At 68.5% G+C, this 55766-nt stretch carries 51 protein-coding genes and 1 riboswitch; of the genes, 27 read left to right on the top strand and 24 right to left on the bottom strand.

All coding sequences use genetic code 11. The features are described from left to right. A partial coding sequence (locus PSA7680_RS10075) for a transposase (protein ID WP_217808310.1) occupies positions 1 to 192 on the top strand: 192 nt, incomplete at its 5' end. Here PSA7680_RS10075 and PSA7680_RS10080 read toward each other — a convergent pair. Next, positions 189 to 1802 (bottom strand): NAD(P)H-hydrate dehydratase, encoded by a 1614-nt coding sequence (locus PSA7680_RS10080; protein WP_085868589.1) that lies wholly within the window; start codon positions 1800 to 1802, stop codon positions 189 to 191. The genes PSA7680_RS10075 and PSA7680_RS10080 overlap by 4 nt on opposite strands. Before the next feature lie 185 nt (positions 1803 to 1987). On the opposite strand from PSA7680_RS10080, the gene PSA7680_RS10085 reads away from it, so the two are divergent. Both PSA7680_RS10085 and glnA read left to right on the top strand, forming a co-directional pair. Continuing rightward, positions 1988 to 2326, top strand: coding sequence for a P-II family nitrogen regulator (locus PSA7680_RS10085; protein WP_085868590.1), 339 nt, complete (start codon positions 1988 to 1990; stop codon positions 2324 to 2326). A 74-nt stretch (positions 2327 to 2400) separates the two neighbouring features. Beyond that, a complete protein-coding gene (gene glnA / locus PSA7680_RS10090) occupies positions 2401 to 3807 on the top strand; it encodes a type I glutamate--ammonia ligase (protein WP_085868591.1) in 1407 nt (468 codons plus the stop codon). Positions 3808 to 3900: 93 nt separating this feature from the next. Here the strand turns inward: glnA and PSA7680_RS10095 are convergent, their stop codons facing one another. Then, positions 3901 to 4713 carry a heme-dependent oxidative N-demethylase family protein gene (locus PSA7680_RS10095; protein WP_085868592.1) on the bottom strand — a complete coding sequence of 271 codons (813 nt, stop codon included), beginning with the start codon at positions 4711 to 4713 and terminating at the stop codon, positions 3901 to 3903. A gap of 154 nt (positions 4714 to 4867) precedes the next feature. Between PSA7680_RS10095 and dddP the strand changes: the two genes are divergently transcribed. Next, on the top strand, positions 4868 to 6193 hold the full coding sequence (gene dddP / locus PSA7680_RS10100) for a dimethylsulfonioproprionate lyase DddP (protein WP_085868593.1): 1326 nt from the start codon (positions 4868 to 4870) through the stop codon (positions 6191 to 6193). Between the two features lie 120 nt (positions 6194 to 6313). Beyond that, positions 6314 to 7543, top strand: coding sequence for a bifunctional alpha/beta hydrolase/OsmC family protein (locus PSA7680_RS10105; RefSeq protein ID WP_085868594.1), 1230 nt, complete (start codon positions 6314 to 6316; stop codon positions 7541 to 7543). Positions 7544 to 7581: 38 nt separating this feature from the next. Here the strand turns inward: PSA7680_RS10105 and PSA7680_RS10110 are convergent, their stop codons facing one another. Together PSA7680_RS10110 and PSA7680_RS10115 are read right to left on the bottom strand one after the other, a co-directional pair. Then, the gene (locus PSA7680_RS10110; protein ID WP_085868595.1) at positions 7582 to 8370 is read right to left on the bottom strand and encodes a sulfotransferase family protein; all 789 of its coding nucleotides are present in this window, start codon (positions 8368 to 8370) and stop codon (positions 7582 to 7584) included. Between the two features lie 10 nt (positions 8371 to 8380). Then, complete coding sequence (locus PSA7680_RS10115; protein ID WP_139838611.1) at positions 8381 to 10111, bottom strand: divergent polysaccharide deacetylase family protein; 1731 nt, start codon at positions 10109 to 10111, stop codon at positions 8381 to 8383. A 133-nt stretch (positions 10112 to 10244) separates the two neighbouring features. On the opposite strand from PSA7680_RS10115, the gene PSA7680_RS10120 reads away from it, so the two are divergent. The 6 genes from PSA7680_RS10120 to lexA all read left to right on the top strand — a co-directional run bounded on the left by PSA7680_RS10120 (position 10245) and on the right by lexA (position 15186). After that, entirely contained in the window at positions 10245 to 10826 is a 582-nt protein-coding gene (locus tag PSA7680_RS10120; protein WP_085868597.1) for an aminodeoxychorismate/anthranilate synthase component II, read from the top strand. After that, positions 10823 to 11842 (top strand): anthranilate phosphoribosyltransferase, encoded by a 1020-nt coding sequence (gene trpD / locus PSA7680_RS10125; protein ID WP_085868598.1) that lies wholly within the window; start codon positions 10823 to 10825, stop codon positions 11840 to 11842. The genes PSA7680_RS10120 and trpD overlap by 4 nt, the downstream gene beginning before the upstream one ends. Position 11843: 1 nt before the next feature. Beyond that, positions 11844 to 12653: an indole-3-glycerol phosphate synthase TrpC gene (gene trpC / locus PSA7680_RS10130; RefSeq protein ID WP_085868599.1), complete on the top strand. Its 810-nt coding sequence runs from the start codon at positions 11844 to 11846 to the stop codon at positions 12651 to 12653. After that, positions 12653 to 13135: a cyclic pyranopterin monophosphate synthase MoaC gene (gene moaC, locus PSA7680_RS10135; protein WP_085868600.1), complete on the top strand. Its 483-nt coding sequence runs from the start codon at positions 12653 to 12655 to the stop codon at positions 13133 to 13135. Before trpC ends, moaC begins: the two co-directional genes overlap by 1 nt. 1 nt (position 13136) lies before the next feature. Then, positions 13137 to 14321 carry a molybdopterin molybdotransferase MoeA gene (locus tag PSA7680_RS10140; RefSeq protein ID WP_085868601.1) on the top strand — a complete coding sequence of 395 codons (1185 nt, stop codon included), beginning with the start codon at positions 13137 to 13139 and terminating at the stop codon, positions 14319 to 14321. Positions 14322 to 14490: 169 nt separating this feature from the next. Next, positions 14491 to 15186, top strand: a complete 696-nt coding sequence (gene lexA, locus PSA7680_RS10145) for a transcriptional repressor LexA (protein ID WP_085868602.1) — start codon at positions 14491 to 14493, stop codon at positions 15184 to 15186. 11 nt (positions 15187 to 15197) lie between these two features. Here lexA and PSA7680_RS10150 read toward each other — a convergent pair whose 3' ends face one another. Then, positions 15198 to 17267 carry a ComEC/Rec2 family competence protein gene (locus PSA7680_RS10150; protein ID WP_139838612.1) on the bottom strand — a complete coding sequence of 690 codons (2070 nt, stop codon included), beginning with the start codon at positions 17265 to 17267 and terminating at the stop codon, positions 15198 to 15200. Between the two features lie 79 nt (positions 17268 to 17346). Here PSA7680_RS10150 and gltX point away from each other — a divergent pair, with 79 nt between their 5' ends. Beyond that, positions 17347 to 18753 carry a glutamate--tRNA ligase gene (gltX, locus tag PSA7680_RS10155; RefSeq protein ID WP_085868603.1) on the top strand — a complete coding sequence of 469 codons (1407 nt, stop codon included), beginning with the start codon at positions 17347 to 17349 and terminating at the stop codon, positions 18751 to 18753. 92 nt (positions 18754 to 18845) lie between these two features. After that, positions 18846 to 20141, top strand: a complete 1296-nt coding sequence (gltA, locus tag PSA7680_RS10160; protein ID WP_085868604.1) for a citrate synthase — start codon at positions 18846 to 18848, stop codon at positions 20139 to 20141. Between the two features lie 179 nt (positions 20142 to 20320). Here the strand turns inward: gltA and glmM are convergent, their stop codons facing one another. The 8 genes from glmM to PSA7680_RS10200 form a co-directional block, all read right to left on the bottom strand. Beyond that, a complete protein-coding gene (gene glmM / locus PSA7680_RS10165) occupies positions 20321 to 21664 on the bottom strand; it encodes a phosphoglucosamine mutase (RefSeq protein WP_085868605.1) in 1344 nt (447 codons plus the stop codon). Between the two features lie 32 nt (positions 21665 to 21696). Continuing rightward, positions 21697 to 22728 (bottom strand): dihydropteroate synthase, encoded by a 1032-nt coding sequence (gene folP, locus PSA7680_RS10170; RefSeq protein WP_085868606.1) that lies wholly within the window; start codon positions 22726 to 22728, stop codon positions 21697 to 21699. A 52-nt stretch (positions 22729 to 22780) separates the two neighbouring features. Then, positions 22781 to 23716: a dihydroneopterin aldolase gene (locus PSA7680_RS10175; RefSeq protein WP_085868607.1), complete on the bottom strand. Its 936-nt coding sequence runs from the start codon at positions 23714 to 23716 to the stop codon at positions 22781 to 22783. 115 nt (positions 23717 to 23831) lie between these two features. Next, the gene (locus PSA7680_RS10180; RefSeq protein WP_085868608.1) at positions 23832 to 24527 is read right to left on the bottom strand and encodes a cell wall hydrolase; all 696 of its coding nucleotides are present in this window, start codon (positions 24525 to 24527) and stop codon (positions 23832 to 23834) included. Between the two features lie 230 nt (positions 24528 to 24757). Next, entirely contained in the window at positions 24758 to 27343 is a 2586-nt protein-coding gene (ppdK, locus tag PSA7680_RS10185) for a pyruvate, phosphate dikinase (protein WP_139838613.1), read from the bottom strand. Between the two features lie 64 nt (positions 27344 to 27407). After that, positions 27408 to 29465, bottom strand: coding sequence for a glycine--tRNA ligase subunit beta (gene glyS, locus PSA7680_RS10190; RefSeq protein WP_085868610.1), 2058 nt, complete (start codon positions 29463 to 29465; stop codon positions 27408 to 27410). Between the two features lie 9 nt (positions 29466 to 29474). Then, entirely contained in the window at positions 29475 to 30686 is a 1212-nt protein-coding gene (gltS, locus tag PSA7680_RS10195) for a sodium/glutamate symporter (RefSeq protein ID WP_085868611.1), read from the bottom strand. 4 nt (positions 30687 to 30690) lie between these two features. Further along, positions 30691 to 31134 carry a DUF6446 family protein gene (locus tag PSA7680_RS10200; RefSeq protein WP_306372454.1) on the bottom strand — a complete coding sequence of 148 codons (444 nt, stop codon included), beginning with the start codon at positions 31132 to 31134 and terminating at the stop codon, positions 30691 to 30693. A 113-nt stretch (positions 31135 to 31247) separates the two neighbouring features. On the opposite strand from PSA7680_RS10200, the gene PSA7680_RS10205 reads away from it, so the two are divergent. Then, positions 31248 to 31889, top strand: a complete 642-nt coding sequence (locus PSA7680_RS10205; protein WP_085868613.1) for a MarC family protein — start codon at positions 31248 to 31250, stop codon at positions 31887 to 31889. 66 nt (positions 31890 to 31955) lie between these two features. Here the strand turns inward: PSA7680_RS10205 and PSA7680_RS10210 are convergent, their stop codons facing one another. The 3 genes from PSA7680_RS10210 to PSA7680_RS10220 are packed head-to-tail and all read right to left on the bottom strand — an operon-like array spanning position 31956 to position 34802. Further along, complete coding sequence (locus tag PSA7680_RS10210; protein ID WP_085868614.1) at positions 31956 to 32882, bottom strand: glycine--tRNA ligase subunit alpha; 927 nt, start codon at positions 32880 to 32882, stop codon at positions 31956 to 31958. 53 nt (positions 32883 to 32935) lie between these two features. Then, a complete protein-coding gene (locus PSA7680_RS10215) occupies positions 32936 to 33364 on the bottom strand; it encodes an NUDIX hydrolase (RefSeq protein ID WP_085868615.1) in 429 nt (142 codons plus the stop codon). After that, positions 33348 to 34802, bottom strand: coding sequence for a pyridoxal phosphate-dependent decarboxylase family protein (locus tag PSA7680_RS10220; RefSeq protein WP_085868616.1), 1455 nt, complete (start codon positions 34800 to 34802; stop codon positions 33348 to 33350). The genes PSA7680_RS10215 and PSA7680_RS10220 overlap by 17 nt, the downstream gene beginning before the upstream one ends. A 174-nt stretch (positions 34803 to 34976) precedes the next feature. Between PSA7680_RS10220 and PSA7680_RS10225 the strand changes: the two genes are divergently transcribed. Further along, positions 34977 to 36773, top strand: a complete 1797-nt coding sequence (locus PSA7680_RS10225; protein ID WP_085868617.1) for a trypsin-like peptidase domain-containing protein — start codon at positions 34977 to 34979, stop codon at positions 36771 to 36773. A 49-nt stretch (positions 36774 to 36822) separates the two neighbouring features. Here PSA7680_RS10225 and PSA7680_RS10230 read toward each other — a convergent pair whose 3' ends face one another. Beyond that, positions 36823 to 38271, bottom strand: a complete 1449-nt coding sequence (locus PSA7680_RS10230) for a TrkH family potassium uptake protein (protein ID WP_085868683.1) — start codon at positions 38269 to 38271, stop codon at positions 36823 to 36825. A 256-nt stretch (positions 38272 to 38527) separates the two neighbouring features. Here PSA7680_RS10230 and PSA7680_RS18835 point away from each other — a divergent pair, with 256 nt between their 5' ends. Continuing rightward, positions 38528 to 38737, top strand: a complete 210-nt coding sequence (locus PSA7680_RS18835; RefSeq protein WP_217808333.1) for a hypothetical protein — start codon at positions 38528 to 38530, stop codon at positions 38735 to 38737. 12 nt (positions 38738 to 38749) lie between these two features. Continuing rightward, positions 38750 to 39052 (top strand): MarR family winged helix-turn-helix transcriptional regulator, encoded by a 303-nt coding sequence (locus tag PSA7680_RS18840; RefSeq protein WP_275936527.1) that lies wholly within the window; start codon positions 38750 to 38752, stop codon positions 39050 to 39052. A gap of 45 nt (positions 39053 to 39097) precedes the next feature. On the opposite strand, the gene folE2 is transcribed toward PSA7680_RS18840, so the two are convergent. Then, positions 39098 to 40201 carry a GTP cyclohydrolase FolE2 gene (gene folE2 / locus PSA7680_RS10240; protein WP_085868618.1) on the bottom strand — a complete coding sequence of 368 codons (1104 nt, stop codon included), beginning with the start codon at positions 40199 to 40201 and terminating at the stop codon, positions 39098 to 39100. A gap of 108 nt (positions 40202 to 40309) precedes the next feature. Further along, entirely contained in the window at positions 40310 to 41491 is a 1182-nt protein-coding gene (metZ, locus tag PSA7680_RS10245; protein WP_085868619.1) for an O-succinylhomoserine sulfhydrylase, read from the bottom strand. A gap of 77 nt (positions 41492 to 41568) precedes the next feature. Continuing rightward, positions 41569 to 41647, bottom strand: a riboswitch (SAM riboswitch). Between the two features lie 520 nt (positions 41648 to 42167). On the opposite strand from metZ, the gene PSA7680_RS10250 reads away from it, so the two are divergent. Further along, positions 42168 to 43112, top strand: coding sequence for an alpha/beta hydrolase (locus tag PSA7680_RS10250; protein WP_085868620.1), 945 nt, complete (start codon positions 42168 to 42170; stop codon positions 43110 to 43112). A gap of 60 nt (positions 43113 to 43172) precedes the next feature. Here PSA7680_RS10250 and PSA7680_RS10255 read toward each other — a convergent pair whose 3' ends face one another. Next, a complete protein-coding gene (locus tag PSA7680_RS10255) occupies positions 43173 to 44069 on the bottom strand; it encodes a LysR family transcriptional regulator (RefSeq protein WP_085868621.1) in 897 nt (298 codons plus the stop codon). Between the two features lie 150 nt (positions 44070 to 44219). Between PSA7680_RS10255 and PSA7680_RS10260 the strand changes: the two genes are divergently transcribed. Together PSA7680_RS10260 and PSA7680_RS10265 are read left to right on the top strand one after the other, a co-directional pair. Next, positions 44220 to 45443: an acyl-CoA dehydrogenase gene (locus tag PSA7680_RS10260; RefSeq protein WP_085868622.1), complete on the top strand. Its 1224-nt coding sequence runs from the start codon at positions 44220 to 44222 to the stop codon at positions 45441 to 45443. 5 nt (positions 45444 to 45448) lie between these two features. Next, positions 45449 to 46726: an NAD(P)/FAD-dependent oxidoreductase gene (locus PSA7680_RS10265; protein ID WP_085868623.1), complete on the top strand. Its 1278-nt coding sequence runs from the start codon at positions 45449 to 45451 to the stop codon at positions 46724 to 46726. Between the two features lie 12 nt (positions 46727 to 46738). Here the strand turns inward: PSA7680_RS10265 and PSA7680_RS10270 are convergent, their stop codons facing one another. Further along, complete coding sequence (locus PSA7680_RS10270) at positions 46739 to 47395, bottom strand: GntR family transcriptional regulator (protein WP_085868624.1); 657 nt, start codon at positions 47393 to 47395, stop codon at positions 46739 to 46741. A gap of 80 nt (positions 47396 to 47475) precedes the next feature. Here PSA7680_RS10270 and PSA7680_RS10275 point away from each other — a divergent pair, with 80 nt between their 5' ends. Beyond that, positions 47476 to 48540 carry an AbrB family transcriptional regulator gene (locus PSA7680_RS10275; RefSeq protein ID WP_245824580.1) on the top strand — a complete coding sequence of 355 codons (1065 nt, stop codon included), beginning with the start codon at positions 47476 to 47478 and terminating at the stop codon, positions 48538 to 48540. A gap of 12 nt (positions 48541 to 48552) precedes the next feature. Here the strand turns inward: PSA7680_RS10275 and PSA7680_RS10280 are convergent, their stop codons facing one another. Then, positions 48553 to 48900 (bottom strand): hypothetical protein, encoded by a 348-nt coding sequence (locus PSA7680_RS10280; RefSeq protein ID WP_139838615.1) that lies wholly within the window; start codon positions 48898 to 48900, stop codon positions 48553 to 48555. Between the two features lie 80 nt (positions 48901 to 48980). Here PSA7680_RS10280 and purB point away from each other — a divergent pair, with 80 nt between their 5' ends. Next, positions 48981 to 50288, top strand: a complete 1308-nt coding sequence (purB, locus tag PSA7680_RS10285) for an adenylosuccinate lyase (RefSeq protein ID WP_085868626.1) — start codon at positions 48981 to 48983, stop codon at positions 50286 to 50288. 347 nt (positions 50289 to 50635) lie between these two features. On the opposite strand, the gene PSA7680_RS10290 is transcribed toward purB, so the two are convergent. After that, entirely contained in the window at positions 50636 to 51022 is a 387-nt protein-coding gene (locus tag PSA7680_RS10290) for a winged helix-turn-helix transcriptional regulator (RefSeq protein ID WP_085868627.1), read from the bottom strand. 137 nt (positions 51023 to 51159) lie between these two features. On the opposite strand from PSA7680_RS10290, the gene PSA7680_RS10295 reads away from it, so the two are divergent. The 5 genes from PSA7680_RS10295 to PSA7680_RS10315 all read left to right on the top strand — a co-directional run bounded on the left by PSA7680_RS10295 (position 51160) and on the right by PSA7680_RS10315 (position 54864). After that, positions 51160 to 51768, top strand: coding sequence for an NAD(P)H-dependent oxidoreductase (locus PSA7680_RS10295; RefSeq protein ID WP_085868628.1), 609 nt, complete (start codon positions 51160 to 51162; stop codon positions 51766 to 51768). Next, positions 51755 to 52462, top strand: a complete 708-nt coding sequence (locus PSA7680_RS10300; protein WP_085868629.1) for a glutathione S-transferase family protein — start codon at positions 51755 to 51757, stop codon at positions 52460 to 52462. The genes PSA7680_RS10295 and PSA7680_RS10300 overlap by 14 nt, the downstream gene beginning before the upstream one ends. Before the next feature lies 1 nt (position 52463). Continuing rightward, positions 52464 to 53111 carry a DsbA family oxidoreductase gene (locus tag PSA7680_RS10305; protein ID WP_085868630.1) on the top strand — a complete coding sequence of 216 codons (648 nt, stop codon included), beginning with the start codon at positions 52464 to 52466 and terminating at the stop codon, positions 53109 to 53111. A gap of 99 nt (positions 53112 to 53210) precedes the next feature. Next, entirely contained in the window at positions 53211 to 53786 is a 576-nt protein-coding gene (locus PSA7680_RS10310) for a tetratricopeptide repeat protein (RefSeq protein ID WP_139838616.1), read from the top strand. A 118-nt stretch (positions 53787 to 53904) separates the two neighbouring features. Beyond that, complete coding sequence (locus PSA7680_RS10315) at positions 53905 to 54864, top strand: lysophospholipid acyltransferase family protein (RefSeq protein WP_085868631.1); 960 nt, start codon at positions 53905 to 53907, stop codon at positions 54862 to 54864. A 13-nt stretch (positions 54865 to 54877) separates the two neighbouring features. On the opposite strand, the gene PSA7680_RS10320 is transcribed toward PSA7680_RS10315, so the two are convergent. Beyond that, positions 54878 to 55582 (bottom strand): DUF1223 domain-containing protein, encoded by a 705-nt coding sequence (locus PSA7680_RS10320; RefSeq protein WP_370738547.1) that lies wholly within the window; start codon positions 55580 to 55582, stop codon positions 54878 to 54880. Between the last annotated feature and the right edge of the window lie 184 nt (positions 55583 to 55766).

Consider the following 55766-nt stretch of genomic DNA (forward strand, 5'->3'; position numbering starts at 1 on the left):
AACGTCCGCGTGGTCAGGACCGTCGACCGAGACCTCTACCGCGAACGCAACAAGGTCGAACGGTTCTTCAATCGTCTCAAACACTTCCGCGGCATCGCAACGCGATACTTCAAAACCGCAGCAAACTTCCTCGCCGCACTTCACCTCGCTTGCTCAAGGCTCTGGATCAGACATTATGAGTCCACGACCTAGGCCTCAAGCCGCCGCAGAACCTCGGGAATGGCCTCGGGCAGATCCTCGGCGATCAGCCCGGGCCCGAAGGCCCGCGCCGCTTCCACATGCAGGTAGGCCGCCGTCTGCGCCGCCTCGAAGGCCGGCGCGCCGCGGGCCATGAGCCCGGCGATCAGCCCGGCCAGAACGTCCCCCGCCCCCGCCGTCGCCAGCCAGGGCGCCGCCCGCTCGTAGGCCGCCCCATGCAGCGCGCAGCGGCCATCCGGCGCCGCGATCGCCGTATCCGCCCCCTTCAACAGCACGGTGCAGCCCGCCCGCGCGGCCGCCGCCTGCACCGCGTCCAGCTTCGAAAAGGCCGGCCCGGCATCGGGCGTGCCCGCCAGCCGCTCGGCGAGATCGGGAAACAGCCGCGCGAATTCGCCGCCGTGGGGCGTCAGCACGCAGAGCGGATGCAACCGCCCCAACAGCGCCTCGGGCGCCTCCGCGAAAGCCGAAAGCGCATCGGCATCCAGCACGGTTGCGCGCGCACGCACCGCCGGCCCCAGCACGGTGTCCACATACGCGCGCGCCCGCGCCTGCCCCAGCCCCGGGCCGAGACAGAGCACATTGAGCCGCGCATCCTCCAGCAGCCGCGCCAGCGCACCTCCATCCTCAACGCCATTCAGCATGATCGCCGTCAACTGCGCCGCGCATTCCGCCACGGCCTCCGGCGGCGCCGCGACGCTCACCAGCCCCGCCCCCACCCGCAGCGCCGCACGCGCCGCCAGCCGGGCGGCGCCGGTCCTGCCGCGGCCACCCGCACAGACGAGCACATGGCCGTGGGAATACTTGTGCCCCGACTGTCCGAATGGATCTCCCTTGCCCAGGCGCCAGGCCGGCGCCGACACCAGGGCCGCGGCGTCCGGCACGCCGCCTTCCGGCAGCCCGATGTCCACCAGCCGCAAGCTCCCGCAATGGAACGGCCCCTCCGCCAGGAAATGCCCCCGCTTGAAGCGGTGGAAACTCACCGTCAGATCCGCCCAGAGCCCGTCACCGGCCAGCATCCGCCCGCTGTCGCTGCACAGGCCCGAGGGCAGGTCCACGGCCACGATGCGCGGCCGCGCCGGCTCACCGCGCAGATCCCACTCCGGCAGCATCCGCCCGAACCCGGCCTCGAACGACAGGCCGCGCGTCAGCCCGGTGCCGAAGAGCGCATCCACGATCAGCGCGTAGCCCCAAGGGTCGAACCCCGCCTCCGGCCCCGGCCAGGGCCGCACTTCGCTCATCCCGCACCAGCGGTCATGGTTCACCCGCGCATCCGGCGGCAGGCGCTCGGGCGCGCCGAAAAGAAACACCTCCACCGCCCAGCCGCGCTGCCGCAGCAGCCGCGCCACCACGAAACCGTCACCGCCGTTGTTGCCGGGCCCGCAGAGCACCGCAGCGCGCTTCCTCTCGCCCGAAATACCTCGGGGGGAGTCCGCAGGACGGGGGGCAGAGCCCCCCTCGCCCGCCAGGTCGGGCCATTCCGCCTCGATCGCGGCCACCACGCCTTCCCCGGCGCGCTCCATCAGTTCGAGCCCGGTGGCCTCACCGGCGGCGATCGCGGCGGATTCCGCGGCGCGCATTTGGGCAGCTGTCAAAAGTTCAGTCATTCCTGAAAGCCAAAAGTTTTCATTTTGCACATTTTCGCGCCATCATGCACAAATGTGATGCGCCCCTTTCGGATTCCCCCGGCAGCCCCGCACCCCGGCACCCTACCCAATTGTGCCCGCCGAGTGAACGCATATGAAAGTGGCCGGACAGGTTTTCATATCGAGATTCCCAGGGAGAACGGGCCATGAAAAAGATCGAAGCGATTATCAAGCCCTTCAAGCTCGACGAGGTGAAGGAAGCGCTTCAGGAGATTGGCGTGCAGGGCCTTTCCGTCGTCGAGGTGAAGGGCTTCGGTCGCCAGAAGGGCCACACGGAACTCTACCGCGGCGCGGAATATGTCGTCGATTTTCTGCCGAAGGTGAAAATCGAGGTCGTGCTTGCCGACGACCAGGTCGATGGGGCCATCGAGGCCATCATCGGAGCCGCCAAGACCGACAAGATCGGCGATGGCAAAATCTTCGTGTCCACCGTCGAACAGGCCATCCGGATCCGGACTGGCGAATCCGGCGAAGACGCGCTGTAACACCGGTGCCCTTCACTGACTGAAGGCGCCTGAACCCACACCCACACCACAATCTGAAGGGAAGAGAAGGTCACATGAGCATCGCTGACGTTCTGAACATGATCAAGGAAGAGGGCGCCGAGTACGTCGACATCCGCTTCACGGACCCGCGCGGCAAACTGCAACACGTCACCGTGATGGCCGACCAGGTGGACGAAGACTTTCTCGAAGAAGGCTTCATGTTCGATGGTTCCTCCATCGCCGGCTGGAAATCCATCGACCAGTCCGACATGAAGCTGATGCCGGACACCGAGTCCGCCTACGTGGATCCGTTCTACGCCGAGAAGACGATCGCCATCCACTGCTCCGTCGTCGAGCCCGACACCGGCGAAGCCTACGACCGCGACCCGCGCGGCACCGCCCAGAAGGCCGAGGCCTACCTGAAGTCCTCCGGCATCGGTGACGCCGCCTACTTCGGCCCGGAAGCCGAGTTCTTCCTCTTCGACGACGTGAAATTCTCCGTCGAGATGAACAAGGTCTCCTACGAGGTGGACGCCATCGACGGCGCCTGGAACACCGACACCGACTACGAGATGGGCAACATGGGCCACCGTCCGGGCATCAAGGGCGGCTACTTCCCCGTGAACCCGATCGACGACGGCCAGGACATCCGCTCCGAGATGCTCTCCACCATGAAGCGCATCGGCATGAAGGTCGACAAGCACCACCACGAAGTGGCCTCCTGCCAGCACGAACTGGGCCTGATCTTCGGCACGCTCACCAAGCAGGCCGACGACCTCCAGAAATACAAATACGTGATCCACAACGTGGCCCACGCCTACGGCAAATCCGCCACCTTCATGCCCAAGCCGATCGCCGGCGACAACGGCACCGGCATGCACGTGAACATGTCGATCTGGAAAGACGGCAAGCCGCTCTTCGCGGGCGACAAATACGCCGATCTCTCCGATGAGGCCCTGTGGTTCATCGGCGGCATCCTGAAGCACGCGAAAACGCTGAACGCCTTCACCAACCCGTCCACCAACTCCTACAAGCGCCTGATCCCCGGCTTCGAAGCCCCGGTTCTGCGCGCCTACTCCGCCCGCAACCGCTCCGGCTGCGTGCGGATCCCGTGGGCCGAATCCCCGAAAGCCAAGCGCGTCGAAGCCCGCTTCCCGGATCCCTCCGCGAACCCCTACCTCTGCTTCGCCGCCCTGCTGATGGCCGGCCTCGACGGCATCAAGAACAAGATCGATCCGGGCGAAGCCTCCGACAAGGATCTCTACGATCTGCCGAAGGAAGAGCTCGAAGGCATCCCCACGGTCTGCGCCTCGCTGCGTGAAGCCCTTGAAAGCCTGGAAGCCGACCACGACTTCCTGCTGGCCGGCGACGTCTTCACCAAAGACCAGATCCAGGGCTACCTCGATCTGAAATGGGAAGAGGTCTACGCCTACGAGCACACGCCGCACCCGGTGGAATTCAAGATGTACTACAGCTGCTAATAGCTGGGACAGTGAAGAGAAAGGGCGCCTTCGGGCGCCCTTTTGCTTTTGGAGTCAGCGCTTTGCGCGTGAATGTTCAGGTGCCGCGCCCTTTCACATGCCTGCAGGCGGCACGGCGCCTGCCCCGGCGAACACCACCTCCGCCTGCGCCACCGTCAGCCTCTCGCGCGGCAGAACGTAGGTGTGGATCGAGAAGACGACCGCCCGCGTCCGCGGCAGGCGCAGCAGGCACTGGCGCTCGCTGCGCAGGTAGGGAAAGCTCGGATGGCTGTCGCGGTGGGGCTCGCCCTCGGAGCGCGGTGCATGAAGCTCGGGGCTCCGGTAGAACAGCAGGTTGTGGCGGCAGAGCGGCTGCTCGGGGCGGATCGCCTCGAACATCCGCTGCACGCGCCTGGCCAGCATCGCGTCGTAATCCTGCACCGGCCCGTGGATCGCCGTCAGCGGGCGGCCGATCTTCTCCGAGAGCGTCCAGCTGGCCGGGAAACACAGGATGGCCGCCGTCATCACGTGCTCATCCGCGCCTTCGGGCTTCTGCAGGATCACGAAATCCTCCTGCACGAGACGCCCCAACATCTTGAGCGGCGCCTCCGGCGTGGGCGCGACGATGGCGCCATCCGGGCGCCGGATCGCCCCGCCCGCAAGCGGCGTGAAGCCCGGCGCCGGCAGGTGCCCGTCACGGATGAAGGCCAGCAGTTCGTCGCAGGGCCCGGCGGCCTCGGGCAGCATCGCGTGCACCGCGCCTTCCCGCTCCGCCAGAAGCGCATCGCGCCGGGCCATCTGGCCGCTGTAGGCCTCGTCCCGCTGCAACCAGTCCGCCAGCGCCATCGGGCGCACACCGGGCAGCTTCCGGCCGAGGCGCAGCTCGCGCGGGGTGAACGGAAGGCGGCTCTGGAGCGGGGGTGTCATGGCGTTCCTGGCGGTGGCTGCCTCCCTGTCTAGCGCCCGCCCCGCGCGGTGCAAAGGCCGAAAAACGACACATCCCCCCCGCATGGCCCGTCGCTTTCAGGCAGGACGCCCCGCCCCGCGCCCCGTCATCGTGGACGGCAGGGAGGCCCGCGCCATGAACGATCACTACCGCGACATCCGAAAGATCGATCCGAGCCGGGGCGCCACCCTCGGAGACGGCACGCCCAACGATGCAGACCGCATCGAGATCGGCCCCACCCGGCTGGCCTTCAGCGAATGGGCCGCGGCGGGGCTGGAGCTGCCCGATCTGGCCGAGATGCGCCGCTTCCGCTGGGCGCGGCTGACCCGGCACGTGGTGGAGCGCGACTACGGCGGCCTGCTGATGTTCGATCCGCTCAACATCCGTTACGCCACCGACAGCACCAACATGCAGCTCTGGAACACCCACAACCCGTTCCGCGCGGTGCTGCTCTGCGCCGACGGCTACATGGTGATCTGGGATTACAAGAACGCCCCCTTCCTTTCGGGCTTCAACCCGCTGGTGCGCGAGGCCCGCTCCGGCGCCGATCTCTTCTATTTCGACCGGGGCGACAGGATCGACATCGCCGCCGACGTGTTCTCCAACGAGGTGCGCCTGCTGATCGAAGCCCACGGCGGCGGCAACATGCGGCTGGCGGTGGACAAGCCAATGATCCACGGGCTGCGGGCGCTGGAAGCGCAGGGCTTCACGGTGATGCCCGGCGAGGAAGTCACCGAGAAATCCCGCAGCATCAAGGGGCCCGAGGAAATCCGCGCCATGCGCTGTGCCTCCCACGCCTGCGAAATCGCGGTGGCCGAGATGGAGGCCGCCTGCGCTCCGGGCCTGAGCGAAGACGAGGTCTGGGCGGTGCTGCACGCCGAGAACATCAAGCGCGGCGGCGAATGGATCGAGACGCGGCTGCTGGCCTCCGGCCCGCGCACGAACCCCTGGTTCCAGGAATGCGGCCCCCGCGTGATCCGCAACAACGAGATCGTCGCCTTCGACACCGATCTCATCGGCAGCTACGGCATCTGCGTGGACATCTCGCGCACCTGGTGGGTGGGCGATCGCGCCCCCCGGCCCGACATGATCGCCGCCATGCAGCACGCCCATGAGCACATCATGACCAACATGGAGATGCTCGCCCCCGGCGTGGCCATGCGCGATCTCACCTTCAACAGCCACCGGCTGGCCCCGGAGTACCAGAAGCAGAAATACGGCTGCCTGATGCACGGCGTCGGCCTTTGCGACGAGTGGCCTCTCATCGCCTACCCCGACAAGTTCGTGGAAGGCGCCTTCGACTACCAGCTCGAGCCGGGGATGGTGCTCTGCGTGGAAGCGCTGGTGAGCCCGGAGGGCGGCGATTTCTCGATCAAGCTGGAAGACCAGGTGCTCATCACCGAGACCGGCTACGAGAACCTCACCCGCTACCCCTTCGATCAACGCCTGATGGGGCTCTGAATACCCCTACTGCCGTCACGCTCCCTCACCAAGCCGTGAGGGCCGGGCCGGATCCCTTGAGAAAGCCGCGCGCGCGGCCCACTCTCTCTGGGAACCGCAAGCAAAGGCAGGATCAGAGCGATGCCGATGGAGAAGATCACCTTTCCGGGCCATTCCGGCGCGCCGCTCGCGGCCCGGCTGGATCTGCCCGACGGGCCGCATCTGGCCACGGCCATCTTTGCCCATTGCTTCACCTGCACAAAAGACATCACCGCCGCCCGGCGCATCGCGGGGCGTCTTGCCGCCATGGGCATCGCCGTTCTGCGCTTCGATTTCACCGGGCTGGGCCATTCCGAAGGCGAGTTCGCCAATACGAGCTTCACCTCCAATGCCGCCGATCTCGCCGCCGCGGCGCGCTACCTGAAGGGGCGCGGCATGGCGCCGGCCATGCTGGTCGGCCATTCGCTGGGCGGCGCGGCGGTGCTGCGCGCGGCCGCCGACATCAAGGCCGAAACCAGCGCGCTCCGGGCCGTGGTGACGCTGGGCGCCCCGTTCGATCCGGCCCACGTCACCCATATGTTCGGCGACGCGCTGGAGGAGATCCGCAGCAAGGGCAAGGCCGAGGTGACGCTCGCCGGGCGCCCCTTCACCATCGGCCGGGATTTCCTGGAAGACGTGAGCGAAGCCGATCTCAAGGCCCGCATCGGCCACCTCGGCGCGGCACTCCTGGTTCTGCACGCCCCGCGGGACGCCACCGTCGGCATCGAGAACGCCGCCCTGATCTTCGATGCCGCCCGCCACCCCAAGAGCTTCGTCACCCTGGATGACGCCGACCACCTGGTCACCCGCCCCGAAGACGCCGAATACGCCGCCGAGGTGATCGCCGCCTGGGCCGGGCGCTACCTCGATCTGCGCCCCCCGGCCCCGCCCATCGGCGCCCCGGAAGGCGTCGTGCGCGTGGCCGAGGCCGATCCAGACGGTTTCCTGCAGGATGTGAACGCCGGCCCCTACCACCACGCGCTCGCCGATGAGCCGCTGGCCTACGGCGGCACCAATCGGGGCATGTCGCCCTACGGCTTCCTCTCCGCCGGCCTCGGCGCCTGCACCTCGATGACGATCCGCATGTATGCCCGGCGCAAGGGCTGGCCGCTTTCCCACGTCCGGGTGGATGTCACGCACGACAAGGTCCACGCGCAGGATGCCGAAGGGGCGGGCACCAACCAGAAGATCGACAGCTTCCGCCGCGAGATCCACCTCGACGGCCCCCTGACGGACGAGCAGCGCCAGCGGCTGCTGGAAATCGCCGACAGATGCCCCGTGCACAAGACCCTCGAAAGCAGCGCCCGCATCGTCACCACGCTGGCAGCCTAGCACGCCGGTGCCGGGCGGCGGGCGGCGGGCGGCAGGCGCTACTCCGGGTAGCCCAACGCCGCCAGCAGGTCAGGGTCCACCTGCGCCTGCACATGCGCGCGCAGGGCTTCGGGCAGGCTGTCCCACGGTGAGCTCGCGAGGTATCGGGCGCGGTAGTCTTTCAGGCTGTGCTTCTCCGCCTTGGCGGAGGCCTCCGGCGGGGTCAGCGCGCCCACCGCGATGCCGAGCTGCTCGCAGGCCGCGCCCATGGTGGCCTCGAAATCGGCCAGCAGGGCTTCGTAGCACAGGATCTCGGCATGGGGCGCCGCCTCGCGGAAGGCGAGGTAGCTGCGCATCTTGCGCGCCCAGAGATCGAGCGGAGACGGCAGGATGACCGGTGCAAGCTGATCGCGCGCGACGGGCAGCCAGGGGCTGCCCAAGAAGGCCTCGAGGCTCGGGCGCGCCGGCAGCAGATCGTGGTAGGGGTTGCGAAACAGCGAGGCGAGGAAATGCGCGGGGTGCTTGACCACGATCACGAAGGCACAGGACGCCGCGCGCGCATCGCCCTGCAGGGCCCTGGGGCGCAGGGCCTGGTGCTTCCAGCCCATGAAGGCGCGCCCGTGCTGCCGGAACAGCTTGTCGAACATGGCTTCGCGAGCGAAGGGCTGCGCCGCCTCCGGCAGGCGCTCGATCTGGGCGAAGGCTTCCGGCGCCATATGCGCCATCAGGAAGCCTCGGTGGTGCAGCAGCTCGGCGGCCGATTGCGCCAGGAAGAAATCCTCAAGCCAGTTGGTGCCGCAGTTGCGCTCCCCGCAGACCTTGATGAACTCCGCCCGGCCCGGCCCCATGCGCGGCGCCCTATTCGTTCATCAGCACGGCGGAAACCGGCGCCAGCGCCACCGAGGAGGACCGGTCGTCCAGCACCCATTCCACCAGCGCCTTGATGGTGTCGGCGCGGGTGTGCCCCACCATGACGACCTCCCCCTCCTGCGCGGCCTTGAAGGCGGCGCGGTTGAGATAGCGCTTCATGGTGGAGATCGACTGTCCGTCGCCGTCGAAGGTGCGGAAGACGAGTGCTGCCGGAACACCCTGGCGCTCGGCGATCTGCTGGGCGGCGTTCAGGCCGCGCGGGCTGCTGAGCACGCCCATGCCGTTGCCGCGCGCGATGGCCACCAGCTGCTGGATCAGGGCGCGATCCGCCATCGCGCCGTTGGCCCCGGTGTCGAAGACGGCCACGGCCTCGGGCACAGCCTGGCGGTAGGCCTCCATCGCCACTTCCACCTCGGACGGGTCGGTGCCGGCGGCGAACTCCGTGAGCATCACCACCTCGAAGCCGGCGGCGCGGTAGTCATAGGCGGCGGCGGCGGCGTCCGGGCGGCGCGGATCGATGGCGAAGGCCAGCGGCAGCGGGAAGCCGGCGAAGGCCTGCGGATCCACCGCGCCGCTGCCGTCGTCGATCAGCACCACCGACATGCGCGGCAGCGTGGGATCGTCTTCGAAGGGCTCGGCGAAGGCCTTGAGCGCGGGCAGGCTTTCGCCCGCCGGGGCGGCCTGCGCCGCGACGCCCTCGGCAGCCTCGCCGGCGGCCCCTTGCGCGGCCCCGGCTTCGGGCTGCCCGGCGCGGCTGATCGTGGGCAGGCGGTTGGTGCGCACCTGCGGCGCGAGGTTGCCGATGTCCTCGACCGGAACGCGGATCGGCGCATCGGCCGCATCGCCCGGCGCCTCGGGCGCCTGCGGCGCGACGGGCAGGCGCGGGCTGCTGCCGCCGCCAAGGGGCGCGGCCGGGCGGCCGGGCATGGCCGATGGCGTGGGGCGGTCGAGCACGGCGACGTCCTCCGGGCGGCTTTCCCCTGCCTCGGCGGTCGGTGTCAGTTCGGGGCCGGCACCGGCCTGCGGAGCCTGCGCCTGCGCGCCCGGATCGCCCTCGGGCAGCGCATCGGGCGCTGCGGCGCCGGGCGCGGTTTCGGGGGCTTCGGGAGCGGCGGCGAGCGCCGGTGCATCGGTGGCCTCCTGCGGGGCCTCGGGCGCATCCGCCGTAGCCTCATCTTCGGACGGGGCCTGCGGGGCGGCGGCGCCCCCCTGGGGTTGCGGTGCCTGCGGGGCCTCGGCGCTCAGGGGCATGTCCAGCGGCGTATCGGCGGCCGGCACGGAAGGCAGCGGGCCTTCCTTCGGCGCAGTGGTGCCGTCGGCGGCGGCCGAGGGCGCGGCGGGCGCGGGCTCGCCCTCGCTGCCTTCGGGCACGGAGAGCGCCACCTCGGGTTCGGCCAGATCGGGGCGCGCGAGGGGTTCGGTGGTGCCTGCCCCGAGCGCCGGCGTTTCCGGCGCGCCCGTTGCCGGTGCGGCCGGGGCCCCGGCCTTGGGCGCCTGCGCGGAACCGGTGGCCTGCCCGCCCGGCGCACCCTGCACGTCAGCCACGGCCTCGGCGCCGCTTTCCGGCGCGCTCACCTCGCCGGCGGGCCGTTCGATCGCCCCGACGGGCGCGTTCGGCGTGCTCAGCAAGCGCACGTCGCTCAACACGAGGAAGAAGCCGGCGATCACCGCCGACACCACGACGCCCCAGAACACGCCTTCCAGCAATCCGCGCAGCACCCGAGCCTCCGTTATCTTATTGCCTGCATTCAAAAGGATGTTGCCGGTTCGGGCCTTGACCCTCCCGCATCACTCTGAGCATGTATAACCGCAGAAATTCCCGGGTTCACCCCCATTTGACGAAAGCGCCGACATGCTGCTCCTGATCGACAATTACGACAGCTTTACCTACAACCTCGTCCATTACCTGGGCGAGTTGGGCGCGGACGTGGTGGTGAAGCGCAACGATGCGCTGAACGTGCAGGAGGCCATGGCCCTGAAGCCCGAGGCGATTCTGCTTTCGCCCGGCCCCTGCGATCCGGCCCAGGCCGGGATCTGCCTCGCCCTCACCGCCGCCGCCGCCGAAACGAGAACGCCGCTGATGGGGGTCTGCCTCGGGCACCAGACCATCGGCGAGGCCTTCGGCGGCAAGGTCGTGCGCTGCCACGAGATCGTGCACGGCAAGATGGGCACGATGCACCATGACGGCACCGGCGTCTTCACCGGCCTGCCCTCGCCCTTCGAGGCCACGCGCTACCACTCGCTGGTGGTGGAGCGCGAGAGCCTGCCGGACTGCCTGGAGGTGAACGCCTGGCTCCAGGACGGCACCATCATGGGCCTGCGCCACAAGGAGCTTCCGATCCACGGCGTGCAGTTCCACCCCGAAAGCATCCGCAGCGAACACGGCCATGCCCTGCTGCGCAACTTCCTGAACTCGGTGAAAGTCCCCGCATGAGCGACGCCCTCAAACCGCTGATCGGAGCCGCGGCCGATCGCCCCCTGACCCGTGCCGAGGCCGAAACGGCCTTCCAGATCCTGTTCGAGGGCGAGGCCACGCCCAGCCAGATCGGCGGCCTGCTGATGGCGCTGCGCACGCGCGGCGAAACGGTGGAGGAATATGCCGCCGCCGCCGCGGTGATGCGCGCCAAGTGCAACGCGGTGAAGGCGCCGGAGGGCGCGATGGACATCGTGGGCACCGGCGGCGACGGCAAGGGCACGCTCAACATCTCCACCGCCACCGCATTCGTGGTGGCCGGCGCGGGCGTGACCGTGGCCAAGCACGGCAACCGCAACCTCTCTTCGAAGTCCGGCGCGGCGGATGCGCTCACCCAGATGGGCATCAACGTGATGGTGGGCCCGGCCGTGGTGGAACGCGCGATCAACGAGGTTGGCATCGGCTTCATGATGGCGCCGATGCACCACCCGGCGATCGCCCACGTGATGCCGACCCGGCAGGAGCTCGGCACCCGCACGATCTTCAACATCCTCGGCCCCCTCACCAACCCGGCCGGCGTGAAGCGCCAACTGACCGGCGCGTTCTCGCGGGCGCTGATCCGCCCGATGGCTGAAACGCTTCTGCAGCTCGGCTCCGAGGCCGCCTGGCTGGTGCATGGCTCCGACGGCACCGACGAGCTGGCGATTTCCGGGGTGAGCTGGGTCAGCGCCATCGAGAACGGCGCGGTGCGCGATTTCGAGATCGCGCCCGAGGACGCCGGCCTGCCCGAGCACCCCTTCGAGGAGATCCTCGGCGGCAGCCCCGAGCACAACGCCCGCGCCTTCGCCGCCCTTCTGGACGGGGAGAAAAGCGCCTACCGCGATGCCGTCCTGCTGAATGCCGCGGCCGCGCTCACCGTGGCGGGCCGCGCGAACTCTCTCACCGAAGGTGTTGAAATGGCACGTGAAAGCATCGATGCCGGCCGCGCCAAACAGAAAATCGCCACCCTGGCCAAACTGACATCGGAGGCCGCGTGACATGGCGACCGTTCTGGACAAGATCAAAGCTTACAAGCTGGAAGAAATCGCCGAGCGCAAAGCCAGGCGCAGCCTGAGCGACGTTGAGGCCATGGCGCGCTCCGCACCGCCCGTGCGCGGCTTCGCCGATGCGCTGCTGCGTGATGCCAACGGCGGCTACGGGCTGATCGCGGAAGTGAAGAAGGCCAGCCCCTCCAAGGGGTTGATCCGCGCCGATTTCGATCCGCCCGCGCTGGCCAGGGCCTACGAGGAAGGCGGCGCCTCCTGCCTGTCCGTGCTCACCGACACCCCCTCCTTCCAGGGCGCCGACGAGTATCTCACCGCCGCGCGCGAGGCCACGAAGCTGCCCGCCCTGCGCAAGGATTTCATGTATGACGTCTACCAGGTGGCCGAGGCGCGCGCGCTGCATGCCGATTGCATCCTGATCATCATGGCAAGCGTTTCAGACGCGCAGGCGCAGGAACTGGAGGCCGCGGCCTTCGAATGGGGCATGGACGTGCTGATCGAGGTCCATGACGAAGAGGAACTCGAACGCGCTTCGGCCCTGAAATCGCGCCTGATGGGCATCAACAACCGCAACCTCAAGACCTTCGAAACCTCGCTGGACACCACCCGGCGGCTGGCCAAGCTGGTGCCGATGGATCGCACCATCGTGGCCGAAAGCGGGCTGTCCACCCCGGCCGATCTCGCCGAACTGGCCCGCTACGGCGCGCGCTGCTTCCTGATCGGCGAAAGCCTGATGCGGCAGGAGGACGTGGCCCAGGCCACGCGGGATCTGCTGGCCAACCCGCTCGTCGCCGGGGGCATGTGATGGCGGAAGGCGCCAAGCTCACCCATTTCGACGGCAAGGGCGATGCCCATATGGTCGATGTCTCGGGCAAACCGGTGACCGCGCGCATCGCCGTGGCCACTGGGGCGGTGAAGATGCAGCCCGAAACGCTGGCGATGATCACGGAGGGCCGCGCCAAGAAGGGCGACGTGCTCGGCGTGGCGCGGCTCGCGGGCATCATGGGCGCCAAGAAGACCGCCGACCTGATCCCGCTCTGCCACCCGCTCCCGATCACCAAGGTCGCGCTGGAACTGACCCCGGATGCCAGCCTTCCCGGCGTGCGCATCGAGGCCACGGTGAAGACCGGCGGCCAGACGGGCGTGGAGATGGAGGCGCTCACCGCCGTCTCCACCGCCGCGCTCACGCTCTATGACATGGTGAAGGCCGTAGAAAAGAGCATGGAAATCACCGACATCCGGCTGAAGCTGAAGGACGGCGGCAAATCCGGGCGCTACGAGGCCTGAGATGATCACCGTCGAGGAGGCCCTAACCCATGTGCTGGCCCTCGTCGCGCCGCTCGAGGCAGAACCCGCGCCGCTGATCCAGGCCGCCGGCCGCGTGCTGGCCGCCCCCGTCGTGGCACGGCGTGATCAGCCCCCCTTCCCCTCCTCCGCGATGGACGGCTACGCGGTCTCCGCCGCGCAGGTCGCGCCCGGCGATCGCTTCACCGTGATCGGCGAAAGCGCGGCCGGACACCGCTTCGCCGGCCGGCTCGGCCCCGGCGAGGCGGTGCGCATCTTCACCGGCGCGCCGGTGCCAGAGGGCGGGCGGCGCATCCTCATCCAGGAAGACGTGCAGCGCGAAGGCGACGTCATCACCGTGGGCGCGCGGCCCGATGCCGCCGCCTACATCCGCCCGGCCGGCGGCGATTTCGCCGTGGGCCATGCGCTGGAGGCCCCCCGCGTGCTCTCGCCCACCGATCTTTCCCTGATCGCGGCGATGAACTGCCCCGTGGTGCAGGTCACCCGCCGCCCCGTCGTGGCGCTGATCGCCACCGGCGACGAACTGGTGATGCCCGGCGAAACGCCCTCGCCCGACCAGATCATCGCCTCCAACAGTTTCGCCCTGAAGGCGCTGTTCGAGGCCCACGGCGCCGAGGTCCGCCTGCTGCCCATCGCGCGGGACACGCGGGAGTCCCTCACCACCGTCTTCGGCCTCACCGAGGGGTCCGATCTGATCGTGACGACCGGCGGCGCCTCGGTGGGCGATCACGATCTCGTCGGGGAGGTCGCCGCGACCCTCGGCATGGAGCGGGCCTTCTACAAGGTGGCGATGCGGCCCGGAAAGCCGCTGATGGCCGGGCGCATGGGCGATGCCGCCATGGTCGGGCTGCCGGGCAACCCGGTCTCCTCCATCGTCTGCGCGCGGATCTTCGTCGTGCCCATGCTGCGCCGGATGCTCGGGCTGCCCCACGGCCCCGTGCCGCGCAAACACGCACGGCTCGCCGTGGACATCGGCGCCAACGGCCCGCGCGAACATTACATGCGCGCGCGTATCGAAGACGGGCGCATCACCCCCTTCGCCCGGCAGGACTCCTCCCTCCTGACCATCCTGGCCTCCGCCAACTGCCTGATGGTGCGCGCACCCCATGATCCGCCCCGCGAAGCCGGCGCCGACGTCGCCTATATTCCCTTCGGCGCCAGCGATTGACACAAAACAGGAACAAGGGTAGAACATGTATCGAACGCGTCTTGCAGGCGTGGGGTATCCGTAGCGCACGCCGTCCTTCGCCGGCGGCAGGCGGGCCGGCCCGAGGGCGCCCCACGCGCCCGGCAGGGCACGTCGGATCAAGAGCGCACCGCACCGGAGGAGCGAGCACATGTTGACGAAGAAGCAGCTCGAACTGCTTGAATTCATTCACTCCCGCGTCCAGAAAGACGGCGTGCCGCCCTCTTTCGACGAGATGAAGGAGGCGCTGAACCTGCGCTCCAAATCGGGCATCCATCGGCTCATCACGGCGCTGGAGGAGCGCGGTTTCATCCGCCGGCTGGCGCACAAGGCCCGCGCGCTGGAGATCGTGAAGCTCCCCGAAGCCATGGAACAGAAAGGCTTTTCCCCCCGCGTGGTGGAAGGCGGCGCCTCCGCGCGCAGCGCGCAGCCGGCCGCCAGCCAGCCGGTGAGCAGCGCCGAGGTGATCGATCTGCCGATGATGGGCCGCATCGCCGCCGGTACCCCGATCGAGGCGATCAGCCAGCCCGAGCACCACGTCTCGGTGCCCGGCCAGATGCTCTCCGGCAAGGGCGCGCACTACGCGCTTGAAGTCAAAGGGGATTCCATGATCGAGGCCGGGATCAACGATGGCGACATCGTGGTGATCCGCGAAACCTCGTCGGCCGAGAACGGCGATATCGTGGTGGCGCTGGTGGAAGGCTATGAAGCCACGCTCAAGCGCTTCCGCCGCCGCGGCAACATGATCGCGCTGGAGGCCGCGAACCCGGCCTATGAAACCCGCGTTCTGCCCGAGGGGCAGGTGCGCGTGCAGGGCCGCCTCGTCGGGCTGATCCGCACCTACTGAGGGTCCTGCCTTCAGGGGGCGCTCTTGCCCCCGCCCTGCCAGGGCCGGCTTTCGCCGGGCCCGTAGGTGGGTGTCACCCGCCAATCCCACGGACTCGCACCGTCCGGGCCGCGCAAGGCCAGCGCGCCGCTGCGGCGCAGATCCGACAGATCGGTCAGGCGGCACGGCCCCGCGCCCGCGCGCTGCTCCGGGCTGAGCACCTGGGCCACGATCACCCAATCGCCCCTTGCACAGCTTTGCGGCAGCGCCGCGATCGCCCGTTTGCCCGAAATCGGCAGGAAACGGGTACCGCCGGCCCGCAACGCCCCATCGGCATCGGACTGCCCCCGCGCCGCCGCTTCGGCCTGCGTCGCGCCGTCACCATCGTTTTCAAGCCAGCTCTCCGCCACGAACCCCGCCCCGCGCGGCTTGTTCAGCGCCCGCCCCTGTGGCCCGAGAATGCCGATCAACCGGCCATCATCCGCGATCAGCACCTCGGGGCGGTCCGCGGCGGCCCAGGCCACGATGGCCAGAGCCGCCGGCAGGACGCCCAGCCAGCGCGCCCGGCCCTGCCAGAGGATCACGAAGAGGGCGGCCACGGCGAAGACCGGCAGCACGCCCGGCGGCGGCGCCTGCACCAGCCGCACGGCACCGGGCCAGGCCGCCACCGTCTCCGCCACCAGCAGGATCCAGCGCGCCCCGAGCGCCATGATCCACATTCCCACGGCCGCGCCCCCGATCGGCGCCAGCACCGCCGTCAGCACCGCTCCGGGCATCACCACGAGCCCCATGACCGGCACCGCCAGCAGGTTGGCGATCAACCCGTAGTCGGCGATCCGGTTGAAATGCGCCGCCGCGAACGGCGCGGTCGCAAGGCCCGCCACCAGCGAAGAAACGAAAAGCGCCATCGCTCCCCGCGCAAGCCCATGGGCAGGCCAGACGGGCGCATCGCGCAGCGCCGCAAAGACGGCGACGAGCGCCGTCGTCGCCGCGAAGGACATCTGGAACCCGGGCTCGGCCAGGGTGTCGGGGCGCAGCAGGAGCAGGATCAGCGCCGCCACCGCCACCGCGCGCAGGGTGATCGCGCGCCGATCCAGCAGAACCGCCCCGAGCATCACCGCGACCATCACGAAGGCCCGCTGCGTGGCGATGCTGCCCCCGGACAGCGCGAGGTAGACCGCCCCGGCGGCGAGCGCGGCGCAGGCGGCGATCTTGCGCGTGGGCAGCCTGAGCGCCAGGGCGGGCCAGAGGCTCAGCACCGTCCAGACCGAGGCGAAGACGACTCCCGTCAGCATTCCCATGTGCAGCCCGGAAATGGCCAAAAGGTGCGCGAGGTTGGAGCGCCGCAGCGCCTCCTGCGCCTCCGGCGAGATGTGGCTCCTGTCGCCCGTCAGCACCGCGGCGGCGAAGGCGCCCCCATCGCCGGGGCTGACCGCCACCGCAGCCGCGCCGATGGCCGCCCGCAGACGTTGCAGCTTCAGCCAGGGGCCCGGCGGCGGATCCTCCAGCCGCAACACCGGGCTGCGGGTGTAGCCCACCGCCCCGAGGCCGGCGAAATAGGCCTTCCGTCTGAAATCGAACCCGCCGGGCTCCACCGGGCCGGAGGGCGGGGCGAGGTGGCCCGTGAGCATCACCACGCGCCCCGGCACGAGGCGCGTGAACCCCTGCCGCCCGTGCAGCGAGATCCGCACCCGGCGCGGCGTGGTTTCGGGCGCGCGGCGGGCCAGGCGCACCCTGTCGAGCGTGATGCGGGGCACCTCGCTCCGGGAGCGGTCCACCGCGATGATGCGCCCCGTGATCGGGCCGTAGTAGCGGAAGCCCAGCACCGGCGCCTCGACGCTGCGCGCCCTCAGGCTGCCTGCCACCACCCCCACCAGCAGCAGCGCCAGCAGGCAGAGCACGGGCGCGGCCCGGGGCCGCATCAGCGCGCAGGCGAACAGGCCCAGGGCAAGCGCGGCGAGGCCGGCGACGGCACCGGCACCCGGCTCTTTGACCAGCGCGAAATAGGCCCCGATCCCGGCCGCCAGCCACAGTGGCGCCCAATCGAAAGCCTGGGCGCGCTGTGCGGCCAGCGCCGCCGTGAGCCAGGGCAGGCGCGGCACTTGTCCTCCCTTTCCGGCGCCTCTAAAACACCGGCAACAGTGCTACCCCATTCACGGTTTCCGAAAGGTTAACTCCGCTATGTCCGAGCGCCCGGTCGTCACCCGCTTCGCCCCCTCGCCCACGGGCTACCTCCACATCGGCGGCGCCCGCACGGCGCTGTTCAACTGGCTCTACGCCCGCGGCCGCGGCGGCAAGTTCCTGCTGCGCATCGAAGACACCGACCGCGCGCGCTCCACCCCCGAGGCCACCGCGGCGATCCTGCGCGGCATGGCCTGGCTGGGGCTGGATCACGACGGCGAGGCGGTGAGCCAGTTCGCCCGCGTCGAGCGTCACGCGGAGGTCGCCCGCGAGATGCTGGCCAAGGGGCACGCCTACAAGTGCTTCGCCACGCAGGAGGAAATCGCCGCCTTCCGCGAGGCCGCCCGCGCCGAAGGGCGCTCCACGCTGTTCCAGAGCCCCTGGCGCGACGCCGATCCCGCCACCCATCCGGATGCGCCCTACGTGATCCGCCTGCGCGCCCCGCGCGAGGGCGAAACCGTGATCCGGGACGAAGTGCAGGGCACCGTCACCTTCCGCAACAGCCAGCTCGACGACATGATCCTGCTGCGCTCCGACGGCACCCCCACCTACATGCTGGCGGTGGTGGTGGACGATCACGACATGGGCGTGACCCATGTGATCCGCGGCGACGATCACCTCAACAACGCCGCCCGCCAGAGCCAGATCTACGCCGCCATGGGCTGGGATCTGCCGGTCTACGCCCACATCCCGCTGATTCACGGCCCCGACGGCAAGAAGCTCTCCAAGCGCCACGGCGCGCTCGGGGTGGAGGAATACCAGGCCATGGGCTACCCCGCCGACGGGATGCGCAACTACCTGACGCGCCTGGGCTGGAGCCACGGCGACGACGAGTTCTTCACCACCGCCCAGGCGCTGGAGTGGTTCGACCTCTCCGGAATCGGCAAATCCCCCGCCCGGCTGGACTTCAAGAAGCTGGAGAATCTCTGCGGCCAGCACATCGCCGCCACCGAGGATGCTGCGCTGCTGCAAGAACTGGAGGCCTTCCTCGCCGCAACTGGCCGTCCGGCCCTCACCGAAGCCCAGCGTGACGGGATGACGCGCGGCATGTACTGCCTCAAGGAACGCGCGAAGACATTCCCTGAATTGCTTGAAAAAGCTGCCTTTATCCTGAACGAGCGCCCCATTGCTCCGGATGAGAAGGCCGCGAAGGCACTGGATACGGTATCCCGTGGTATACTGAGCGAATTGACGCCGCAGCTGCAAAATGCTAGCTGGGAGCGCAACACGTTGGAGGAGCTGATGGGCGCCTTTGCCGAAGCCCGAGGGACGAAGTTCGGCAAGCTGGCAGCCCCTTTGCGGGCCGCGCTTGCGGGCCGCGCAACCACCCCCAGCGTTTTCGACATGATGCTCGTTCTGGGCCGCGAGGAATCCGTGGCCCGCATCGAGGACGCCGCACAGGGATAAGGGCGCGCAGCAGGCCTGCCGCGCCCTCCTCCCAAAGAAGCCTGGCCACCGCGGCGCCCGCCGCAGGGGGCCCCTTGCCAAGAGGGTAAAGAATGTCTGACACAAACAAGACTGCGACGCTGAGCTTCGGCGACAAGACGCTGGAGCTCCCGATCCTCAGCCCCACTGCCGGGCCCGACGTGATCGACATCCGCCGTCTTTACGCCGATGGCGGCGTGTTCACCTACGATCCGGGGTTCACCTCCACCGCCTCCTGCGAATCCACCATCACCTTCATCGACGGCGAAAAAGGCGAACTGCTGCACCGCGGCTACCCGATCGACCAGCTCGCCGGGAAATCCCACTTCCTCGAAGTCTGCTACCTGCTGCTCTACGGCGAACTGCCCTCCGCCGCCCAGCTTGAGGATTTCGAAAGCCGTGTGACCAACCACACGATGATCCACGAGCAGATGGCCAACTTCTTCCGCGGCTTCCGCCGCGATGCCCACCCGATGGCGATCATGGTCGGCGTCGTGGGCGCGATGAGCGCCTTCTACCACGATTCCACCGACATCTCCGATCCGTGGCAGCGCGAAGTGGCCTCGATCCGAATGATCGCGAAGATGCCCACGATCGCGGCCATGGCCTACAAATACACCATCGGCCAGCCCTTCGTTTATCCGCGCAACGATCTGGACTACGCCTCCAACTTCCTGCGCATGTGCTTCGCGGTGCCGGCCGAGGACTACGAGGTCAACCCGATCCTGAGCCGCGCGATGGACCGGATCTTCACCCTGCACGCCGACCACGAGCAGAATGCCTCCACCTCCACGGTGCGCCTGGCCTCCTCCTCCGGCGCCAACCCCTTCGCCTGCATCGCCGCCGGCATCGCCTGCCTCTGGGGGCCCGCCCACGGCGGCGCCAACCAGGCCTGCCTCGAAATGCTGCGCGAAATCGGCTCGGTGGATCGCATCCCGGAGTTCATCGCCCGCGCCAAGGACAAGAACGATCCCTTCCGCCTGATGGGCTTCGGCCACCGCGTCTACAAGAACTTCGACCCGCGCGCGAAGGTCATGAAGCAGAGCGCCGACGAAGTGCTCGAACTGCTCGGCGTGGAAAACAACCCGATCCTGCAGGTCGCCAAGGAACTGGAAGCCGCCGCTCTCGCCGATCCCTACTTCGCCGAGAAGAAGCTCTTCCCGAACGTCGATTTCTACTCCGGCATCATCCTCGAAGCCATGGGCTTCCCGACCGAGATGTTCACCCCCATCTTCGCGCTCTCGCGCACCGTGGGCTGGATCTCGCAGTGGAAAGAGCAAATCTCCGATCCGGGCATGAAGATCGGCCGCCCGCGCCAGCTCTACACCGGCGCCGGCCTGCGCGACTACGTCAACGTGGAAGACCGCTGAGCGGCACGCCATAATACCAAAGAAAAAGGGCCGCAAACGCGGCCCTTTTTTCATGCGGGGCGCCGCCGCGCGCTCCGGAAAAGGGCAAAGCCGAAGCGCAGCCCCACTTTGTTCCGAAAATATCCCGGGGGAGCCGCGCCCGCGGGCGCGGCGGGGGCAGAGCCCCCTGCCCGCCCAGATCAGGAGGCCGAGGCCACCGCCTCGACGATTCTGTCGATCACCTGTTCCAGCAGCGCCGGGTCTTCGCTTTCGCCCATCACGCGGATCAGCGGCTCGGTGCCGGATTTCCGGATCAGCAGCCGGCCGCTGCCGTTGAGGCGGGTTTCGCCATCGGCGATGGCGCTCTGCACGGCTTCGGCCGCCAGCGGCTCGCGCCCGGCCTCGTAGCGGACGTTCTTGAGCAGCTGCGGCACGGTTTCGAAGCTTCGGGTCAGTTCCGAGGCGGCGCGGCCGGTGCGGGCCATCTCCGCGAGGAACTGCAGCCCCGCGATCAGCCCGTCCCCCGTGGTGGCGTAATCCGTCATCACGATGTGGCCGGACTGTTCACCGCCCAGGTTGAACCCGCCCGCGCGCATGGCCTCCACCACGTAGCGATCGCCCACAGGGGTGCGCTTGAGCGCGATCCCCTTGCCGGCGAGATAGCGCTCGAGCCCGAGGTTGGACATCACCGTGGCCACCAGCGTGTTGCCGGAGAGGCGGCCCTCCTCGGCCCAGCGGGCCGCCAGCAGCGCCATGATCTGGTCGCCGTCGGCGACGCGGCCCGTCTCGTCGATGATCATCACCCGGTCGGCGTCGCCGTCGAGGCAGATCCCGAGATCCGCGCCGTGCTGAACGACCGTTTCGCTCGCTGTCTGCGTGTGGGTGGAGCCGCATTTCTCGTTGATGTTGTAGCCGTTGGGCGCAACGCCCACCGGGATCACCTCGGCGCCCAGTTCCCAGAGCACGTCGGGCGCGGCCTTGTAGGCGGCGCCGTTGGCGCAATCGATCACCACCTTCAGGCCCGAGAGCCTGTCGCGCAGCGGGAAGGTCGTCTTGGCGTATTCGACGTAGCGGCCGCGGCCGTCGTCGATGCGCTTGGCACGGCCGATGTTCTCGGGCTGGGCCGGGCGGATCTCGCCCTGCAGGATGGCTTCGATCTCGGCCTCGGCCTCGTCGGAAAGCTTGAAGCCGTCGGGGCCGAAGAACTTGATGCCGTTGTCGTGGTGCGGGTTGTGGCTGGCCGAGATCATGATGCCGAGATCGGCACGCATGGAGCGCGTCAGGAAGCCCACGGCGGGCGTGGGCACCGGCCCGAGCAGCAGCACGTTCATGCCGGTTGAGGTCAGCCCCGCCGTCAGCGCATTCTCCAGCATGTAGCCCGAGAGGCGGGTGTCCTTGCCGATCACCACGCGGTGGCGGTTCTGACCGTCCCGGCGGAAATAGCGCCCTGCGGCGGCACCGAGTTTCAGCGCCATGTCGGCCGTCATCGGATAGGTGTTGGCCTTCCCGCGCACCCCGTCGGTGCCAAAAAGCTTGCGGCTCATCTGTTCTTGCCTTTCTTGCCCGTCGCTGGGCGCTACCGCGCGCCCGCCTCGTGGCCCGCCTGCCCGTGCATCACCGCACGCATCAGGTCGATGGCCTGTTTTGTCTCCTTGGTATCATGAACCCGAAGGATCTGAACACCCTGCCCCAGCGCGCCGAGCGCCACGGCAACCGAGCCGAATGCGCGATCCTCCGCCGATTCCGCCCCGGCGATGACACCGATGAAACGTTTGCGTGAGGCGCCCAGAAGGATCGGGCAGCCGAGCGCGTGGAACAGGCTGATGCGTTGCAGCAGCGCGAGGTTGTGGGCAAGCGTCTTGCCGAAGCCGATGCCGGGATCGACGCAGATCCGTTCGCGCGGGATCCCGGCCGCCTCGGCCGCCGCTACGCGTTCGGCAAGGAAATCGAAGACATCCAGCAGCACGTTGTCGTAGCGCGGATCCTTCTGCATGGTTTCGGGGTCGCCCTGCGCATGCATCAGGCAGACAGGCACCCCGGCCGCGGCGCTCACCCCCGCAAGGGCGGGATCATGGGTGAAGGCGGCCACGTCGTTCACAAGGTTCGCGCCGGCGCGCAGCGCGGCCTCGGCCACCGCGGCCTTGCGCGTGTCGATCGAGATCGGCACCGCGCTCCGCGCCCGGATCGCCGCGATCACCGGCGCCGTGCGGGCGATCTCGGCTTCGGCTTCCACCGTCGCGGCGCCCGGCCGGGTGGACTCCCCGCCCACGTCGATGATGGCCACGCCCGCCGCCTCCATCGCCTGCGCATGGGCGAGTGCGGCCTCCGGAGCGTCGAATTTCCCGCCGTCGGAGAAGCTGTCAGGCGTGACGTTGAGGATGCCCATCAGCTGCGGCGCCGCCATCGACATGCCGGCCAGCGCTGCGCGCGGGGCGGTCAGCCGGGAAAGCGCCTCGGGTGGCACGGCCTGCGCCGGCAGCACGCGCGGCGCCTCGCTGCGCGAGAGAACTTCGACATGGGTGAACCAGCACCAGCCGCCCGCGAGCGTCAGGGCGCCCTCGGGGCGGGCGGGATCGTTTTGGGGGATCGGTCGGTAGTAGCGTGTCATGGGGCGGGTATTCCCCGAGGCGGCGCGCTTTGGCAAGCCCCCTCACCACCCGTCAGAGATCGGCGAAGGCGCCGAGGCCGAGCCGGCGTTGCGGGATCGCCCCTTCCGGGGCCCGGCCGTCACCGATGAAGAGGCATTCGGCCGCCTGGATCTGCCCGGCGAGCCAATAGGCCAGCTGGTCGGCGTCGCGCGGAGAGATGCCGGGGCCGTCCACGGCGTCCAGCACGATCTTGGAGGGCGCCCAGACGCTGATTTCGCCGGTCTTGATGGCGTGGTCCAGCTCGGTGCGGGTGCCGACCACGACGCAGCGCGGATCGCGCCCGGCGAGCACCCAGGCGTTCTGCTCGATCGCCAGCAGATCGATGCGCCGCTGGGCCGCAGGGGCGGCGGCGGCGGGCGCAGGCATGTCCCCCGCCCCGACGCAGAGCACCGCCGGCAGATCGGAGGCCTCCAGCGCGTCCAGCCACTGCGTGAGCGCGGAGCTCGCCAGCACGGCATTGCCGAGATAGACGACGCGTGCCCCGGCGGCCACGGGCACGGGGGCGGGCTTCACCGGGCGCAGCGGCGGCTCTTTGCGGGCGCGCACGATCTCGACCCCGAGGGCGCCCGGCCCCCTGTCGAGCTTCTCGATCCGCACGAAGACGCGCATCGCCTGCGGCGCCAGCAGGATGCGCTCGGCCACCCGTTCGGCCAGCGTTTCCAGCAGGTTGAGCCGCTCGGCGGCCAGTTCGAAGGCGATGGCCTCGGTGAGCGTGTCGTAGGAGAGGATGCGGTCCACGTCATCGTCCACCGGCCCGGTCTGGGGCAGCAGTTCGACGACGATGTTGAAACAGATCCGCTGGGTGGTGCCGCGTTCGGACTGGAAGGCCCCGATCTCGACCTCGACCGTGTGGTCGCGCAGGCTGATCCTGTCGCGCAGTTCGGCCCCCTGCGTGGCGGCGCTGCGTTCGGCCGGATGGGCGAAGGCGAGGTGGATGTCTTTGCTCATGGCGCAATCCTCTTGCGGTCTGGCCTCGGCTCGCCGCCCCCGGCGGGGCGGCTGCGGGCCGGTGTGGCCGTGTATAGAGGATTATCCGGTGCGGTTAAGCACCAATTGCGACGGTTCAGCGTTTGGAGACGCGGATCGGCTTCCTGTAGAAGTGGTGCACCCCGATCGTGGCCGTGCGCGGGAACTTGCGCGCCCAGGAGGGGCTGACGGCCTTGGTATGATAGTGGGTGGCGCCGCCGGTCAGGGGGCGATCATGGGCCTCCATGGCCGCAAGCGCGATCTTGCCGACGTTGCTGTAGGCCTTCTTTTCGCGGATCACTTCCTCGTGCCCGTCGCAGGTGAAGGTGAACTGGCACTGGTATTTCCGCCCGGTGCCCTGGTGCACCACCTCGCAGATGGTATCAGGGTAGGATGCGGAATCCACGCGGTTCAGGATCACTTCCGCCACCGCGAACTGGCCCTTGATGCTTTCGCCACGGGCCTCGAAGTAGAGCGCCTTCGCGAGGCATTCCCATTGTTCATCGCCCTTGGCGGGCGGCTGTCCGCGCAGCCATTCGCGCGTATAGCTGATGCCGGACGTGAGGTTCTTCGGGCGCGGCTTCGGCTTGAGCGAAGTCGTCAGCTGGTTGAGGTAGGCGTCGGTCACGCCCTCCAGCGCGCTGCGCTCCTGCATCATCAGCCGGTTCAGTTGCGGGCCGACGAGAGCAATCGGATCAGAGCTGCTGCTGAGCGTTTCGCTGGCGTGCCCCGTGACACCGTAGAAAATCGTGAGCCCGGCGACCGCCAGGGCCTTTCGAAGTTGTAGGCGCATGTTTTACCCAGATCGTTCTTGTCATTCGTACCAAACACAATTCCCAGCCCCCTCCGACCAAGAACAGGAGCGGCTTAAAGGATTGATTTTGTTGAGTCGACTCCTGCTTGCCGTCCGGGTCAGGATCGGCACAAAGCTGCCAAGCGCGAAATCGCGGCGGCGGGGCGCGCCGCGGCCGCCGCCGCGAAGGCAAAATCCAACCTCAGGTCAAGTGATTGATTCGTATAAATTTAAGGGGTTTCCGCCGCGGCATCCCGAAGCGCGTATTGGGCGGCGGACAATCGCGCAACCGGCACGCGGAACGGTGAGCAGGAGACGTAGTGAAAGCCCGCGGTGCGACAAAATGCGATAGACTCGGGGTTGCCGCCATGCTCGCCGCAGATCGAAAGCGTCACCTGGGGATTCGCCGCACGCCCTCTTTCGGAACCGATGGTGAGCAGCTCCCCCACCCCTTCGGCGTCGAGAATGTGGAAGGGATCCTCCGGAAAGACCTCCTGCTGAACGTATTGGCTCATGAAGCGCCCCGCGTCGTCGCGCGACAGACCGTAGGTCATCTGCGTGAGGTCGTTGGTGCCGAAGCTCAGGAAGGAACAATGGGCTGCGATGTCGCCGGCACGCAGGGCGGCGCGCGGCGTTTCGACCATGACGCCAAGGCGGTAGGTGAAATCCACGCCCGTTTCGGTGCGCACGGCGGCGGCCACGGCATCGATGCGGGTCTTCACCAGTTCCACCTCCCGCTTGGCGCTCACCAGCGGGATCATGATCTCGGGCACCACCGGATCGCCCTTGCGGCTGGCCTCGATGGTGGCCTCGAAGATGGCGCGGGCCTGCATCTCGTAGATCTCGGGGATCGTCACCCCGAGCCGCACCCCGCGCATCCCCAGCATCGGGTTGAACTCCGATAGCGCCTCGACGCGGCGGTTCACGTCCGAGAGCGGCAGGTCGAGAGCTTCGGCCAGCTCGCGCAGCCCCTCGCGGTCGTTGGGCAGGAACTCGTGCAGCGGCGGATCGAACAGGCGGATGCAGACGGGGCGGCCCTGCATGATCTCGAACAGGGCGATGAAATCCGCGCGCTGCATCGGCAGAAGCTGGTCGAGCGCGGCCTGCCTGTCCTGGGTGTGATCGGCGAAGATCATCTCGCGCATCACGGTGAGGCGGTCGCCCTCGAAGAACATGTGCTCGGTGCGGCAAAGGCCGATGCCGTCGGCCTTGAAGCGCTCGGCGGTGCGGGCATCGGCGGGCGTGTCGGCATTGGCGCGGACCTTGATGTCGCGCACCTCGTCGGCCCAGCCCAGCAGCGTCTGGAAGGCATCGTCCAGCCCCGCCTCCACCAGCGGCGTCTCGCCCGCCAGCACCGCGCCGGAGGAGCCGTCCACCGTCACCATGTCGCCCTCGCGGACGATGCGCCCATCCGGGCAGGTGAACTGGTTGGCCTTGCGCGAGAGCGTCATGCCCGAAGCGCCCACGATGCAGGGCACGCCGAGGCCGCGGGCGATCACGGCGGCGTGGCTCGTCACCCCGCCACGTTCGGTGAGCACGGCGCTGGCGGCATGCATGCCGCGGATGTCGTCGGGCGTGGTTTCCCGGCGCACCAGCACGCAGGCCTCGCCCTGCGCGGCGCGCGCCTGGGCGGCGGCGGAGGAAAACACCACGACGCCACGGGCCGCGCCGGGGCTGGCGGCGATGCCCTCCACCAGCGTGTCGCGCGGGGCATCGGGATCGACCTGCCGGTGCAGAAGCTCGGAGAGAGAGCGCGGCTCCACCCGCATCAGCGCCTCTTCGCGGCTGATGATGCCGTCCTTGGCCAGATCCACCGCGATGCGCACCTCCGCGCGCGAGTTGCGCGGGATCCGCACCGCATCGATGATGCTCAAGGCCCCGGAGTCGATGGTGAATTCGATCTGCATCTCTTCGCGCAGGCGGGTGCGGCAGCGGGCGCCGTATTCCAGAAGCGCCGCGAACTGCTCCGGGCAGAGCTCTTCCAACGAAGGCCCGCGCGGATCGCGGGTGAGGAAGATCGCCTCCTTCTGCCCCGCCAGCGCATCGCGGCTCTGGCTCTGGCTCAGGTAGCGGCCCTTGATGAGTTTCTCGCCGGTCTTGCCGTCCACGAACTGGATCACGCCGGAGCCGCTCTCGGGCTGCCCCAGCCCCAGCGCCATCTCCTGCACCACGAGGCCAAGCCCCGCATCCGCCGGCGCGCCGCGCGCCTGCCGCAGAAGCCGCGCGGTGGTGCCCTCCCAGGCCCGCGCCATGGAGCGCAGCACCTCCGAGAGCTGCCGCGCCGGATCCTGCGGGAAGGTCTCGTCGGTTTCATCCTCGTAGTCGCTGAGTGCGCGGCGCAGGGCCGCGGCATCCGTCAGGTCCTCGGCCTCGAACATGTCCGGATCGAGCCGCGCCACGTGGATCGCGTAGGCCTGGATGAAGCGCAGGTAGAGCGCGTTGGCGGCGCGTTCGCCGATGGTCTCGGCGAGGAAGGCGTGGCGGGCATCGTTCATGCCGATGTTCAGGATCGCCCCCGGCCCGCCCCAGTCGGGATCTTCCGAACTGGGCCGCACCGAAACCAGCGGCACCTCGCCGAAGGCTGCCATCATGCGCTCGGTATCGGCCAGGTGGCCTTCGGCGATCGCGTGGACGGTGGGAAACGACAGCGCCAGCGTCTTGGGCACGGGGAGGCCGAGCCGGATCAGCCTTTGCAGACATTTGGCACGGCCGCCATGCATCTTGACTGAGATCTCGGCGGTTTCCGTGATCTCGCGATAGTCGGCAAATACGTCCTGTTTCTGCACCGCGGCGTCCCTCCTGCGTCTGCGCAGCATAACCGCGGCAGACGCAGAAACAAGTGGGCGCAACGCGGCAGCGCGCCTACGCCGCGGCCCGGCCTCAGCCCTCGATGCGGGTCAGATCGGCCACCTGTCCGCAGATCGCGCGGATGCGGTGCAGCAGGTTCAGGCGGTTGCGGCGGATGATCTCGCTCTCGGCGTTCACCTGCACGGCCTCGAAGAAGGCATCGATCGGCCCCCGCAGCGCGGCCATGGCCGCCATGGCGGCCGCGAAATCTTCGGCCTCGATGGCCGGAGAGATCGCCGCTTCCGCCGTGTCGAGCGCCGCGAAGAGGGCCTTTTCCTCGTCGTTTTCGGCGAATTTCACATCCGCGCCGAAGGAGTATTCCACGCCGTCCTTGGCCTCGGCCTGGGTGAGGATGTTGTTGGCGCGCTTGAAGCCCTGGATCAGGTTCTCGCCGTCATCGGTGGCCAGCACGTCCTGCAGCGCGCGGGCGCGCGCGACGAGCAGCGCCAGATCGTCGTTGCCCTCCATCGCGAGGCAAGCGTCGATCACGTCGTGGCGGATGCCCTGATCGCGCAGGTAGACTTTCAGGCGGTCGTGGAAGAAGGCCAGCAGATCGGCGGCATCGGCCCCCGGATAGCCCTTGGCAAAGACCTCGCCCAGGCCGGCGCGCACGCCGTTTTCCAGCACCAGCCGGATCACGCCGAGCGCGGCGCGGCGCAGGGCGAAGGGATCCTTGGAGCCCGTCGGCTTCTCATCGATGGCCCAGAAGCCGGTGAGCGTGTCGAGCTTGTCGGCCAGGGCCACGGCCACGGAAACGGCCTCCGTCGGCACGTCGTCGGACGGCCCCAGCGGCGAGTAGTGCTGCTCGCAGGCGTTGGCGACCTCCTGCGGCAGGCCGGCGGCTTCGGCGTAGTAGCGGCCCATCAACCCTTGCAGTTCGGGGAATTCATAGACCATCTCGCTGGAGAGATCCGCCTTGGCCACGCGGGCCGCCTGCTCGGCCAGATCGGGATCGGCGCCCACCAGCGGCGCGATCTCGCGCGCCAGCGCGGCGATGCGCCCGATGCGCTCGCCTTGCGTGCCCAGCTTGTTGTGGAAGGTCACGTTATCAAGCGCCTGCACCCATTGGCTCATGTCGCTTTGGGCGACGCGCAGATCGTTCTCCCAGAAGAATTTCGCATCAGACAGCCGCGCAAACAGCACCTTCTGGTTCCCGGCGAGGATGGTCTTGCCCTGGTCCTTCGTCTCGCGGTTGGCCACGGTGATGAATTTCTCGATCCGGCCCGTGGCCGGGTTCTTCACCGAGAAGAACTTCTGGTGCTCCTTCATCGAGGTCTGCAGCACCTCCGGCGGCAGGCCGAGGAAATCCTCCGCGATGTCGCCCATCAGCACCACGGGCCATTCCACCAGCCCGGCCACCTCGGTGAGCAGGCCCTTGTCCTCCACCACTTCGAGCCCCTGCGCGAAAGCCATGTTGGTGGCGTCGGCCCAGATGTGCTCGGCGCGCTCCTCGGCGTCCAGCACCACGTGCGCGCGCTTGAGCTTGGCCGCGTAGTCCTCGAAGGAAGAAACGGAAATCGCGCCCGGCGCCATGAAGCGGTGGCCTTCCGTCGTGTTCCCGGCGGTGATGCCGTCCACCTCGAAGGGCACGACGCGCGCGCCCTCTTCATCGCTCAGGATGCAGAGGATGGAGTGCAGCGGACGCACCCAGCGCAGGGAGCCGGCGCCCCAGCGCATGGACTTCGGCCAGGGGAAGTTGCGGATCACGCCTTCCAGCACCTCGGCGATGATCGCCTCGGCGGGGCGTCCGGGCTTCTCGATGGAGGCGAAATAGACCTGGCCCTTCTTGTCGTCGCGGATCTCGAGCTGCTCCATCGTGAGCCCGGTGGAGCGCAGGAAGCCCTCCAGCGCCTTTTCCGGCGCGCCCACCTTCGGCCCCTTGCGCTCTTCGCGCACGGTGGGGCTTTCGGAGAGCAGGCCCTCCACCGAGAGCGCCAGCCGGCGCGGGGTGGAGAAGGCGCCGGCGGAGGCATAGGTGAGGCCCGCACCCACGAGCCCGTCCGTCACCAGCCGCTTCAAATCGGCGGCGGCCTTTCCCTGCATGCGCGCGGGGATTTCCTCGGAGAAGAGTTCGATCAGAAGGTCGGGCATTTGCTTGTCCTAGAACGTCAGGAAGATCTGGATGACGACGGCATTCGCCAAATCAACGAAGAAGGCGCTTACCAGCGGAAGGATGATGAAGGCAACAGGGGACGGGCCGTAATTCTTGGTGACGGCCGTCATGTTGGCGATGGCGGTGGGGGTGGCGCCCAGCGCGAAGCCGCCGAAGCCGGCCGCCAGCACCGCGGCGCGGTAGCTTGCGCCCATCACCGGGAAGAGCACGAAGATCACGAAGGCCAGCGCGATCAGCGTCTGGGCGGCGAGCACGATGGCCAAAGTGCCGCCCATGCCGGCCAGCTGCCACAGCTGCAGCGACATCAGCGACATGGCCAGGAACAGGCCGAGGGCGAAATCCGAGATCAGCGCCAGCTCCGGCGTGCGGCTCACTTCCGGCGCGCGGGGCAGCAGCAGCGGGCGCAGGTTGCCCACCACGATCCCCATGATCAGGCAGGGCACGAAAACCGGCAGCTTCAGCCCTGTGGCCTCGATCGCCCCGTAGAGCGCGTAGCCCAGCAGGATCGCGATGTTGAGCGTGAGCAGCACCCGCATCAGCCCGACGTGGGTGATGTTGTGGCGCTCGGCGTCCTCGTGGGGATTGCCCACCGAGCCTTCCTCCTCGGGGTGATCCGGCGTCAGGCCCTTGCCCTCGATCAGGATCTTGGCGATCGGGCCGCCGATGAGCGCGGCGACGATGAGCCCCAGCGTGGCCATCGCGACCCCGATCTCCTCAAGCCCGGGCTGGCCGGTGCGCGCGGCGATCTCGGGCGCCCAGGCGATGGCGGTGCCATGGCCGCCGATCAGCGCGGCGGAGCCCAAGAGCACCGACATCTGCGACGGCAGGCCGAAGACGAAGGTGGCGACGAGCCCCACGATGTTCTGCACGAAGAGGAAGGCCAGCGTCAGCAGCAGCAGCAGGAACAGGGGCTTTCCGCCACGGATCAGATCCGCCATCCGCGCGTTCAGCCCGATGCCGGTGAAGAAGAGCACCAGCAGGAAATCGCGGCTGGCCATCTCGAAGCTGATCTCGATTCCGGCGAAGCGGTAGAGGGCGAAGGTGAGCAGCGCTGCGGCCAAGCCGCCGGAGACGGGCTCGGGAATGTTGAAATCGCGCAAGGGGCGCCAGGCCCGCGTCAGCTGCACGCCGAGAAGGTAGACGAAGATCCCGAAGGAGACCGCCACGAACTCGGGCACGACGAGGCTCTGTGGCTCCATCGGGCTAGTCCCTGAATTTTTCGTTGAGCTGGTGCCAGGCGAAGGCGCGGCCATCTTCGTAGACGGCGATCACCCGGTCCACCCCGTCGTGGATCTCGGCGCGCGACAGGAAGGCGAAGGCGGTGCCGTTTTCCAGATCGGCGCCGATGCGGCCGGCATCGAAGCAGGAAAACCACCCCGGCGCGACCAGCGGTTCCGGCGCGTCGTAGGTGACGAAGGTCTCCGTGAGCATGGCGACGGACATCGGCGTGGTGAAACAGGCCCGATAGCGCAGCGGCGAGGAGCTGGCGTCGATCCCCTCGAACGCCTCGACGAGCATCGGCTCGGGCGCGCCGGTGGCCAGGTTGGTGAGCGTCAGCTCTTCGCCGGCCGTCTCGGGCAGACGGTCATAGAAGCCGTAGACCTGCAGGTAATACATCACGATCCCCGCGATCAGACCCGTTGCCACGATGGCGCCTCCTGCGATTTTTCCCTTCATCCCTGCCCCTCCGCCTGTTTGCGGGCTTGCCATGACGCCCTGCCCTTACCACTCTGCGACCGGCAGCACCACCGGAGAGCGCCATGAGCGACACTTTCTTCATATCCATGTTCGGCGCCCTGTTCGCGGTGATGAACCCGTTCGTCAATCTGCCTGTATTTCTCGGGCTCACCGAGGGGCAATCCGTCGCGCAGCAGCGCGCGGCGAGCCTGCAGATCATGCTCTACACCGCCGTCATGTGCGCGGTGGTGGCGGTGGCGGGGGCGGCGATCCTGAAATTCTTCGGGATCTCGGTGGACGCCTTCCGCCTTGCCGGCGGGCTGGTGCTGGGCCAGATCGGGCTGAACATGCTCAACGGCGCCTCCAGCCATGCCCATCACGGCAGCGTGGCGGAGCAGAAGGAGCAGGCCGAGGTGGAGAGCATCGCCTTCTTCCCGATGACCTTCCCGATGCTCGTGGGCCCCGGCACGATCACGACGCTGATCCTGTTCTCCGAGAAGGCGGATTCGCTGCCCAACCTCGCCGCCTACGCCGGCGTGGTGGCCGTGGTGATCGCCATGCTGGGGCTGACCTTCTGGTTTGCGGGCAGCATCGGGCGGCACATGACGGTGACGATGCGGGTGATCATGAGCCGGATCATGGGGATGATCCTGATGGCGATCGCCGCCGGGATGATCACCGAAGGGCTGAAGGTATTGCTGCCCGGGCTGGCAGGAACAGCGTGACGAGGCCGGGGGCGCTGCCCCCGGCCCCCCGGGATATTTCCGGTCAAAAGATGAGGCGGAAGCCGCTCAAGCCGCCTGCCCGCCGGCCTCCGTCTGCACGAAGGCATCGGCGCATTTCTTCGCCAGCGCGCGGACGCGGCCGATGTAGGCCTGCCGCTCGGTGACCGAGATCACGCCGCGGGCGTCGAGCAGGTTGAAGATGTGGCTGGCCTTGATGCACTGATCGTAGGCGGGATGCGCCATGATGATGCGCTTGCCGGTCTTCGGATCCACGTGCTCCTGCGCGAGGATCGCCTCGCATTCGGCCTCGGCTTCCTCGAAATGCTTGAGCAGCACCTCGGTGTTGGCCACGTCGAAGTTGAAGCGGGAATATTCCTGCTCGGTCTGGCGGAACACGTCACCGTAGGTGAGCGGGATCGGGGCGTCGGGATCGTTGAAGGGCATGTCCATCACGTGATCCACGCCCAGCACGTACATGGCGAGACGTTCGAGCCCGTAGGTCAGCTCGCCGGAGACCGGTTTGCAGTCATGGCCGCCGACCTGCTGGAAGTAGGTGAACTGGCTCACCTCCATGCCGTCGCACCAGACTTCCCAGCCCAGCCCCCAGGCGCCCAGCGTGGGGCTTTCCCAATCGTCCTCGACGAAGCGGATGTCGTGCATCTCCATGTCGATGCCGATAGCCTCGAGCGAGCCGAGATAGAGCGCCTGCAGATCCGGCGGGCTGGGTTTGATCAGCACCTGGTACTGGTAGTAGTGCTGCAGCCGGTTCGGGTTCTCGCCGTAGCGCCCGTCGGTCGGGCGGCGGGAGGGCTGCACGTAGGCTGCGGCCCAGGCATTGCTGCCCAGCGCGCGCAGGGTGGTGGCCGGGTGGAAGGTGCCCGCGCCGACTTCCATGTCGTAGGGTTGCAGCACGGCGCAGCCCTTGCTGGCCCAGTAGTTCTGCAGCCGCAGGATGATCTCCTGGAAGCTGCGCGGCGCGGATTGCTCTGACATGCCGTTCCTCATCGAAAAAAGCGCGTTCTCCTTAGGGCCTCGCCCGGCGGGCGTCAACTCGCCGGGGGCGGCGGATTGGCCGCGAGCCAGGCCCGCGCCGCGGCGCAGGTCTCGGCGACGGCCGGCGAAAGCGGCAGCGCGCCGGCCTCGACCTCCGACAACGGCACCCAGCGCGCATCCAGCGCATCGTCCGCCGCCACGGGCACCCCGGCCTCCCCGCGGCAGATCACCCCTGCAAGGTAGAAGTGGAAGCCCGGCGAGATCGCATCGGCATGGCCCAGCACGTGGCAGGCGGTGGCGGTGAGGCCGGTTTCCTCGCGCAACTCCCGTTCGGCGGCCTGAAAGACGGTTTCACCATATTCCACGCGCCCGCCGGGAAAGCCCCAGAGCCCGGCGTCGGGCGGGTTGCGGCGCTGCACCAGAAGCGCGTGGTCTTCGGTGAGCAGGATGGCGAGCACCGCGAGTTCAGGGCGCCGCGGCATGGAAACCCTCCGCCAGAAGCGTCGCGCCGATCTTGCGCACCTCCTCGACGAGCAGATGCAGATCGCCGTCGCGGGTGCGGTGGTTGGTGATGTTGACGCGCAGGGCGAGCCGGCCGTGAATCCGGGTCGTGGAGAGCACCGCGAGCCCGCTTTCCTGCAGGCGCACCGAGATCTCGGCGTTAACCGCATCGTGCGCGGCCTCCGACCCGCCGGTGAAACGGAAGCAGAGGATGTTGAGCGACACCGGGCAGAGCGGCTCCAGATCCGGGGCCTGCGCAACGAGTTCGGCCAGCAGCCGCGCCTGGCGGCAGTTGTTCTCGATCACCGCGCCGAGCGCGTCCGCCCCGTGCTCCAGCAAATGGGCATAGACTTTCAGCGCCCGGTAGCTGCGCGAAAGCTCCGGCCCGTAGTCCACCGGCCAGAAATCGCCGGCGGCCAGCCCGCGCGTGGCGGGGGCGAGGTAGTCGGGGCGCTCGGAGAAGGCATCGAGCTGGGCCTGCCGATCGCGCACGAGGACGCAGCCCGCGTCATAGGTGACCTGGAGCCACTTGTGGAAATCGAAGGCAAGCGAATCCGCGCGTTCCATGCCCGCGAGCAGCGGCGCCAGCGCCGGGCTGAGGCGGGCGGTGGCACCGAAGGCGCCGTCCACGTGGAACCACAGCCCCTCGCTCGCGGCGATGGCGGCCAGATCCGCCAGCGGATCTATCGCGCCCGTGTTCACCGCACCGGCGGTGCCCACCACGAGAAAGGGGGTGAAGCCCTCCGCCCTGTCCTGCGCGATGGCGGCTTCGAGCGCGGCCGTATCCATGCGGAAATCGCCGTCCACCGGCGCGCGGCGCAGGGCTTCGCTTCCGAGCCCGAGCATGTCGAAGGCGCGCGCCACGCAGGAATGCGCCTGCGCCGCGCAGTAGCCGGTGAGGCGCGCCGCCCCCACCCCTTCCTGCCGGGTCTGCGTGCCGAGCGCCCGCCCGCGGGCCGCCTTCAGCGCGATGATCGTGGCCATGGAGGTGCCGGACACGATGAGCCCGCCGCTGTCGGGCGGGAACCCCATCAGCTCGGCGCACCAGCGCACCACGGCCCGCTCCACGTGGACGCCGCCGTGATCGCGCCCGCCGAGGTTGGCGTTGATGGCGCTGGCGGCGATCTCGGGCAGCAGGTTGCCGGGGCTGCCGGCGCCATGCACCCAGCCCCAGAAGCGCGGATGGGTGTTGCCCACGCCGTAGGGCATCAGCGCGCGCAGGCGCTCCGCCGCGCCGGCCGGGCCGAGGCCCGCACGGGGGACCGGGGCGGCAAGCGCGTCTTTCAGCGGATCGGGCAGCGGCGTCCAGACGCGGCCCTCCTCGGCGCCCGCCATCTTGTCGAGCGCGGCGTCCAGCATCCTGTGCGCCTCCTGTCGGAACGCGGTCCAATCCGCCGGGTCCAGCCTGCCCTTCGCCATCGTGCCTCCCTTTCGCGGGCGGATGGCCATGGGACCGCCTGCCCGGGCATCGTTACGGTGCAACACTGCGCCGGTCAATCGGGCTGCCGGCCAAACCACACGTGCAAAGTGGATCGGGGTTGGCTAGCATCCGGGGGAGAGCCGAGAGACCGGCTGAATTTGAAAAGATCCCTGATGAAGAAAACCCTTTCCGCCTCCGCCCTTTTCCTTGCCACATGCCTGCCGATGAGCGCGCTGGCCCAATCCACCTACTGGTTGCAGGTCGAGGCCCAGCCCTCCCTGCGCGAGGGGCAGGAACGCGCCCGCGCCTACGCCGGAGCCTTCGACGACGTGAACGGTTTCGCGCTGAGTTCGGGCTGGTATGCCATCTCGCTCGGCCCCTACAGCCGCGAGGATGCCGAGCGCCTGCGCCGCGAACTGCGGTTTGAAAACCTGATCCCGCGCGATGCCTACATCGTGGACGGCAGCCGCTTCCGCCAGCAGTTCTGGCCTGTGGGAGCGAGCAGCCGCACCGCCGCTCCGGTGCCGCTTGAGCCCCAGTCCGGCGAAGGCAGCACGATCGTTCTGAATCTTCCCGAGGCAGGCGAAGGCGCGGAAACGGCCGAAACCGCCATCGAGGCCCCCGCCTTCGTGCCCGACGAAACCCCGGCACAGGCCCGGCGCAGCGAGGCGCGTCTGAGCCGCGCCGAGAAACGCGAGTTGCAGACGGCGCTCCAGTGGGAAGGCCACTACAAGGCCGCCATCGACGGCTCCTTCGGGGCCGGCACCCGCCGCGCGATGGAGGCCTACCAGATCGCCGAGGGCCTGCCCCCCACCGGGGTGCTGACCACGGCGCAGCGCGAGAAGCTGCTGTCGGACTACCGGCGCGAGGTGGCGGAACTGGGCCTGACCCGCGTGCTGGACGATACCGCCCTGATCGAGATCGACCTGCCGCTGGGCATGGTCGAACTGGATCGCTACGAGGCGCCCTTCGCCCATTACAACGCCAAGGATCCCGACAGCCCCGTGCGGGCCCTGCTGATATCGGAGCCCGGCACCCCCGACACCCTGGCCGGCCTCTACGACGTGATGCAGACGCTCGACATCGTGCCGCTTTCCGGCGAGCGCAAACTCGGCCGCAACAGCTTCACCATCGAGGGCGAAGGCTCCGAGATCCGCTCCTACACCTACGTGCGCCACGAGGACGGCGTGCTGAAGGGCTTCACGCTGGTGTGGCCCACCGGCGACGACAACCGCTTCGAGCGCGTGCGCGAGGCGATGCGGGCCAGCTTCACCCCCTTCGGCAACCGCGCCATGCCCCAGAGCCTCGGCGCGCGCCGCGAGGATCAGGCGGTGGACCTGCTGGCCGGGCTCGAGATCCGCAAGCCCACCCGCTCGCGCTCGGGCTTCTACATCAACGTCGCGGGCACAGTGCTCACCACGGCCGAGGCGGTGCGGGGATGTGACCAGGTGACGCTGGATGAAAGCACCCTCGCCCAGGTCGCCCTCGAAGACGAGGAACTGGGCATCGCCGTGCTGACCCCGCAGGACGAACTCGCCCCGATCGCCTACGCCGATTTCAGCACCCTGCCACCGCAGCTGCGCTCCGAGGTGGCCGTGGCCGGCTACTCCTACGAGGGCCTTCTGGGCGCCCCCACCCTCACCTACGGCACGCTGGACGATCTGCGCGGCCTGCAGGGCGAAGAAACCCGCCAACGCCTCGCGCTGGCCGCCCTGCCCGGCGACATCGGCGGCCCGGTCTTCGATTCCGGCGGCGCCGTCGTCGGCCTTCTGCTGCCCCAGCCCGAAGCGGGCGGGCGCAAGCTTCCGGCGGATGTCTCCTTCGCGGTGCCCGCCGAGGCCATCGCCAAGGCGCTCGCCGCGCGCGGCCTGCGCCTGCACGACGCCGAAGGGGTGGACGGGCGGATGCACCCGGAGGATCTGTCGGGCCTCGCGGCCGACATGACGGTGCTCGTCTCCTGCTGGAACTGACGCGAGGAACTGACGCGCGCGCAGCCGGGAAACCGGTGGCGCGCCGCGCTCAGGCGCGCCAGAAATTGGCGGTGAAGATCGCGTAGACGACCATCAGCTCCAGCCGTCCGATCCACATCGCGAAGGCAAGGAGCCATTTGGCCGTCGTGTTCAGCGTGGCGAAGTTGCCCGCCGGGCCGATCTCGGCGCCAAGGCCGGGGCCGACGTTGGCCAGCGCCGTGGCCGCGCCCGAGACGGAGGTGATGAAGGAAAGCCCCGTCATCCCCAGCAGCACGGAAAACACCCCGAGCGAGACGAAGAACAGCATGAAGAACGCCATCACCGAGCCCAGCACGTCCGGCGCCACCGGCTGCCCGTCGTAGCGCGGCGTGAACACGCCGTTGGGCGAATGGATGCGCTGGATCTGCGTCTTGATCGCGGAAAACAGGATCTGGTAGCGGAACACCTTCACCGAGCAGGCGGTGGAGCCGGCGCAGCCGCCGATCAGGCCGATGAAGAAGAACATCACCACCGGGAAGGTGCCCCAGAGCATGTAGTTGTCGGAGGCGTAGCCGGTGCCGGAGATGATCGAAACCACGTTGAAGATCACCTCCCGCATCACCGGCTCGGAAATCTCGCCCTCGTGCCCCCAGCGCCAGAGCGACAGCACCACGAACAGTCCGAAGATCAGGGCCAGGAAGGTGCGGATCTGGCTGTCCCGGAAGAACGGGCGGTGAGCGCCGCCGAGCATCTGCACGTAGCGCACGAAGGGCAGCGCCGCGACGATCATGAAGAAGGTGGAGGCAAACTCAGCGTTCGGGTTGAACGCCCCGAAGGATGCATCGTAGTTGGCGAACCCGCCGGTGGAGATCGTCGTCATCGCGTGGCAGACGGCATCGAACGGACTCATCCCGAACCAGAGGTAGACCAGCGCGCAGAGCACGGTCAGCCCGACGTAGATCACCGAGATGGAAGAGGCGATCTCGGTGGCGCGGGGCAGGATTTTACCCATCGTGTCGAAGGCTTCGGAGCGGAACATCTGCATACCGCCGATGCGCAGCTCGGGCAGGAAGACCATCGCCATGACGATCACGCCGATGCCGCCGATCCATTGCAGCAGCGCCCGCCACAGCAGCAACCCCCGCGGCAGCACGTCCAGCCCCGAGAACACGGTGGAGCCGGTCGTCGTCAGCCCCGACATCGCCTCGAAGAAGCCGTCCACCGCCGAGGCGTTGGTCTCGCCCAGCATGAAGGGGATCGCGCCGAAGATCGGCAGCGCCAGCCAGACCCCGGACGACAGCAGGAACGTCTGCTGCAGCGACAGCCTGTCGCCCACGCCGTTGGCGCAGGCAAGCGCCACCAGCCCGCCCACCGAACAGGTGATCAGGGCGCTTTCGAAGAAGATCGTCCAGTGATCGTTGCCGTCGAGCAGGTCGATGGCCATGGGCAACAGCATCACCACCCCGAGGGCAGCAACGAGCATACCGATGACATAACCGACGGGGCGAATATCGAACATGAGCGCAGGCTTGGACAGCCCCGCGCCGGGTGTCAAGCGGAGTCGCGCCGCCCGCGCGCGGGTTTCACGCCACCCGTGTCAACCGCAATACATCGCCGCCGCGCGGGGCGGCCGGCGCCGCAATCTTCTGCCGCAGGGGCAGGAAATCCGCCGCCGACGGCTCGACATCCAGTCCCGCGCCCCTTTAGAACCGAGGGGTGTTTGCCGAGTGTCACGTGGGCGAGTTTCTTTTCGTTGAGGCAAGTGGAGTACCCCGATGGATCGCGCTTTCCGCGCCCGGCAGCAGTGGCAGGCGGAATTTCCCGATGCCGCCTTCGGCCCGATGGAGATTTTCGACCGGCTCAATGAAGCCGTTCTGGTGTTTCGCCGTGATTGGCTCGAACCCCTGCTCGCGCGCCACGGGCTGCAACCGGGAGAGTTCGACGTTCTGGCCGCGCTGCTGCGCTCCGGCGCGCCCTACGCGTAGACGCCGACGGCGCTGTTCGAGGCCACGATGGTCTCTTCCGGGGGGATGACGAGCCGGCTGGACCGGCTTGAAACGCGCGGCCTGATCGAGCGTGCCCCCAATCCGGAGGATCGGCGCGGCACCATCGTCTCGCTGACGCAGGAGGGCAAGGCCCTCGCCGAAGCCGTGCTGCCCGAGCTGCTCGCCTGCCAGGCGCGCGCACTCTCGACCCTCAACGAACGCCAGCAGAAGCGGCTGGCGACGCTGCTTCCTGGGGTGATGCGCAGTGCGGCCGACGGGCTGCCCGAGGATCCGGACGACGCGGCCGGCGACTGATCCCGCCGGGCCGGGCCGCACGCGGCGGCCTTGCCCGCGCGGCCGTCAGCCCACGTGGAAGAGCGTATTGAACAGCTTCGGATCGAGGCTTTCGGAGGCGAAGGTACGCCCTTCCGTCAGTACGCTGACCGCATCGTGGCTGTGCAGGCTTTCCTGGTGGCTGGCAATGACGCGGAAATCCCCGATACGGGAGTCGGCGCTCAATTGCTCCGCGAACAGCCGCGCGGCATCTTCCACGAAGATCGGATTGGCCGCGTTCAGTTCGGCGAAGGCCTGTTCGTCCTCGCGCTTCACCATCACCTGCGTTTCCGTGGGCACGGCGGCGCGGCAGAGATCCACCAGATCCTCGAACCAGAGGCAGGGCTGGCCGGCCGCCAGTTCGACGGAGATGCGCGCCACGGAGCGCTGCGAATGAGGCGTGGCAAGCTGGCCGCGGAACTGGCGGGCGTGCTCGGACAACTCCAGCGAACAGGGGCAGGTGGAGGAATAGACGTAATCCAGATGCACCATGCGGCGACGGACACCGTCGACCTCCACCAGTTCCAGCGCGATGTCGTAATATTGAAAGCCTTCCAGCCCTGAGCGCAGGGATTTGACCTTCAGAGGAAAGGAAAAGCGCATCTGGATGCGGGCGTCGAAGCTTTCGAGATCGGCCTTGTAGTCGTCCAGCGCGGCCTCGATCACCTCGAAGCTGAAGGTGCGCTCGGCGTGCTTGTAGAAGGTGCGCATGATGCGCGACATGTTGATGCCCTTCTTCTCGGCCTCCAGGCTCACCGTGCCGGTGACCGAGGTTTCGAGCGTCACGTCGCCGTTGTCACGGGTGTGGAAGCGGATCGGCAGGCGGAAGTTGGAGATGCCCACGTGCTGGATGGCGCGGCGGGCGCCCTTGATCAGGCTTTCGGGGCCGTTCTGGAGATCGGGCAGCGAGGCCTTGTAGGCGTCGTCCACCCGGAACTCCTCGGGGTAGGCCCGCGCGAGAGCGGGGTAGTTTGGGCGATCGCCGGAGGGCAGCAGCCGGGACACGCTCGGATCGAGTTCCGCGACCTCGGTGTAGCTGGCCTTCGCCGCCCAGTCGCGCAGCGTCGCGAGCGCCTTCTCGGCCTCCTCCCGCGTGGGCGTTTCATGTTGCCGAGACACCTGCATGTTCATGGCTTTTCCCTCACGTTTCCTGCGTGCAGGTCACTAAGCTAGGCAGGTTGTCGCAGGTTTCCAACTTTTATTGCCGGAAAAATGCGACATCCCGGCGCCGATCGCGCCCTAGATCGCCTCCAGCGCTTTTTCCAGATCGGCGATCAGATCGGCGGTGCTTTCGATCCCCAGCGAGATGCGCACGAGCCCCGGCGAGATGCCGAGCGCCTTCTTCTGATCTTCCGGCAGGCGCTGGTGGGTGGTGGTGGCCGGGTGGGTCACGAGGCTCTTGGCGTCGCCGAGGTTGTTGGAGATCGTGAAGATCTCGAGCGCGTTCAGGAAGCGGAAGGCCCCCTCCTGCCCGCCTTCGACCTCGATCGACACCACGGTGCCGCCCTTCTCCATCTGCGCCCGTGCGATGTGGCACTGGGGGTGGCTGTCGAGGAAGGGGTAGAGCACCGTCTTCACCTTCGCGTGCCCCTCCAGCGCCTGCGCCACGGCCAGCGCGCTTTCGGCCTGCGCGCGGCAGCGCAGTTCGAGCGTCTCCATGCCCTTCAGCATCACCCAGGCGTTGAAGGGCGAAAGCGATCCGCCGGTGTGCTTGAGGTAGGGTTCCAGCGTGCCGCGGATGAACTCCTTCGTGCCCAGCACCACGCCGCCGAGGCAGCGCCCCTGCCCGTCGATGTGCTTGGTGGCGGAATACACCACGACGTCCGCGCCGTTCTCGAACGCGCGGGAGAAGACGGGCGTGGCAAAGACGTTGTCCACCACCACCAGCGCGCCCTTGGCATGGGCGATCTCGGAAACGCTTTTCAGATCAATGACTTCGAGCGTTGGGTTGGAGACGGTTTCGAGGAAGACGGCCTTGGTATCCTCGCGCACGGCCGCGCGCCATTGATCCAGGTCGGTGCCGTCCACGAAGGTGACTTCCACGCCGTAGCGCGTGAGGATCTCTTCGAGGATGTAGAGGCAGGAGCCGAAGAGCGCGCGGGAGGCGACGACGTGATCGCCGGCCTTCAGCATCGACACCAGCGCGCCGTTGACGGCGGCCATGCCCGAGGCCGTGGCGAAGGCGTCTTCCGCACCTTCCACCGCGGCGATGCGCTCTTCGAACATGCGCACCGTGGGGTTGCCGTAGCGGGCGTAGATGAATTCGTCCTCGCCGATCTCGATGAAGCGGGCCTCCGCCTGCTCGGCCGTCTCGTAGACGAAGCCCTGCGTCAGGTAGATGGCCTCGGCCACTTCGCCGTACTGGCTGCGCCGGGTGCCGGCATGGACGAGTTTGGTGCGCGGATTCCAGTCCTTGCTCATTGTCTTCTCCGTTCGCCCCGCCAGCCGCGAGGCACAAAAAAACCCCCACCGCGATGATCGAGCGTCGGGGGTTCGGCTGTGCGCAATCCCAGACCTCTTTAGCGGCATGTTTAACGTGGCCCGCAATCCGGTGAACAAATCGCCACGATGGGGGACGGATAACCCTGTGGGGGCAAGGCGTCAAGGGTTGCTCTCAAGTGCGAAGCGTTCGCCCGGGCGGACGCGGCCTGCCGCTGGCGCGACAGGCCTAAAGACAGCCATTCTCTTGCACAGCTCCAAAAAAAGGGCATTCTGCTTCTCAGGAAGTGTGCCCGATGCCAGCCCTGCGATACGCAGGGCTTTTTTGTTGCGCAATCCTCTCAACATTTACCCAATACAGGAAACGCATGACAGTTTACCAATTCTGGTTGCTGATCGAGCGCACGGGCCTTTGCAACAGCCTCATAGTAGGGCTGTTTGCGATCGCCCAGCTTCTGAGAAATCGGTAACCCATCCTATCGCTCGCTGTGCTTCGCGTGCAGCGGTGGCGTCTTGGCAACTCTTTCCAGTGGACTGACACCGCGTGCCTTCTGCCCGCAATCATCTCAGCCGTCACTGTGCCGTAACCTGCCCTTCATGCTTGCGTCGCATCATGGGCCTAACCGCTGGACACGAAGATGTTGTGCGGAGGGCGACGATGCCTCTTACCCAGATCAACCTCACCCCGGACGCCCTGCTGGATGCGGGCGGCAAGCTCCTGGAGCGGGGCGCGCTGCGGGCGATGCTGGCGCGGGCGCCCGAAGGGCCGGTGGTGATCCTGCTGCACGGCTACAAGTTCTCCCCCTTCCACGGTGACGCCTCCCCCCACGGCCACATCCTCTCCGCCGCGCCGCGCGCGCAGCGCCGGGCGATCAGCTGGCCGCGCCACCTCGGCTTCACCGGCGCGCGGCCGGACGAGGGCCTGTGCCTCGCGCTCGGCTGGCACGCGCGCGGCACGATCTGGCAGGCCTACCGCGCCGCGGAGGCCGCGGGGGCCGGCCTCGGGCATCTGCTCTCCGAGCTGCACCAAATCGCCCCGGATCGCCCGGTCACCGTGATGGCGCACAGCCTTGGAGTGCGGGTCTTTCTCTGCGCCCTTTGCACGGCCTCCGCCGGCAGCGTCGCCCGCGCCGTGCTGCTGAGCGGCGCCGAGTTCCGCGATGTCGCCGCCCGCGCCATGGCGCATCCGGCCGGGCGCGCGGTGGAGGTGCTCAACGTCACCAGCCGGGAGAATGCCCTGTTCGACCGGGCGCTCGAACGGCTGCTCGCCCCGCTGAACCCCTTCCGGCGCAGCCTCGGCCCCGGCCTCGGCGGCTGCCTGCCCAACTGGATCGACCTTCGAATCGACGATCCGGCCACGCTCCGCGCCCTGCGCGGGCTCGGGTTCCCGGTGGCGCCGCCGCAGAAACGCGTCTGCCACTGGTCCAGCTACCTGCGGCCGGGCCTGTTTCCGCTCTACCGCGCCTACCTGCGCACGCCCGCGCGCCTGCCCCATGCCACGCTCGGCGCCGCCCTGCCCCCGCCCGCGCCGCGCCGGTCCGGCCGCCGGTTCCCGGCGCCGGCCTTTTCGCTGCCGCGGAAGCGGTGGCTTCAGGGCGAATAACCCGCGGCGGCGGCAACCGGCGCGCCACGCCCGGCCCGCGCGCCGCGGCGCTTCACAGCCTCACCCCTCGGGCCACTCCGACTGCCCCTCCAGCCAGCCCCGGAAGGTGGCCAGCGGCTGAGCATCGGCCTGATCCTTCGGCCAGACGAGGTAGTAGCCGCCCATGTTCGGGCCCTGCCCCGCATGGGCCAGCGCCAGATCGCCGGAAGAAAGATACTTTTCAGCAAGATACCTCGGAAGTAGCGCGAGGCCCAGCCCGTGGGCCGCCGCCTGCGCCATGGTGGAGAACTGGTCGAACAATGTGCCCTGCGGCTGCAGCGCCTCCACCCCCTGCGCCGCGAACCAGCGTTCCCAGGCGTCGGGGCGGGTTTCGAGATGCAGGAGCGGCAGGCGGGCCAGATCCTGCGCCCGCGTTCCCGCCTCCGCCAGAAGGCTCGGCGCGCCCACCGCCACCACGTCTTCGCGCATCAGCGGCAGATACTCCACGCCCACCCAGTTCCTATGACCAAAGTGAATGGCCGCATGGAAGCCCTCGCTGGCGAAATCGAAAGGCCGCAGCCGCGTCGAGAGATTGACGGTGACTTCCGGGTGGCGCGAGGCGAAATCCTTCAGGCGCGGGGCCAGCCAGTGCATCCCGAAGGTGGGCAGGATCGCCAGATCGAGGCTGCCGCCGGTCGGGTTGGCCTTCAGCTTGAGCGAGGCCTGCGCGATCTGCTGCAACGCCTTGCGCACCTGCCGCACGTAGTCCACGCCTGCCGGCGTGAGCGCCAGCTTCACCCCGTCGCGCAGCACCAGCGCCACGCCCATCTGCTCCTCGATCTTCTTCAACTGCCGGCTCACCGCGCTTTGGGTCAGGTTCAGTTCCTCGGCGGCGGCGGAGGCGCTGCCCAGCCGTTCGACGGCCTCCAGCGCCATCAGGGCGGAGATCGAAGGCAGGAAACGGCGCGGCGCGAACATATGAGTTTTCCTCATGGCTGTGGATGGAATCTCACTAGCCTCTCCGCCGCCGCCATGCAACGAGGGCATGGCTGCCGCGGCTTGCGATTCCGCATGCAAGGCGCCAGTCTGTGCCACGCCCGCCGACCGGGCAACTGCAAGGAGAGCCCGATGAACGATCAGCCCCCCCGCCTGCGCGCGAAAGATGCCCCGGGCCTTGCCGGCTTCAAATGGGAGGACGCCTTCCTGCTGGAGGATCAGCTGTCCGAAGAGGAGCGGATGCTGCGCGACGCCGCCCATGCCTTTGCCCAATCCACGCTGCAGCCGCGGGTGACGGCAGATTACGAGGCCGAAGCCAGCGATCCGGCGATCTTCCGCCAGATGGGCGAAGCGGGCCTGCTGGGGGCGACGATCCCCGAGGCATACGGCGGGCTGGGCGCGGGCTACGTCACCTACGGCCTGATCGCGCGGGAGATCGAGCGGGTGGATTCGGGCTACCGCTCCATGATGAGCGTGCAAAGCTCGCTGGTGATGTATCCGATCTACGCCTACGGGAGCGAGGCGCAGCGGCAGAAATACCTGCCCAAGCTGGCCAGCGGCGAATGGATCGGCTGCTTCGGCCTCACCGAGCCCGATGCCGGATCGGATCCGGCGGGCATGAAGACCCGCGCCGAGAAGACGCCCACCGGCTACCGGCTCACCGGCTCCAAGATGTGGATCTCCAACAGCCCGATCGCCGATGTCTTCGTCGTCTGGGCGAAATCCGAGGCCCACGGCGGCAAGATCCGCGGCTTCGTGCTGGAGAAGGGCATGAAGGGGCTTTCGGCGCCCAAGATCATGCACAAGCTTTCGCTGCGCGCCTCGATCACCGGCGAAATCGTGATGGACGGCGTGGAGGTCGGCGAAGAGGCGCTGCTGCCGCATGTCGAAGGGCTGAAGGGTCCCTTCGGCTGCCTCAACCGCGCCCGCTACGGCATCAGCTGGGGCGTGATGGGGGCGGCGGAATTCTGCTGGCACGCCGCGCGCCAATACGGGCTGGACCGCAGGCAGTTCGGCCGTCCGCTGGCGCAGACGCAGCTGTTCCAGCTCAAGCTGGCCAACATGCAGACGGAGATCACGCTGGGGCTTCAGGGCGCGCTGCGCGTCGGCCGGCTGATGGACAAGGCCCGCGCCGCGCCCGAGATGATTTCGCTCATGAAGCGCAACAACTGCGGCAAGGCGCTGGAAATCGCCCGCCATGCGCGCGACATGCATGGAGGCAACGGAATCAGCGCCGAGTTCCAGGTGATCCGCCACATGGTCAACCTCGAAACGGTGAACACCTACGAGGGCACCCACGACGTGCACGCGCTGATCCTGGGCCGCGCCCAGACCGGCCTGCAGGCGTTCTTCTGAGCTCGATGCCCCCTCGGCGGCCCCTTGCGAACCTCTGGCAGGAGAGCGCGGCGGAGACGTTCCGCGCCCCCGCGCTGGTGGAGGACGCCGAGGCGGATCTGCTCATCATCGGCGGCGGCTACTCGGGCTGCGCCGCGGCGCTTGCGGCCGCACAGGCCGGAGCGAAAGTCGCGCTGCTGGAGGCACGGACCATCGGCCACGGCGGCTCGGGGCGCAACGTCGGGCTGGTGAACGCCGGGCTCTGGATGCCGCCGGAAGAGATCAACGCCGCGCTAGGCATCGCCGCCGGCGAAGCGCTGACCGCAACGCTGGCGCAGGCGCCGGACCGGGTGTTCAACCTGATCGAGACCCACGGCATTTCCTGCGAGGCCACGCGGGCGGGCACGCTGCATTGCGCCCACGGCCCGGCCGGGCTGAAGGATCTCGAAAGCCGCCATGCCCAGCTGTCCGCCCGAGGGGCGCCCGTGCGGCTGCTCGATGCGGCCGAGACGGCGCGGCGCACCGGCAGCCCCCGGTTTCCGGGCGCGCTGTTCGATCCGCGCGCCGGCACGATCCAGCCACTGGCCTATGTGCGCGGCCTTGCGCGCGCCGCCACCGCCGCGGGCGCGCACATCTACGAGCACAGCCCCGCCGTCCGCCTGACCCGAAGCGCGGGCGCGTGGCAGGCCGACACCGCCGGCGGCACCCTGCGCGCCCCGCGCCTTCTGCTGGCCACCAATGCCTATCACGCCGCCACCGGGGGGCAGCCCGCCCCGGCCCATGTGCCGGTGCATTACTTCCAGCTCGCCACCGCGCCGCTCGGCGACAGGGGCGCCGCGATCCTGCAGGGCGGTGAAGGCGCCTGGGACACCGCGTTGGTGATGTCCTCCTTCCGGCGCGACGCGGCCGGGCGGCTGATCATCGGCGGCATCGGCAGCCTCGAACACGGTGCAGGGATCGCCCACCGCGACTGGGCCGCGCGCAAGCTGGCACAACTCTTTCCCGCCCTCGCGGGCACGCCGTTGCACCACGCCTGGCACGGGCGGATCGCGATGACGGGCGATCACGTGCCGCGCATCCTGTCGCTCGGGGAAGGCGCGCTGGCGCTCTTCGGCTACTCGGGCCGCGGCATCGGCCCCGGCACCGTCTTCGGCGAGGCCGCCGCGCAGGCGCTGGTGTCGGGAGATGCTTCGGCGCTGCCCCTTGCCCCGGTGGAGCACCATTCGGAGCCCGCCGCGGGCCTGCGCGCGGCCTGGTACGAGGCCGGGGCCACCCTCACCCACCTGCTGGGCGCACGATTCTAGCCCCCGCCGCTGTCAGTCACCGGCGCGCAGCTGACGCAGGCGGGAGCGCTGCGCGGCCTCCACATGGGCGCGCATGGCGGCCTCGGCGCCGTCCTGATCGCGATTGCGCAGGGCGGCCAGCACGGCCTCATGTTCCTCCACCGCCTCCCGCGCCCGCGCCGCGCGGCGCAGGGTGGAGGGCCCGAGGATCATCAGCGTGCGTTCAAGCCCCTCCATCGAGCGCGCCAGGTAGCGGTTCTTCGCCGCCTGGGTGAGTGCGGCGTGGAACTGCCGGTTCAGGGCATAGGCGCGCGCGGCCTCCTCCACGGCGCCCGCCATCTCGGCGTTGATCTCGGCCAGGTCGGCGATCTCGATGTCGGAGGCCGCGCGCGCCGCCAGCCGCGCGGCGGTGCCCTCCAGCACGACGCGCATCTCGTAGAGCTCCATCACCTCGGCGTAGTCCAGCCGGCGCACCGCCGCCCCGACACGGGGCACATGCGCCACCAGCCCCTCGGCCTCCAGCTGGCGGATGGCCTCGCGCACCGGCGTGCGGCTGATCCCCAGCCGCGCGGCGATCTCGGTCTCGCGCAGGCGGTCGCCGGGGCGCAGCACGCCGCTGCCGATCTCGGCCAGCAGGCGGGCGTAGGCGCCCTGCCCCTGCCGCGTCTCGCCCGGAGCGCTCTCCGTCATGGCGGATCTCCTGCCCTTGTCAAATTGCATACAGCTGGATACAAGCGGATTCTCACCAGGTCAATGCCCGGAGCCCGCCCGTGTTCGCCTTCTTCACCCCGGCCCGTTTGCGCACCGCCCTGCTGGCGGCGCTCGGCGCCGCCGCCTTCCGCCTGCTGGGGCTGCCGCTGCCCTTTCTCTTCGGGCCGATGTGCGCCTGCCTAATCGCGGCGCTGGCCGGGGTGCGGCTTCAGGGCTTCGGCCAGATCGCCGCCGGCGCGCGCACCATCCTCGGCGTGGCCGTGGGGGCCTCGATCACGCCCGAGGTGGCGCACCAGATCCCGCAGATGGCGCTCTCGGTCTCGCTGGTGCCGGTCTACGTGGCCATCATCGCGCTGATCGGCGTGCCCTTCTTCACCCGCATCTGCGGCTTCGACCGCGTTACCGCCTACTACGGCGCCATGCCCGGCGGCCTGCAGGACATGGTGATCTTCGGACAGGAGGCCGGCGGCGACGTGCGCGCGCTCTCGCTGCTGCACGCCACCCGCGTGCTGATCATCGTCACGGTGGCGCCGCTGCTGATCACCGGCGTCTTCGGCGCCTCGCTGGACAACCCGATCGGCGCCCCGGCGCGCGAGGTGCCGCTGCAACAGCTGGCCCTGATGGCTGCGGCGGCGCTGATCGGCTGGAAGGGGGGCGAGAAGATCGGCCTTTTCGGCGCCTCCATCCTCGGCCCGATGATCCTGACGGCGGCGCTTTCGCTGGCGGGGCTGATCCACATGCGGCCGCCCGCCGAGGCCGTGCTCACCGCGCAGTTCTTCATCGGCATGGTGATCGGCGTCTACTACGTGGGGATCACCTTCCGCGAGCTGCGGCAGGTGGTGCTTTCTGGCGTGGCCTTCGTGCTGATCCTCGCCGCCCTCGCCACGGCGATGGCCGAGATCGTGGTGCTGGCCGGACTTGCCCCGCCGCTGGAGGCCTTTCTCGCCTTCGCGCCCGGCGGGCAGGCCGAGATGACGGTGCTTTCGATCGTGGCCGGCGCCGACCTCGGCTTCGTGATCGTGCACCACCTGACGCGGATCATCGTGGTGATCCTCGGCGCCCCGATCGCCGCGCGCCGGCTGGTGCCCGGGAATAAAGGCCGCGGCACCGGCCGCGACCTCTGACGCCTGGCGCGCCTATTTGCGGCCGGTGATCCTGCCGTTGGAGACCTTGCCCTGCGGATCGGTGAAGCGGATGCGGCTTTCGTCCTCCACCATCTGCTCCACGGTGTAGCAGGTGATCTCGCTCGAAGGCGGCCACTGCGAGCAGTATTTGCCGCCGTTCACCGTCCAGTGGCCCAGCTGCTTTTCGCCGGTGTCCCAGATTGTGTCGCCCGAGGAGAGGAACTCCTGCCGGGCGGCGATGTATTCCACGCTGGCGCCGGCGAGCACCGCGAGGATCTCGTTTTCGCCCAGTGTCTTCCACTCCGCGGCGAAGCCCGTTGCCGGGGCCAGTGCCAGAACCGCTGCCAGAATAGCCTTCACGCCTACCTCCATGATCTTGTCGCTGCGCGGGGTTCAGTCTATGAGGAGCCGCGCGCCGCCACAACGCTGAAAGGTTCCCCATGATCCCCCGCTACGCCCGCCCCGAGATGGTCGCCATCTGGTCCCCGGAAACGAAGTTCCGCATCTGGTTCGAGATCGAGGCGCATGCCTGCGATGCCCAGGCCGACCTGGGGGTGATCCCGCGCGAGAACGCCGAGGCCGTGTGGAAGGCCAAGGACGTGGAATTCGACGTCGCCCGCATCGACGAGATCGAGGCCGTCACCAAGCACGACGTGATCGCCTTCCTCACCCACCTCGCCGAGCACGTGGGCAGCGAGGAAGCCCGTTTCGTGCACCAGGGCATGACCTCTTCGGACGTCCTGGACACCTGCTTCAACGTCCAGCTCACCCGCGCCGCCGACCTGCTGCTCGCCGGCCTCGACAAGACGCTCGCCGCCCTGAAGAAGCGCGCGTTCGAAACCAAGGACATGATCCGCGTGGGCCGCAGCCACGGCATCCACGCCGAACCCACCACCATGGGCCTGACCTTCGCCCGCTTCTACGCCGAGATGGACCGCAACCGCGCCCGCCTGCTGGCCGCGCGCGAGGAGATCGCCACCGGCGCCATCTCCGGCGCGGTGGGCACCTTCGCCAACATCGATCCGGCCGTGGAAGCGCATGTCTGCGCCAAGATGGGCCTGAAGCCCGAACCGATCAGCACGCAGGTGATCCCGCGTGACCGCCACGCGATGTTCTTCGCCACGCTGGGCGTCATCGCCTCCTCGATCGAGAACATCGCCATCGAGATCCGCCACATGCAGCGCACCGAGGTGCTGGAAGGCGCGGAATTCTTCTCGATGGGCCAGAAGGGCTCCTCGGCGATGCCGCACAAGAAAAACCCGGTTCTCACCGAGAACCTGACGGGCCTCGCCCGCCTGGTGCGCATGAGCGTGATCCCGGCGATGGAGAACGTCGCCCTCTGGCACGAGCGCGACATCTCCCACTCCTCGGTGGAGCGCGGCATCGGCCCCGACGCCACGGTGACGCTCGACTTCGCCCTGCACCGTCTGGCCGGGGTGATCGACAAGATGCTGGTTTTCCCCGAGAACATGCTCGCCAACATGAACAAGTTCCCCGGCCTCGTGATGAGCCAGCGCGTGCTGCTGGCGCTCACCCAGGCCGGCGTCAGCCGCGAGGACGCCTACGCCATGGTGCAGCGCAACGCGCTGAAGGTCTGGGAAGAGCGCGTGGACTTCCGCGAGCTGCTGCTGGCCGACCCGGAAGTCGTGGCCGCGCTCGGCGAGGATGGCATCAACGAGAAATTCGACATGGGGTACCATACGAAACACGTGGACACGATCTTCCGCCGTGTCTTCGGCGAAGGGTGATCGCGCGCCCTTTTCGTGCTAGGTTGTCCTCCATCAAACAGCGATGGAGGCACCGACATGAAGTTGAAAGGCCTGTTGTTCGCCGCGCTTCTCGTCCTCCCGTCCGCAGCAGCCGCCGCCGGCTGCGGGGCGGGGCACGAAATGGGCGCATCCTCCTGCCCGCCGGGGCAGGTCTGGGACGGCGACAGTCAGCAATGCATCTCCGGAGCGTCCAGCTGAGGCTGGCGCGGACATTCGTCCGGTTCAAAGATCAGACGGCCTGCGATCATCGCGGGCCGTTTGCTTTTGGGCCGCCTGGTTTTGGCGGTCTGACTTCTGGAAGGGCGCCATCCCGGTCATGGCGGCGCTCAGGCCCCGGCCTCCGGCCCGGCGTCGGAAGTGGCAACGGGCGGCAGGCTTTCCGTCCACTTGCGCAGCTCGTCCAGAAAGCCCAGCGCCGTGCGGCCGAGATCGGTCAGATGGTAGTGCACCGAGACGGGGGCCGTATCCATCACCTCGCGGCGCACGAGGCCGCGGGCTTCGAGCTGGCGCAGCCGCTCGGTGATCATCTTCTTGGAGGCCCCGCCGATCATCCGGCTCAACTCGTTGAAACGCACCGGGCCATCCTTCAGGTGCCAGAGGATCGACCCGGTCCACTTGCCCCCGATGATCCGCATGCCGCTTTCGATCGCGCAGGGCACCGCGCAGGGCGCGCCCCGGACCGTCTGCCGACGTGTCGCTGCCTCATCCTTCATGGCCGGCTCCTTCTTCGCCCCGACGCGCGGGGATACTAGGTTACAAAAAGTAAACTGGTTGCATTTCCTCTCTTAATGCACAACTTCGGGCGTGACACGCGATTTTTCAATTTTCGACCCGATAGAAGGTGTTCGCCATGCGCAACGTCCTCATCCTCAACGGCACCCACCCGACGCCCCATGCGCCGGGCCGGCTCAACCGCGCCTTCACCGAGCGCGCCACGGCCTGGCTCACCGCGCGCGGCCATGACGTGCGGCAGACGATCGTCGCGGAAAAATATGACATCGACGCGGAAATCGAAAAGCATCAATGGGCCGATACGGTGATCGCCCAGTTCCCGGTGAACTGGATGGGCGTGCCGTGGACCTTCAAGAAATACATGGACGAGGTCTATACCGCCGGGATGGACGGTCGGCTGGCCACCGGCGACGGCCGCTCCGCGCAGGCGCCGGATGAAGACTACGGCATGGGCGGGCTGCTGGGCGATACCGGCTACATGCTGTCCGTCACCTTCAACGCCCCGCGCGCGGCCTTCGACAACCCCGCCGATGCCTTCCTCCAGGGGCGCAGCGTGGATGACCTGCTGGGCCACGTGCACCTGACCTACCGCTTCCTCGGGTTGCGCCCGCTGCCGAGCTTTTCCGCCCACGACGTGGTGAAGAACCCGCAAATCGAGGCGGATTTCGCCCGGTTCGACGCCCACCTCGCACAGGTCTTCAAGGAGAGCGCCCATGTCGCGGCCTGACATCCTGCTCTACACCGCCAACACGATGAACGGCTGGAAGCCCCTGATCTTCCTGCATGAAGCCGAGATCGACTACGAGCTCGTGCCGGTCGATCTGGGCAGGAAGGAGCAGAAGGCCCCGGCCTACCTGAAGCTCAACCCCAACGGCCGGATCCCGACGATCGTGGATCGCGGCAACGGCGATTTCGCGGTCTTCGAAAGCGGCGCGATCCTGTGGTATCTGGCCGAGAAATACGATCGCTTCCTCAGCCACGATCCGAAGGAGCGCTCCGAAACGCTGCAATGGCTGATGCTCCAGATGGGCGGCATCGGCCCGATGATGGGCCAGGCGATGTTCTTCCAGCGCATCGCCAAGCCCAACGGCGACGAGGTGCCCTACGCGATCAACCGCTACGTGGCCGAGAGCCGCCGCCTTCTGGAGGTGCTCGACACCCGGCTTGCCGGGCGCGACTGGCTGGTGGGCGACGCCATGAGCATCGCCGACATCGCCACCTACCCCTGGGCGCGCAGTTACTTCTGGGCCACGGTGAGCGTGGACGGCCTGCCCCACCTGCAGCGCTGGTTCGACAGGCTCGACGCCATGCCCCGCGTGCAGGCCGCGCTGCAACTGCCCGAACCGCGCCCCTCCGTCTTTGGAGAGGGCGACATCACCGCCGCGGCGCAGGAAAACGCCGCCCGCTTCAAGGATCAATGACATGACCCAGCCCATCCGCGTGGACATCGTTTCGGATGTCGTCTGCCCGTGGTGCGTCGTCGGCTATCGCCAGCTCGCCAAGGCGGCCGAAGAGACCGGCATCCCGCTCGAAGTCCAGTGGCACCCGTTCGAACTGAACCCGCAGATGCCCGATGAAGGCCAGAACCTGCGCGAGCACATCATGGAGAAATACGGTTCCACCGCCGCGCAGTCGCAGGCGGCGCGCGACAGGCTCACCGAGCTTGGCGCGGGACTCGGCTTCACCTTCGCCTTCACCGACGACATGCGCATGGTCAACACCTTCCGCGCCCACCAGCTGATCCACTGGGCCGCGGCGCAGGGCAAGGGGCACGCCATGAAACAGGCGCTCTTCACGGCCTATTTCACCCATCGCGCCGATCTCAACGACGTGGCGGTTCTGGCAGCAGAGGCCGGGAAGCTCGGGCTGGACGCCGCCGCCGCGCGCGCCGTGATTGAAAGCGGCGAACTCGCCGACGAGGTGCGCGAGGCGGAGCGGTTCTGGACGCAGCAGGGCATCACCGGCGTCCCGGCGATGGTGTTCCAGCGCCGGCACCTCGTGACCGGCGCACAGGGAGAAGAGACCTACGCCCGCATCCTGCGCCACCTCGCCGAAGCCCCGGCGGCCTGAGGCCATCGGCAAGGGGCTCACGAAAGCGTGAGTGGATCGCGGCGCCGGCAGCGCCATGCTCTTGGGCAGTGGTTGATCCAGTTTCACGGAGTCCTTGTCATGGCACATGCCCCTTCCCGCGCCCTCGCGCTTCGCGCCCCCGCATCCCGCCCTGCCCTCGCCCTCGCGCTCGGCGCAGGCCTCCTGCTCGCCCCGCTTCCGCTGCTGGCCGCCGGCAGCAGCAGCAGCGATGTCTCCGCGCCGAAATGCGAGAACGGGCAGGTCTGGGACGACAAGTCCGAGAAATGCGTGGACGCACAGGACAGCCGGCTCGACGATGACAGCCGCTACGAGGCCGTGCGCCAATACGCCTACGCCGGCGAACTCGATGCGGCCCTCGTGGCGCTGGCCGCCATGAGCGACCAGCAGGACGACCGCGTGCTCACCTACCGCGGCTTCATCGCCCGCAAGCAGGGCGACGCCGAAACCGCCAATGCCTTCTATCAAATGGCCCTGCGACAGAATCCCGACAACATCCTCGCCCGGTCCTACATGGGGCAGGGTTATGCCGAGGCCGGCCGGATGGAGCTGGCGCAGGCGCAGCTTTCCGAGATCCGCAAGCGCGGCGGGCGCAACACCTGGGCCGAGGTCTCGCTCCGGCTCGCCATCGGCTCGGGCAAGGGCTTCTCCTACTGATCCCGCCCCGCGCGGGCCCCGGCGGCACATTCGCGCCAAACCGGGGCCTTGCCGCTTGTGAAGGCCGCGCGCCCGGCTTATCTCTGGCCCCCTGAAACGCAGAAGCTGGAAGCGGGCCATGGCCAGGAAACGCAACGATCTTGCCGACAGGATTGTGGATCTCGTCGCCCGGGGCATCATCGGCGCGGCGCGGCTGCTGCCCTATCGGGCGCGGGTGCAGACGGTGGGCTGGCTCACCGCCCATGTGATCGGCCCGCTGGCGGGCTTCCCCAAGCGGGTGCGCGCCAACCTCGCCTACGTCGGGCTCGACCTGCCCGAGGCCGAGATCCGGCGCCTCTGCCGCGAGGTCTCGCGCAATGTCGGGCGCAACCTGATCGAGATGTATTCCACCGAGGAGTTCAAGGCCCATGCGGCGCGGACGCCCGTCGAGGGGCCGGGCACCGAGGTGCTCTTCGCCGCGCGGGACGCGGGCCGGCCGGTGGTGATCGTGACGGCCCATTTCGGCAGCTACGACGCCGCCCGCGCCGCGGTGGTGGCCCGCGGCTGCCGCATCGGCGGCATCTACAAACCGATGAGCAACCCCCATTTCAACGCCCATTACGTGGACGCGCTCAGCGCCATCGCCAAGCCGATGTTTCCGCGCGGACGCAAGGGGCTGGCGGAGATGCTGAAGTTCCTCAAGGGCGGCGGCATGGTCGGGCTGCTGATCGACCAGGACATTTCGAGCGGCGCCACGCTCTCCTTCTTCGGCAAGCCGGCGCGCACGCCCCTCTCGGCCGCCGAAATGGCGCTGCGCTACGACGCGCCGATGATTCCGATCTTCGGCATCCGCAAGGAGAATGGCGTGGATTTCCGGCTTGAGGTTCAGGCCCCGATCCCGCCCGGCTCACCGGAGGAGATGACCCAGGCCTTCAACGACCGGCTGGAAACGCTGGTGCGCGAGAACATGGACCAGTGGTTCTGGATCCACCGCCGCTGGGAAGCGCTCAAACCGCGCCCGAAGAAGAAGGCGCCGGCCACGACGCCTCCTGCCGAAACGCCTCCTGCCGAAACGCCCCCTGCCCCGGATCGAAGCTGAGGGCCGGGCGTGGTCAGTCCACGCGGACGGCGGCGAGGATCTCGCCGAAGCCTTCACGCTGGATGATGACGGCCGCCGGCTCCTCGCCCTCGGCCTGCGCCTGAAGCGTGAAGGGCGCGCTGCCATCCCACATCGCCACTGGCATCCAGCTGCGCACGATGTTGGTGTAGGTGAGCTTGCGCCCGGCATTCTCGCCCCGGCCGATCTCCACCGTGGCGGTGGGCAGGAAGCGCACGAGCTGCACCACCATGTCCCCGCCGAGCCCCGGCGCGGCCTCGGCCCGGATCGAGATCGCGTTGCCGGCGCGGCTGGCCCGCAGGTCCACTTCCCGCCCGTCCTCGGCGTGCAGCCGGATCAGCGCTTCCACCTCGTCGGGCTTGTTGCCGACCACGTGCTCGGCACCGTCGATCACCATCTGAGGGGTGTAGATCATCCGCTTTCCCGCGGCGCGGGCATAGGCCTTCTGGCGCGCGGTATGGGCGGGATTGGCGAAGATGTCCTTCCAGCCGATGTAATCCCAGTAGTCCACGTGCAGCGCGAGGGCCAGCACGTCCGGGCGCTTGGCAAGCTCGGTCAGAAGCGCGTCCGCCGGCGGGCACGAAGAGCACCCCTGCGAGGTGTAGAGCTCGACCACCACGAGGGGCGTGCCCGCGCCTTCATCGGCGAAAAGCGCCCCTGTCGCCGCGAGCCATGCCCCCGCGAGCCATGCCGTGAACATCTTCATCCGTGACAAATTCCCCAATCGATCTTTGCCCCATATCTAGCCAAGCCCCTGCCCGAAAGCCAATCAACGAAACGCGAGCGCGCGCCCGGCGCGGCTCATGGCGGCGTGATCGGCAAAATTGGCATACAATAGTATACATATATTGCCGCACCCCCTTGCGCGACGGACGGCGATCAGG

The organism is Pseudoruegeria aquimaris (assembly GCF_900172235.1).
GTDB classification, from domain to species: Bacteria; Pseudomonadota; Alphaproteobacteria; order Rhodobacterales; family Rhodobacteraceae; genus Pseudoruegeria; species Pseudoruegeria aquimaris.

Coding starts and splice junctions, on each gene's coding strand:
- PSA7680_RS10300 (WP_085868629.1), top strand. CDS start 51,755: ATGTCGCGGCCTGACATCCTGCTCTACACCGCCAACACGATGAACGGC.
- folE2 (WP_085868618.1), bottom strand. CDS start 40,201: ATGAACATGCAGGTGTCTCGGCAACATGAAACGCCCACGCGGGAGGAG.
- PSA7680_RS10120 (WP_085868597.1), top strand. CDS start 10,245: ATGCTGCTCCTGATCGACAATTACGACAGCTTTACCTACAACCTCGTC.
- PSA7680_RS18835 (WP_217808333.1), top strand. CDS start 38,528: ATGGATCGCGCTTTCCGCGCCCGGCAGCAGTGGCAGGCGGAATTTCCC.
- glnA (WP_085868591.1), top strand. CDS start 2,401: ATGAGCATCGCTGACGTTCTGAACATGATCAAGGAAGAGGGCGCCGAG.
- PSA7680_RS10095 (WP_085868592.1), bottom strand. CDS start 4,713: ATGACACCCCCGCTCCAGAGCCGCCTTCCGTTCACCCCGCGCGAGCTG.
- lexA (WP_085868602.1), top strand. CDS start 14,491: ATGTTGACGAAGAAGCAGCTCGAACTGCTTGAATTCATTCACTCCCGC.
- gltS (WP_085868611.1), bottom strand. CDS start 30,686: ATGGAGCCACAGAGCCTCGTCGTGCCCGAGTTCGTGGCGGTCTCCTTC.
- metZ (WP_085868619.1), bottom strand. CDS start 41,491: ATGAGCAAGGACTGGAATCCGCGCACCAAACTCGTCCATGCCGGCACC.
- PSA7680_RS10250 (WP_085868620.1), top strand. CDS start 42,168: ATGCCTCTTACCCAGATCAACCTCACCCCGGACGCCCTGCTGGATGCG.
- PSA7680_RS10305 (WP_085868630.1), top strand. CDS start 52,464: ATGACCCAGCCCATCCGCGTGGACATCGTTTCGGATGTCGTCTGCCCG.
- moaC (WP_085868600.1), top strand. CDS start 12,653: ATGGCGGAAGGCGCCAAGCTCACCCATTTCGACGGCAAGGGCGATGCC.
- PSA7680_RS10270 (WP_085868624.1), bottom strand. CDS start 47,395: ATGACGGAGAGCGCTCCGGGCGAGACGCGGCAGGGGCAGGGCGCCTAC.
- purB (WP_085868626.1), top strand. CDS start 48,981: ATGATCCCCCGCTACGCCCGCCCCGAGATGGTCGCCATCTGGTCCCCG.
- PSA7680_RS10265 (WP_085868623.1), top strand. CDS start 45,449: ATGCCCCCTCGGCGGCCCCTTGCGAACCTCTGGCAGGAGAGCGCGGCG.
- PSA7680_RS10260 (WP_085868622.1), top strand. CDS start 44,220: ATGAACGATCAGCCCCCCCGCCTGCGCGCGAAAGATGCCCCGGGCCTT.
- PSA7680_RS10220 (WP_085868616.1), bottom strand. CDS start 34,802: ATGGCGAAGGGCAGGCTGGACCCGGCGGATTGGACCGCGTTCCGACAG.
- trpD (WP_085868598.1), top strand. CDS start 10,823: ATGAGCGACGCCCTCAAACCGCTGATCGGAGCCGCGGCCGATCGCCCC.
- PSA7680_RS10225 (WP_085868617.1), top strand. CDS start 34,977: ATGAAGAAAACCCTTTCCGCCTCCGCCCTTTTCCTTGCCACATGCCTG.
- folP (WP_085868606.1), bottom strand. CDS start 22,728: ATGACACGCTACTACCGACCGATCCCCCAAAACGATCCCGCCCGCCCC.
- PSA7680_RS10290 (WP_085868627.1), bottom strand. CDS start 51,022: ATGAAGGATGAGGCAGCGACACGTCGGCAGACGGTCCGGGGCGCGCCC.
- glmM (WP_085868605.1), bottom strand. CDS start 21,664: ATGAGCCGCAAGCTTTTTGGCACCGACGGGGTGCGCGGGAAGGCCAAC.
- PSA7680_RS10080 (WP_085868589.1), bottom strand. CDS start 1,802: ATGACTGAACTTTTGACAGCTGCCCAAATGCGCGCCGCGGAATCCGCC.
- PSA7680_RS10230 (WP_085868683.1), bottom strand. CDS start 38,271: ATGTTCGATATTCGCCCCGTCGGTTATGTCATCGGTATGCTCGTTGCT.
- PSA7680_RS10205 (WP_085868613.1), top strand. CDS start 31,248: ATGAGCGACACTTTCTTCATATCCATGTTCGGCGCCCTGTTCGCGGTG.
- PSA7680_RS10175 (WP_085868607.1), bottom strand. CDS start 23,716: ATGAGCAAAGACATCCACCTCGCCTTCGCCCATCCGGCCGAACGCAGC.
- trpC (WP_085868599.1), top strand. CDS start 11,844: ATGGCGACCGTTCTGGACAAGATCAAAGCTTACAAGCTGGAAGAAATC.
- PSA7680_RS10110 (WP_085868595.1), bottom strand. CDS start 8,370: ATGGGGCCGGGCCGGGCGGAGTTCATCAAGGTCTGCGGGGAGCGCAAC.
- gltX (WP_085868603.1), top strand. CDS start 17,347: ATGTCCGAGCGCCCGGTCGTCACCCGCTTCGCCCCCTCGCCCACGGGC.
- PSA7680_RS10140 (WP_085868601.1), top strand. CDS start 13,137: ATGATCACCGTCGAGGAGGCCCTAACCCATGTGCTGGCCCTCGTCGCG.
- PSA7680_RS10085 (WP_085868590.1), top strand. CDS start 1,988: ATGAAAAAGATCGAAGCGATTATCAAGCCCTTCAAGCTCGACGAGGTG.
- PSA7680_RS10315 (WP_085868631.1), top strand. CDS start 53,905: ATGGCCAGGAAACGCAACGATCTTGCCGACAGGATTGTGGATCTCGTC.
- PSA7680_RS10320 (WP_370738547.1), bottom strand. CDS start 55,582: ATGTTCACGGCATGGCTCGCGGGGGCATGGCTCGCGGCGACAGGGGCG.
- ppdK (WP_139838613.1), bottom strand. CDS start 27,343: ATGCTGCGCAGACGCAGGAGGGACGCCGCGGTGCAGAAACAGGACGTA.
- PSA7680_RS10295 (WP_085868628.1), top strand. CDS start 51,160: ATGCGCAACGTCCTCATCCTCAACGGCACCCACCCGACGCCCCATGCG.
- dddP (WP_085868593.1), top strand. CDS start 4,868: ATGAACGATCACTACCGCGACATCCGAAAGATCGATCCGAGCCGGGGC.
- PSA7680_RS10310 (WP_139838616.1), top strand. CDS start 53,211: ATGGCACATGCCCCTTCCCGCGCCCTCGCGCTTCGCGCCCCCGCATCC.
- PSA7680_RS10210 (WP_085868614.1), bottom strand. CDS start 32,882: ATGTCAGAGCAATCCGCGCCGCGCAGCTTCCAGGAGATCATCCTGCGG.
- PSA7680_RS10255 (WP_085868621.1), bottom strand. CDS start 44,069: ATGTTCGCGCCGCGCCGTTTCCTGCCTTCGATCTCCGCCCTGATGGCG.
- PSA7680_RS10105 (WP_085868594.1), top strand. CDS start 6,314: ATGCCGATGGAGAAGATCACCTTTCCGGGCCATTCCGGCGCGCCGCTC.
- glyS (WP_085868610.1), bottom strand. CDS start 29,465: ATGCCCGACCTTCTGATCGAACTCTTCTCCGAGGAAATCCCCGCGCGC.
- gltA (WP_085868604.1), top strand. CDS start 18,846: ATGTCTGACACAAACAAGACTGCGACGCTGAGCTTCGGCGACAAGACG.
- PSA7680_RS10180 (WP_085868608.1), bottom strand. CDS start 24,527: ATGCGCCTACAACTTCGAAAGGCCCTGGCGGTCGCCGGGCTCACGATT.
- PSA7680_RS10215 (WP_085868615.1), bottom strand. CDS start 33,364: ATGCCGCGGCGCCCTGAACTCGCGGTGCTCGCCATCCTGCTCACCGAA.